This window comes from Paraburkholderia sp. BR10937, assembly GCF_040965695.1.
Classification (GTDB): domain Bacteria; phylum Pseudomonadota; class Gammaproteobacteria; order Burkholderiales; family Burkholderiaceae; genus Paraburkholderia.
The window spans coordinates 55,948-112,014 of sequence record NZ_JBFRCL010000021.1; the positions used below are offsets into that span (position 1 = coordinate 55,948).

General features: G+C 63.7%; 55 protein-coding genes and 2 tRNA genes (2 of these 57 cut by a window edge). 29 read left to right on the forward strand and 28 right to left on the reverse strand.

Annotated features, from left to right (window positions below):
* From AB4Y44_RS18725 to AB4Y44_RS18740, 4 genes are all read right to left on the reverse strand, one after another.
* Positions 1-1,039 carry the 5' portion of a sn-glycerol-3-phosphate ABC transporter ATP-binding protein UgpC gene (locus tag AB4Y44_RS18725; RefSeq protein WP_342924085.1) on the reverse strand. It extends 80 nt beyond the left edge of the window, so 1,039 of the gene's 1,119 nt are visible here — the first part of the coding sequence; its start codon is at positions 1,037-1,039; its stop codon lies beyond the left edge, outside the window.
* A gap of 32 nt (positions 1,040-1,071) precedes the next feature.
* Entirely contained in the window at positions 1,072-1,929 is an 858-nt protein-coding gene (locus AB4Y44_RS18730) for a carbohydrate ABC transporter permease (RefSeq protein WP_176732845.1), read from the reverse strand.
* Positions 1,919-2,860: a sugar ABC transporter permease gene (locus tag AB4Y44_RS18735; RefSeq protein WP_342924083.1), complete on the reverse strand. Its 942-nt coding sequence runs from the start codon at positions 2,858-2,860 to the stop codon at positions 1,919-1,921. The genes AB4Y44_RS18730 and AB4Y44_RS18735 overlap by 11 nt, the downstream gene beginning before the upstream one ends.
* A 124-nt stretch (positions 2,861-2,984) precedes the next feature.
* Positions 2,985-4,232, reverse strand: coding sequence for an ABC transporter substrate-binding protein (locus AB4Y44_RS18740; RefSeq protein ID WP_342924082.1), 1,248 nt, complete (start codon positions 4,230-4,232; stop codon positions 2,985-2,987).
* Positions 4,233-4,809: 577 nt separating this feature from the next.
* Between AB4Y44_RS18740 and zwf the strand changes: the two genes are divergently transcribed.
* From zwf to AB4Y44_RS18755, 3 genes are all read left to right on the forward strand, one after another.
* Positions 4,810-6,279: a glucose-6-phosphate dehydrogenase gene (gene zwf, locus AB4Y44_RS18745; protein ID WP_368700497.1), complete on the forward strand. Its 1,470-nt coding sequence runs from the start codon at positions 4,810-4,812 to the stop codon at positions 6,277-6,279.
* A 93-nt stretch (positions 6,280-6,372) separates the two neighbouring features.
* The gene (pgl, locus tag AB4Y44_RS18750) at positions 6,373-7,074 is read left to right on the forward strand and encodes a 6-phosphogluconolactonase (RefSeq protein ID WP_342924080.1); all 702 of its coding nucleotides are present in this window, start codon (positions 6,373-6,375) and stop codon (positions 7,072-7,074) included.
* Positions 7,055-8,971: a bifunctional transcriptional regulator/glucokinase gene (locus AB4Y44_RS18755; RefSeq protein ID WP_368700498.1), complete on the forward strand. Its 1,917-nt coding sequence runs from the start codon at positions 7,055-7,057 to the stop codon at positions 8,969-8,971. The genes pgl and AB4Y44_RS18755 overlap by 20 nt, the downstream gene beginning before the upstream one ends.
* Before the next feature lie 100 nt (positions 8,972-9,071).
* On the opposite strand, the gene AB4Y44_RS18760 is transcribed toward AB4Y44_RS18755, so the two are convergent.
* The gene (locus tag AB4Y44_RS18760; protein WP_368700499.1) at positions 9,072-10,304 is read right to left on the reverse strand and encodes a Bcr/CflA family multidrug efflux MFS transporter; all 1,233 of its coding nucleotides are present in this window, start codon (positions 10,302-10,304) and stop codon (positions 9,072-9,074) included.
* Between the two features lie 228 nt (positions 10,305-10,532).
* Here AB4Y44_RS18760 and AB4Y44_RS18765 point away from each other — a divergent pair, with 228 nt between their 5' ends.
* The 5 genes from AB4Y44_RS18765 (at position 10,533) to AB4Y44_RS18785 (ending at position 16,715) form a co-directional block, all read left to right on the forward strand.
* Positions 10,533-11,072 (forward strand): hypothetical protein, encoded by a 540-nt coding sequence (locus tag AB4Y44_RS18765; RefSeq protein WP_368700500.1) that lies wholly within the window; start codon positions 10,533-10,535, stop codon positions 11,070-11,072.
* A gap of 205 nt (positions 11,073-11,277) precedes the next feature.
* The gene (gene hemL / locus AB4Y44_RS18770; RefSeq protein ID WP_368700501.1) at positions 11,278-12,603 is read left to right on the forward strand and encodes a glutamate-1-semialdehyde 2,1-aminomutase; all 1,326 of its coding nucleotides are present in this window, start codon (positions 11,278-11,280) and stop codon (positions 12,601-12,603) included.
* Between the two features lie 79 nt (positions 12,604-12,682).
* Positions 12,683-13,801 (forward strand): bifunctional diaminohydroxyphosphoribosylaminopyrimidine deaminase/5-amino-6-(5-phosphoribosylamino)uracil reductase RibD, encoded by a 1,119-nt coding sequence (gene ribD, locus AB4Y44_RS18775; protein ID WP_368700502.1) that lies wholly within the window; start codon positions 12,683-12,685, stop codon positions 13,799-13,801.
* Positions 13,802-13,836: 35 nt separating this feature from the next.
* The gene (locus AB4Y44_RS18780) at positions 13,837-14,475 is read left to right on the forward strand and encodes a riboflavin synthase (protein ID WP_342924074.1); all 639 of its coding nucleotides are present in this window, start codon (positions 13,837-13,839) and stop codon (positions 14,473-14,475) included.
* Positions 14,476-14,879: 404 nt separating this feature from the next.
* A complete protein-coding gene (locus tag AB4Y44_RS18785; protein ID WP_368700503.1) occupies positions 14,880-16,715 on the forward strand; it encodes an ABC transporter ATP-binding protein in 1,836 nt (611 codons plus the stop codon).
* Between the two features lie 43 nt (positions 16,716-16,758).
* Here the strand turns inward: AB4Y44_RS18785 and AB4Y44_RS18790 are convergent, their stop codons facing one another.
* The gene (locus AB4Y44_RS18790) at positions 16,759-16,896 is read right to left on the reverse strand and encodes a hypothetical protein (protein ID WP_342924072.1); all 138 of its coding nucleotides are present in this window, start codon (positions 16,894-16,896) and stop codon (positions 16,759-16,761) included.
* Positions 16,897-17,020: 124 nt separating this feature from the next.
* Here AB4Y44_RS18790 and ribBA point away from each other — a divergent pair, with 124 nt between their 5' ends.
* The 4 genes from ribBA (at position 17,021) to AB4Y44_RS18810 (ending at position 20,469) form a co-directional block, all read left to right on the forward strand.
* A complete protein-coding gene (gene ribBA / locus AB4Y44_RS18795) occupies positions 17,021-18,187 on the forward strand; it encodes a bifunctional 3,4-dihydroxy-2-butanone-4-phosphate synthase/GTP cyclohydrolase II (protein WP_342924071.1) in 1,167 nt (388 codons plus the stop codon).
* Between the two features lie 57 nt (positions 18,188-18,244).
* Complete coding sequence (gene ribH, locus AB4Y44_RS18800) at positions 18,245-18,760, forward strand: 6,7-dimethyl-8-ribityllumazine synthase (protein ID WP_028211567.1); 516 nt, start codon at positions 18,245-18,247, stop codon at positions 18,758-18,760.
* The gene (nusB, locus tag AB4Y44_RS18805; protein WP_042260852.1) at positions 18,757-19,191 is read left to right on the forward strand and encodes a transcription antitermination factor NusB; all 435 of its coding nucleotides are present in this window, start codon (positions 18,757-18,759) and stop codon (positions 19,189-19,191) included. Before ribH ends, nusB begins: the two co-directional genes overlap by 4 nt.
* Positions 19,192-19,275: 84 nt before the next feature.
* A complete protein-coding gene (locus AB4Y44_RS18810; RefSeq protein WP_368700504.1) occupies positions 19,276-20,469 on the forward strand; it encodes a pyridoxal phosphate-dependent aminotransferase in 1,194 nt (397 codons plus the stop codon).
* 76 nt (positions 20,470-20,545) lie between these two features.
* Here the strand turns inward: AB4Y44_RS18810 and AB4Y44_RS18815 are convergent, their stop codons facing one another.
* Positions 20,546-21,775 carry a lytic transglycosylase domain-containing protein gene (locus AB4Y44_RS18815; protein WP_342924069.1) on the reverse strand — a complete coding sequence of 410 codons (1,230 nt, stop codon included), beginning with the start codon at positions 21,773-21,775 and terminating at the stop codon, positions 20,546-20,548.
* Between the two features lie 643 nt (positions 21,776-22,418).
* Between AB4Y44_RS18815 and AB4Y44_RS18820 the strand changes: the two genes are divergently transcribed.
* The 3 genes from AB4Y44_RS18820 to AB4Y44_RS18830 all read left to right on the forward strand — a co-directional run bounded on the left by AB4Y44_RS18820 (position 22,419) and on the right by AB4Y44_RS18830 (position 26,370).
* Positions 22,419-23,996 carry a UbiD family decarboxylase gene (locus tag AB4Y44_RS18820; RefSeq protein ID WP_368700505.1) on the forward strand — a complete coding sequence of 526 codons (1,578 nt, stop codon included), beginning with the start codon at positions 22,419-22,421 and terminating at the stop codon, positions 23,994-23,996.
* 136 nt (positions 23,997-24,132) lie between these two features.
* Positions 24,133-25,602 carry an NAD-dependent succinate-semialdehyde dehydrogenase gene (locus tag AB4Y44_RS18825; protein WP_368700506.1) on the forward strand — a complete coding sequence of 490 codons (1,470 nt, stop codon included), beginning with the start codon at positions 24,133-24,135 and terminating at the stop codon, positions 25,600-25,602.
* Positions 25,603-25,695: 93 nt separating this feature from the next.
* Positions 25,696-26,370 carry a LysE family transporter gene (locus tag AB4Y44_RS18830; protein ID WP_342924066.1) on the forward strand — a complete coding sequence of 225 codons (675 nt, stop codon included), beginning with the start codon at positions 25,696-25,698 and terminating at the stop codon, positions 26,368-26,370.
* A gap of 176 nt (positions 26,371-26,546) precedes the next feature.
* Here AB4Y44_RS18830 and AB4Y44_RS18835 read toward each other — a convergent pair whose 3' ends face one another.
* Both AB4Y44_RS18835 and AB4Y44_RS18840 read right to left on the reverse strand, forming a co-directional pair.
* Complete coding sequence (locus AB4Y44_RS18835) at positions 26,547-26,855, reverse strand: hypothetical protein (protein ID WP_069262732.1); 309 nt, start codon at positions 26,853-26,855, stop codon at positions 26,547-26,549.
* Between the two features lie 418 nt (positions 26,856-27,273).
* Entirely contained in the window at positions 27,274-27,435 is a 162-nt protein-coding gene (locus AB4Y44_RS18840) for a hypothetical protein (RefSeq protein WP_254316025.1), read from the reverse strand.
* 600 nt (positions 27,436-28,035) lie between these two features.
* Here AB4Y44_RS18840 and AB4Y44_RS18845 point away from each other — a divergent pair.
* The 5 genes from AB4Y44_RS18845 (at position 28,036) to trmB (ending at position 30,798) form a co-directional block, all read left to right on the forward strand.
* Positions 28,036-28,356, forward strand: coding sequence for an EthD family reductase (locus AB4Y44_RS18845; RefSeq protein ID WP_342924065.1), 321 nt, complete (start codon positions 28,036-28,038; stop codon positions 28,354-28,356).
* Positions 28,357-28,461: 105 nt separating this feature from the next.
* Positions 28,462-29,025, forward strand: a complete 564-nt coding sequence (locus tag AB4Y44_RS18850) for a YggT family protein (RefSeq protein WP_321930056.1) — start codon at positions 28,462-28,464, stop codon at positions 29,023-29,025.
* Positions 29,026-29,134: 109 nt separating this feature from the next.
* Positions 29,135-29,209 (forward strand) — tRNA-Gly (locus AB4Y44_RS18855).
* A 259-nt stretch (positions 29,210-29,468) separates the two neighbouring features.
* Entirely contained in the window at positions 29,469-29,678 is a 210-nt protein-coding gene (locus AB4Y44_RS18860) for a hypothetical protein (protein WP_342924063.1), read from the forward strand.
* Between the two features lie 337 nt (positions 29,679-30,015).
* Positions 30,016-30,798, forward strand: coding sequence for a tRNA (guanosine(46)-N7)-methyltransferase TrmB (trmB, locus tag AB4Y44_RS18865; RefSeq protein WP_368700507.1), 783 nt, complete (start codon positions 30,016-30,018; stop codon positions 30,796-30,798).
* Between the two features lie 69 nt (positions 30,799-30,867).
* On the opposite strand, the gene AB4Y44_RS18870 is transcribed toward trmB, so the two are convergent.
* From AB4Y44_RS18870 to AB4Y44_RS18880, 3 genes are all read right to left on the reverse strand, one after another.
* The gene (locus AB4Y44_RS18870; protein ID WP_342924061.1) at positions 30,868-31,722 is read right to left on the reverse strand and encodes an undecaprenyl-diphosphate phosphatase; all 855 of its coding nucleotides are present in this window, start codon (positions 31,720-31,722) and stop codon (positions 30,868-30,870) included.
* Between the two features lie 88 nt (positions 31,723-31,810).
* On the reverse strand, positions 31,811-32,398 hold the full coding sequence (locus tag AB4Y44_RS18875; RefSeq protein WP_342924060.1) for a DUF1439 domain-containing protein: 588 nt from the start codon (positions 32,396-32,398) through the stop codon (positions 31,811-31,813).
* A gap of 80 nt (positions 32,399-32,478) precedes the next feature.
* Entirely contained in the window at positions 32,479-32,796 is a 318-nt protein-coding gene (locus AB4Y44_RS18880) for a YkgJ family cysteine cluster protein (RefSeq protein ID WP_342924059.1), read from the reverse strand.
* 222 nt (positions 32,797-33,018) lie between these two features.
* Between AB4Y44_RS18880 and hemN the strand changes: the two genes are divergently transcribed.
* The 4 genes from hemN to AB4Y44_RS18900 all read left to right on the forward strand — a co-directional run bounded on the left by hemN (position 33,019) and on the right by AB4Y44_RS18900 (position 36,477).
* Positions 33,019-34,404, forward strand: a complete 1,386-nt coding sequence (gene hemN, locus AB4Y44_RS18885) for an oxygen-independent coproporphyrinogen III oxidase (RefSeq protein ID WP_368700508.1) — start codon at positions 33,019-33,021, stop codon at positions 34,402-34,404.
* A gap of 110 nt (positions 34,405-34,514) precedes the next feature.
* Positions 34,515-34,599 (forward strand) — tRNA-Leu (locus tag AB4Y44_RS18890).
* A 185-nt stretch (positions 34,600-34,784) separates the two neighbouring features.
* Entirely contained in the window at positions 34,785-36,011 is a 1,227-nt protein-coding gene (locus AB4Y44_RS18895; protein WP_368700509.1) for a tyrosine-type recombinase/integrase, read from the forward strand.
* A 34-nt stretch (positions 36,012-36,045) separates the two neighbouring features.
* Complete coding sequence (locus tag AB4Y44_RS18900; protein WP_368700510.1) at positions 36,046-36,477, forward strand: hypothetical protein; 432 nt, start codon at positions 36,046-36,048, stop codon at positions 36,475-36,477.
* Between the two features lie 63 nt (positions 36,478-36,540).
* On the opposite strand, the gene AB4Y44_RS18905 is transcribed toward AB4Y44_RS18900, so the two are convergent.
* The gene (locus AB4Y44_RS18905; protein ID WP_368700511.1) at positions 36,541-36,786 is read right to left on the reverse strand and encodes a DUF3761 domain-containing protein; all 246 of its coding nucleotides are present in this window, start codon (positions 36,784-36,786) and stop codon (positions 36,541-36,543) included.
* Positions 36,787-37,045: 259 nt separating this feature from the next.
* On the opposite strand from AB4Y44_RS18905, the gene AB4Y44_RS18910 reads away from it, so the two are divergent.
* Positions 37,046-37,414 carry a hypothetical protein gene (locus AB4Y44_RS18910; protein ID WP_368700512.1) on the forward strand — a complete coding sequence of 123 codons (369 nt, stop codon included), beginning with the start codon at positions 37,046-37,048 and terminating at the stop codon, positions 37,412-37,414.
* A 174-nt stretch (positions 37,415-37,588) separates the two neighbouring features.
* Here the strand turns inward: AB4Y44_RS18910 and AB4Y44_RS18915 are convergent, their stop codons facing one another.
* Positions 37,589-37,930 (reverse strand): YggL family protein, encoded by a 342-nt coding sequence (locus tag AB4Y44_RS18915; RefSeq protein WP_368700513.1) that lies wholly within the window; start codon positions 37,928-37,930, stop codon positions 37,589-37,591.
* Positions 37,931-38,418: 488 nt separating this feature from the next.
* A complete protein-coding gene (locus tag AB4Y44_RS18920) occupies positions 38,419-38,685 on the reverse strand; it encodes a hypothetical protein (RefSeq protein ID WP_368700514.1) in 267 nt (88 codons plus the stop codon).
* 107 nt (positions 38,686-38,792) lie between these two features.
* On the opposite strand from AB4Y44_RS18920, the gene AB4Y44_RS18925 reads away from it, so the two are divergent.
* The 3 genes from AB4Y44_RS18925 to AB4Y44_RS18935 all read left to right on the forward strand — a co-directional run bounded on the left by AB4Y44_RS18925 (position 38,793) and on the right by AB4Y44_RS18935 (position 41,115).
* A complete protein-coding gene (locus AB4Y44_RS18925) occupies positions 38,793-39,182 on the forward strand; it encodes a transposase (protein ID WP_368700515.1) in 390 nt (129 codons plus the stop codon).
* Positions 39,179-39,514, forward strand: coding sequence for an IS66 family insertion sequence element accessory protein TnpB (gene tnpB, locus AB4Y44_RS18930; RefSeq protein ID WP_254344552.1), 336 nt, complete (start codon positions 39,179-39,181; stop codon positions 39,512-39,514). Before AB4Y44_RS18925 ends, tnpB begins: the two co-directional genes overlap by 4 nt.
* A gap of 62 nt (positions 39,515-39,576) precedes the next feature.
* Complete coding sequence (locus AB4Y44_RS18935; RefSeq protein WP_368700516.1) at positions 39,577-41,115, forward strand: IS66 family transposase; 1,539 nt, start codon at positions 39,577-39,579, stop codon at positions 41,113-41,115.
* Here AB4Y44_RS18935 and AB4Y44_RS18940 read toward each other — a convergent pair.
* The 6 genes from AB4Y44_RS18940 to AB4Y44_RS18965 form a co-directional block, all read right to left on the reverse strand.
* Positions 41,102-41,482, reverse strand: coding sequence for a hypothetical protein (locus tag AB4Y44_RS18940; RefSeq protein WP_368700517.1), 381 nt, complete (start codon positions 41,480-41,482; stop codon positions 41,102-41,104). The two genes, AB4Y44_RS18935 and AB4Y44_RS18940, sit on opposite strands and share 14 nt — an antisense overlap.
* Before the next feature lie 196 nt (positions 41,483-41,678).
* Entirely contained in the window at positions 41,679-42,581 is a 903-nt protein-coding gene (locus AB4Y44_RS18945) for a hypothetical protein (protein WP_368700518.1), read from the reverse strand.
* Positions 42,582-42,603: 22 nt separating this feature from the next.
* Positions 42,604-43,380 carry a DUF6345 domain-containing protein gene (locus AB4Y44_RS18950; protein WP_368700519.1) on the reverse strand — a complete coding sequence of 259 codons (777 nt, stop codon included), beginning with the start codon at positions 43,378-43,380 and terminating at the stop codon, positions 42,604-42,606.
* A gap of 17 nt (positions 43,381-43,397) precedes the next feature.
* On the reverse strand, positions 43,398-44,240 hold the full coding sequence (locus AB4Y44_RS18955) for a hypothetical protein (protein WP_368700520.1): 843 nt from the start codon (positions 44,238-44,240) through the stop codon (positions 43,398-43,400).
* Positions 44,241-44,255: 15 nt separating this feature from the next.
* On the reverse strand, positions 44,256-45,104 hold the full coding sequence (locus AB4Y44_RS18960; RefSeq protein WP_368700521.1) for a HEAT repeat domain-containing protein: 849 nt from the start codon (positions 45,102-45,104) through the stop codon (positions 44,256-44,258).
* Positions 45,105-45,114: 10 nt separating this feature from the next.
* Positions 45,115-47,424 (reverse strand): hypothetical protein, encoded by a 2,310-nt coding sequence (locus tag AB4Y44_RS18965; RefSeq protein ID WP_368700522.1) that lies wholly within the window; start codon positions 47,422-47,424, stop codon positions 45,115-45,117.
* 888 nt (positions 47,425-48,312) lie between these two features.
* Here AB4Y44_RS18965 and AB4Y44_RS18970 point away from each other — a divergent pair.
* Complete coding sequence (locus AB4Y44_RS18970; protein ID WP_368700523.1) at positions 48,313-49,134, forward strand: hypothetical protein; 822 nt, start codon at positions 48,313-48,315, stop codon at positions 49,132-49,134.
* Positions 49,135-49,186: 52 nt separating this feature from the next.
* Here the strand turns inward: AB4Y44_RS18970 and AB4Y44_RS18975 are convergent, their stop codons facing one another.
* The 7 genes from AB4Y44_RS18975 to AB4Y44_RS19005 all read right to left on the reverse strand — a co-directional run.
* Positions 49,187-51,019, reverse strand: a complete 1,833-nt coding sequence (locus tag AB4Y44_RS18975; protein WP_368700524.1) for a hypothetical protein — start codon at positions 51,017-51,019, stop codon at positions 49,187-49,189.
* A 165-nt stretch (positions 51,020-51,184) separates the two neighbouring features.
* Complete coding sequence (locus tag AB4Y44_RS18980) at positions 51,185-52,108, reverse strand: helix-turn-helix domain-containing protein (protein ID WP_368700525.1); 924 nt, start codon at positions 52,106-52,108, stop codon at positions 51,185-51,187.
* On the reverse strand, positions 52,098-52,361 hold the full coding sequence (locus AB4Y44_RS18985; RefSeq protein WP_368700526.1) for a hypothetical protein: 264 nt from the start codon (positions 52,359-52,361) through the stop codon (positions 52,098-52,100). The genes AB4Y44_RS18980 and AB4Y44_RS18985 overlap by 11 nt, the downstream gene beginning before the upstream one ends.
* A complete protein-coding gene (locus tag AB4Y44_RS18990; protein WP_368700527.1) occupies positions 52,354-53,178 on the reverse strand; it encodes a hypothetical protein in 825 nt (274 codons plus the stop codon). Before AB4Y44_RS18990 ends, AB4Y44_RS18985 begins: the two co-directional genes overlap by 8 nt.
* Positions 53,178-53,777 carry a hypothetical protein gene (locus AB4Y44_RS18995; protein WP_368700528.1) on the reverse strand — a complete coding sequence of 200 codons (600 nt, stop codon included), beginning with the start codon at positions 53,775-53,777 and terminating at the stop codon, positions 53,178-53,180. The genes AB4Y44_RS18990 and AB4Y44_RS18995 overlap by 1 nt, the downstream gene beginning before the upstream one ends.
* Positions 53,778-54,801: 1,024 nt before the next feature.
* Complete coding sequence (locus tag AB4Y44_RS19000; RefSeq protein ID WP_368700529.1) at positions 54,802-55,215, reverse strand: phage antirepressor KilAC domain-containing protein; 414 nt, start codon at positions 55,213-55,215, stop codon at positions 54,802-54,804.
* Positions 55,216-55,867: 652 nt separating this feature from the next.
* On the reverse strand, positions 55,868-56,067 hold the 3' portion of the coding sequence (locus AB4Y44_RS19005; protein ID WP_368700530.1) for a hypothetical protein. Its footprint extends 157 nt past the window's final position; the window shows 200 of its 357 coding nt (coding positions 158-357); the start codon falls outside the window, past its right edge — the gene reads right to left on this strand; its stop codon occupies positions 55,868-55,870.

Consider the following 56,067-nt stretch of genomic DNA (forward strand, 5'->3'; position numbering starts at 1 on the left):
GCTGCGGGTTCGCACCCGGGTGCACGCGGCTCACGATGCGCTTGCCGTTGACCTGCGCGAACACGAGCGTGTCCGGACCGGTCGGCTCGATCACGTCGACCTTCACCGAGTGGCGCTGCAGTTCGTGGCCGTGACCGTCGTGCGAGCTGCGCGCGTCGGTGATGCGCTCCGGGCGCAGGCCCAGCACCACTTCCTGGCCGATCTGGCCGCGCAGCTTGTTCGCTTCGAACGGCAGGTTCAGCACGCTGCGCGCCACACCGGTGTCGAGCTCGATGCCGATACCCGAGCCCTGCTCCACCAGCTTGCCGTTGATGAAGTTCATCGGCGGCGCGCCGATGAAGCCCGCCACGAACAGGTTCGACGGCGAATCGTAGATCTCCTGCGGTGCGCCGAATTGCTGCACGATGCCGTCCTTCATGACCGCGATGCGGTCGCCGAGCGTCATCGCTTCGATCTGGTCGTGCGTCACGTAGACGATGGTCGTGCCTACGCGCTGATGCAGCAGCTTGATTTCCGAGCGCATCTCGATACGCAGCTTCGCGTCGAGGTTCGAGAGCGGCTCGTCGAACAGGAACATGACCGGATCGCGCGCGAGCGCACGGCCCATGGCCACGCGCTGGCGCTGGCCGCCCGACAGCTGGCCCGGCTTGCGGTCGAGCAGGTGCTCGATCTGCAGCAGCTTCGACACGCGGCCGACGATCTCCGTCTGCTGGTTCTTCGGCACCTTGCGGATGTTCAGGCCGAACGAGATGTTCTCGCGCACCGTCATCGACGGATAGAGCGCGTACGACTGGAACACCATTGCGATGTCGCGATCCTTCGGGGAGAGGTTGTTCACCGTCTTGCCGTCGATCTGGATCTCGCCCTTGGTCACGGTTTCTAGACCCGCGATCATGTTGAGCAGCGTCGACTTACCGCAACCCGAACCGCCGACCAGAATCAGGAACTGGCCGTCTTCGATGTCGATGTTCACGCCCTTGAGGACGGGAACCCCGTTCGGGTAGGTCTTGTAGACGTCGCGAATGGAAAGGCTTGCCATGATGCTATGAATCCTTTTAATCGAATGCGGGTTTAACCCTTCACCGCGCCCGCCGTGAGACCGCGCACGAAGTAGCGGCCGGCGATCACGTAGACGAGCAGCGTGGGCAGCGCGGCGATGATCGCGCCGGCCATGTCGACGTTGTATTCCTTCACGCCCGTGGACGTGTTCACGAGATTGTTCAGCGCCACCGTGATCGGCATCGAATCGACGCCCGAGAACACGATACCGAACAGGAAGTCATTCCAGATCTGCGTGAATTGCCAGATCAGGCACACCATGAAGATGGGCAGCGAGATCGGCAGCATGATGCGCGTGAAGATCATGAAGAAACCGGCGCCGTCGATGCGCGCGGCCTTCACGAGTTCAGCGGGCACGCTCACGTAGAAGTTGCGGAAGAACATCGTGGTGAACGCAATGCCGTACACGACGTGCACCAGCACCAGACCGCCGATCGTGTTCGACAGGCCGAGGAAGCCTTCGAGACGCGCCATCGGCAGCAGGATGGCCTGGAACGGGATGAAGCAGCCCACCAGCAGCATCGTGAAGAGCGCGTCCGCGCCGCGAAAGCGCCAGTGCGTGAGCACGTAACCGTTGAACGCGCCGATGATCGACGAGATCAGCACGGCCGGAATCACCATCTTCACCGAGTTCATGAAGAACGGCTGCATGCCGTCACAGCGCACGCCGGTACAGGCTTCGCTCCACGCCTTGATCCACGGCGCGAAGGTCGGGCTCGTGGGCAGCGAGAGCATGGTGCCCGTGTGAATCTGGTCGAGCGACTTGAACGACGTCGACAGCATCACGTAGAGCGGGAACAGGAAGTACAACGCGAACAGGATCAGCGCCGCATAGATGACCACGCGGCTCACGTTCATCTTAGGCTGCATTGCGCGTGCTCCTCGATTCCAGATACATGAGCGGCACGAGCACGGCCACGACGGTGGCGAGCATCATCATCGACGAAGCTGCGCCGACGCCGAGCTGCCCGCGGTTGAACGAAAACGTGTACATGAAGATGGCCGGCAGCGACGACGACGTGCCCGGACCACCGGCCGTCAAGGCGACGACGAGGTCGAACGTCTTGATCGTGATGTGGCACAGGATCAGCAGCACGGAGAAGAACACCGGACGCATGCTCGGAATCACGATCTTGCGATAGATCGTGGGCAGCGTCGCGCCGTCCACCTGGGCCGCCTTGAAGATCTCGCTGTCGACACCGCGCAGGCCGGCGAGGAACAGCGCCATGCAAAAGCCCGTGGACTGCCACACCGCGGCGACCACGATACAGAAAATGGCCTTGTCCGGGTCGTTGAGCCAGTCGATGTGGAAGCTCGTCCAGCCGATGCTGTGCATCACCTGCTGAATGCCGAGGTCCGGATTGAAGATCCACTGCCATGCCGTGCCCGTCACGATGTACGAGAGCGCCATCGGATAAAGGAACACCGCGCGCAGCGCGCCTTCCTGACGAATCTGCTGGTCGAGCAGGATCGCGAGGAACAGCCCGAGCGCGACGCAGATCGCGATGAACGGAATGCCGAACCATCCGAGGTTCTGCGCCGACGTCCACCAGACGTCGTTGGAGAACAGCTCGCGATAGCGGTCGAGACCCGCGAATTCATAGCGCGGCATCAGACGCGAGGTCGAGAGCGACAGATAGCCGGTAATGAGAATGAAGCCGTAGACGAATACGAGGCTGATCACAATGCTGGGCGAAAGCACCAGCTTCGGGATCCAGCGGTCTGCGAGCGCCGCCATGGGCGACGCGCGGCGGGTGGCAGGCGTGGCCGCCTTGCCGTTGCCGCTAAGAGAAGCAGTCACTGCGCAACTCCTGGTACGGTGCGAAAACCGCTTTCGCACGATGATGGGGTTCAGAGGGTGAACCGTCATGCCCGGGGCGCGCCACGGATGGCGCCCCCCGTCTTACAGCACTAACCTGCTACGCTCACTTCGTCTTCGCAGCCTTCGCGAGCGCTTCCACCGCGCTCTTCGAATCCTGGGTCGAGTTCATGAACTTCGTCACGACGTCGGTGATCGCACCGGCCGTTGCGTCCGGCTGAGCCATGCCGTGAGCGAGCGACGGCACATAGCCGCCGGCTTTGATCGCGATCTGCTCATCCGCGTACGACTTCTTCGCGCATGCGTCGAACTTGCTCATGTCCACGCCGAGACGGACCGGAATCGAACCCTTGTACAGGCTGAACTGCTCCTGGAAGCCCGGGCTCATGATCGTCTTCGCGAGCGCAAGCTGGCCAGGCGTTGCTTCCTTCTGGCCCTTCTGCTGGAAGAACACGAACGAGTCAACGTTAAAAGTGTAGGCCTTTGCCGTGCCCGGCACCGCTGCGCAAACGTAGTCCGTATCCGGCTGCTTGTTCGCGTTCGCGAACTCGCCCTTGGCCCAGTCGCCCATGAACTGCATGCCGGCCTTGCCGTTGATGACCATGGCCGTTGCAAGGTTCCAGTCGCGGCCCGTGCGGCCGTTATCCATGTACGACTCGATCTTGCGGACCGTGTCGAACACGCCGACCATCTGCTGCGACGTGAGGGTCTTCTGGTCGAGGTCGACGAGTGCCTTCTTGTAGAAGTCCGCGCCCTGCGAGAGGACCACGTCTTCCCACAGCGTCAGGTCCTGCCACGGCTGGCCGCCAGCGGCGACCGGCTGGATGCCTGCAGCCTTCATCTTGTCGGCCAGCGCGAAGAATTCCGGCCACGTGGTCGGCGCCTTGCCGCCCACCTTGTCGAGCGCTGCCTTGTTGATCCACACCCAGTTCACGCGGTGCACCGAGAACGGCGCTGCCACGTAGTGGCCCTCGGCGTGCATGATCTTGTCGATCTGCGGCGGCAGATTGGCCTTCCAGTCGCCGGCGACGGAGTCGACGTTCACCAGCACGCCCTGGTCAGCCCATTCCTGGATCAGCGGACCCTTGATCTGGGCGGCCGTCGGTGCGTTGCCCGAGATCACCTGGGTCTTCAGTGCGGTCATGGCCGCCGCGCCCGCGCCACCGGCGACCGCGAAGTCCTTCCACACATAGCCCTGCTTCGTCATGTCGTCCTTGAGCACGCCGACGGCCTTCGACTCGCCGCCCGAAGTCCACCAGTGCAGCACTTCGAGGGACTCGGCCGCTTGCGCCGTGGCGACGCCACCCAACAGACCTGCTGCGCACAGGGCGCCCATGATCGCGCGGAATTTCATTGCTTATCTCCTCCAGACACCTGAACAAAAAACGATTGGCCCCTGATCGCCAGGGTGCGGTGGTTGGTCAAACAGGCAAAACAGGCAAAACACTGGACGGACGGGCGCCGGAGTGCCGCGCGCGCGTGCTTTTCATTAGATGCGCGCGGGCCGCGTGCCGGTTACCGGCCGCAGGACGCTCAAGAGATGAGTGGTTCGGAATGCAACTTGACTGTCTCCTCTTTTGATTTTCGCCGGCCACCCGGCCGGCCGAGGCGCCGCTTGCGTCACGCGGCCTTGAAGCCTCCGCACGGCGGGGAACCGGGCGCACGGCTCACTGGCAAGCCGGGCTGAGTCCCGCGTGGTTCTCCGTTAACATGAGGGGGCATTCCGTCCGCTCGCGAAACCGCGCAAAGCGCCTTGCTGGCTGCGTTCCACGCTTTTTTCATCGAATGAACGTTACCTCTTGATTTGGATTGTAGTTAAACTACAATTCAGTGTCAAAAAAAATTTTATCGGACTACGGCCGCCCGATCGCCCACACAGACGGGCACCCGTTGTACCCTGCAGCGGCCCCCCAGGACTCTGACTGAGACTCATGCAAACCCAGATCGATTCAGGTTTCACGTTCGTGCTCTTCGGCGCCACCGGCGACCTGTCGATGCGCAAGATCCTCCCCGCCCTGTATGAAGCGCACCGTTCAGGCATGCTCGCGGAGTCTGGCAAGATCGTGGGCGTCGCGCGCCACGAAGAGGATCGCGCAGCGTACATCGAATGGGTCGACGAGCACGTCAAGCCGCATGTGAAGAAGAACGGCGGCTACGACGACAACGCGTGGGCCAGCTTCCTCGAGCGCATCGTCTATGTGAAGCTCGACCTCTCGCGCGCCGAAGACTTTACTCACTTGCGCGACGCCATCGCGTCGCTGCCCGGTATTCGTGTGTTCTATCTGGCGACGGGCCCGTCGCTGTTCGTGCCGATCTGCCGCGCGCTTGCCGCCGTGGGTCTGAACGAACACTCGCGCATCGTGCTGGAAAAGCCGCTCGGCTATGACCTCAAGTCGTCCAACGCGATCAACGACGCCGTGGGCGAGATCTTCGCCGAAGGCCAGATCTACCGGATCGACCACTATCTCGGCAAGGAGCCGGTGCAGAACCTGCTCGCGCTGCGATTCGGCAACGCGCTGTTCGAGCCGCTGTGGCGCCGCGAATGGGTCGAGAGCATCCAGATCACGATTGCCGAAGAACTGGGCGTCGAAGCGCGCGGCGACTTTTATGACAACACTGGCGCGCTGCGCGACATGGTGCAAAATCACCTGTTGCAGCTGCTTTCGATCGTTGCCATGGAGCCGCCGCATTCGATGGATTCGGATTCGGTGCGTGACGAAAAGCTTCGTGTGCTGCGCGCGCTCAAGCCGATCAATCCGCTCGACATCAGCAAGGTCGCCGTGCGCGGTCAGTACCATGCGGGCGTGATCCGCGGCCAGGCGGTGCCGGGCTACGCGACCGAGCATGGCGTGAAGCCAGAGAGCCACACGGAAACTTTCGTCGCGCTCAAGGTGGAGATCGAGAACTGGCGCTGGGCGGGCGTGCCCTTCTTCCTGCGCACCGGCAAGCGTCTTGCCGACCGCGTGGCCGAGATCGTCGTGAACTTCCGTCCGGTGCCGCATTCGGCGCTCGGCGCGCCGGCGCTGCGCCCCGGCGCGAACCGCCTCGTGATCCGCCTGCAGCCGAACGAGAACATCCGCCTCTACTGCCTCGCGAAGCAGCCCGGCGAAGGCATGAATCTCGCGAGCGTGCATCTGGATCTCGCGTTCGACCAGTTCTTCCGCGAAGGCCAGATGGAGGCCTACCAGCGCCTGCTGCTCGACGTGATCAACGGGCGCCTCGCGCTGTTCGTGCGGCGCGACGAGCAGGAAGCGGCGTGGACGTGGGTCGAGCCGATCCTCAACGAGTGGGCGGCGACGCCCCGCGCGCCCAAGCCGTATGCGGCCGGCACATGGGGACCGGCGGCCGCCAGCGCGATGCTCGCGCAGCACGGTACCTGCTGGCTCGAAGAAGAGAATTGATGGGATTGCATGGCGTCGCGCACCCCGAGCGCGACGCCGGACCGGACAGATGAACTACCCCGTAGACCTACAAAAAAGCAGCATGGAGGAGAAGTGATCGAGCTTCACGTATTCGACGACCCGCGCGTCCAATCCGACGCGCTGGCGCGAGCCGTGGGCGACGCGCTACATGCGTCGCTCGCCGCTCAGCAGGCGGCGCCCGGTACTGCCGCGCGGCGTGCAACGCTCGCCGTCTCCGGCGGCACGAGCCCGCGCCCCTTCCTCGAGGCCCTCTCGACGCACCGTTTCGACTGGGCGCACATCGACGTCACGCTCGTCGACGACCGCTGGGTGCCGGACACCGACTCCGCGAGCAACGCGCGCCTCGCGCGCGAGACGCTGCTCACGCACGAAGCGGCGCACGCGCACTTCCTGCCGCTCGTCGACGTGGCGCAGGATCTCGACGCGCACGTCGCCGCGCTCAACGCCGACCCGGCCCGCAAGCTGCCGAACGTCGCCGTGCTCGGCATGGGCGAGGACGGCCACACGGCCTCGATTTTCGCCGACGCCCCCGAATGGCACGAAGCGATCACCACGGCGCGCCCGTTCGTGGCCGTGCATCCGCAGGCAGCGCCCCACGCGCGCGTCTCGTGGTCGATGCAGGCGCTGCGCCAGGTCGACCGGCTGTTCCTGCTGATCGCGGGGCAGCGCAAGCTCGAAGTGCTGCAACAGGCCGCCGCGGCCGAACAAAACAACGCCATCTCGAAGCTGGCGAACGACAAGGGAGTGAGACTCGATGTCTACTGGTGCGCCTAATAAAAATGCCCCTGGCGCAGGCCAGCACGCCGACGGTCCGAGGCTGCTCGCCGACATCGGCGGAACCAACGCGCGCTTCGCGCTGGAAACGGGTCCGGGCGAAATCGGCCAGGTGCGCGTGTATCCGTGCGCGCAGTATCCCGGCGTCGCGCAAGTGATCCAGCAATACCTGAAGGACAACAAGATCGGCCGCGTGAATCATGCGGCCATCGCGATTGCGAATCCGGTCGACGGCGACCAGGTGCGCATGACCAATCACGACTGGACCTTCTCGATCGAAGCGACGCGTCGCTCGCTCGGCTTCGACACGCTGCTGGTCGTCAACGACTTCACCGCGCTCGCCATGGCGCTGCCCGGCCTGACCGACTCGCAGCGCGTCCAGGTCGGCGGCGGCCAGCGCCGCCAGAACAGCGTGATCGGCCTGCTCGGGCCGGGCACGGGTCTCGGCGTCTCGGGCCTGATTCCCGCCGACGACCGCTGGATCGCACTCGGCAGCGAAGGCGGCCACGCAAGCTTCTCGCCGCAGGACGAGCGCGAAGACATCGTGCTGCAGTTCGCGCGCAAGAAGTGGCCGCATGTCTCGTTCGAGCGCGTGTGCGCGGGGCCCGGCCTCGAGCTGATCTATCGCGCACTCGCCGCGCGTGACAAGAAGAAGTTGCCCACCGAGCTCGGCACGGCCGAAGTCGTGCAGCGCGCGCATGACGGCGAGGCGCTCGCGATGGAAACCGTCGAATGCTTCTGCGGCATTCTCGGCAGCTTCGCGGGCAACATCGCGATGACGCTCGGCTCGCTCGGCGGCATCTATATCGGCGGCGGCGTGGTGCCGCGGCTCGGCGACCTCTTCACGCGCTCGTCGTTCCGCCAGCGCTTCGAGGCGAAGGGCCGTTTCGACACCTATCTCTCGAACGTGCCCACCTACGTGATCACGGCCGAGTATCCGGCGTTCCTCGGCGTGTCGGCGATTCTCGCGGAGCAGCTGTCGAATCGCGCGGGCGGCGGCTCGTCGGCCGTGTTCGAACGCATTCGCCAGATGCGCGACGCGCTCACGCCCGCCGAACGCCGCGTGGCCGACCTCGCGCTCAACCATCCGCGCTCGATCATCAACGATCCGATCGTCGATATCGCGCGCAAGGCCGACGTGAGCCAGCCCACGGTCATCCGCTTCTGCCGCTCGCTCGGCTGCCAGGGGCTCTCGGACTTCAAGCTCAAGCTCGCCACGGGCCTCACGGGCACGATTCCGGTGAGCCACAGCCAGGTGCATCTGGGCGACACCGCTACCGACTTCGGCGCGAAGGTGCTCGACAACACCGTCTCGGCGATCCTGCAGTTGCGCGAGCACCTGAACTTCGAGCAGGTCGAGAATGCGATCACGCTGCTCAACGGCGCGCGCCGCATCGAGTTCTATGGGCTCGGCAACTCGCACATCGTCGCGCAGGACGCGCACTACAAGTTCTTCCGCTTCGGCATCCCGACCATCGCCTATGGCGACCTGTACATGCAGGCCGCTTCCGCCGCGCTGCTCGGCAAGGGCGACGTGATCGTGGCCGTGTCGAAGTCGGGCCGCGCGCCGGAACTGCTGCGCGTGCTCGACGTCGCCATGCAGGCGGGCGCGAAGGTGATCGCGATCACGTCGAGCAACACGCCGCTCGCCAGGCGCGCGACCGTGGCGCTCGAAACCGATCACATCGAGATGCGCGAATCGCAGCTTTCGATGATCTCGCGCATCCTGCATCTGCTGATGATCGACATCCTCGCGGTGGGCGTGGCGATTCGCCGTGCTTCGCCCGATGCGGACCTCGGCAACGCCGTCGAAAAGGCGCGCGAGCATGCCGACGACGATGCATCGGCCGTGCTCGACTGGCTGAGCCACGGCGCGTCGCCCACGGCGCGCGACTGAAGTCCGCTGATTCGCCGACTCATTCGAGCGACGAAAAAAATGGGACGCCTCGGCGTCCCATTTTTATTTCGTGCGAAGGATCGACTTATCGATGTATCGCTCACGGCGTTGCCGTTCGCACCGCGTCCGGCGCCGGCGTGCCGTGCCACTTCACGACGAGCGCGCGCCCCACCCACGTCAGCAGGCCGCACACGCCGATCGTCACGCCCATGCCGAACGGCGAGATGCCCGGGAACCAGCCGACCACGGCGCTCGCGAGCGCGCCGAGCGCGAGCTGCGTCGCGCCGAATACGGCCGCCGCCGCACCCGCGTTCTTCGGATAGCGGTACATGAGATCGGTCGCGCAGTTCGCGCCGAGCAGACCCACCACGCTCACCACGAAGAACAGGCCGAATACGATCGACCACAGGCCGCCCCAGCCCGTCACACACATGAGCGCGACGAAGAGCGACGCGACGATGCTCACACCCGAAGCGATCGACACCATGCGCAGCGTGCCGAGCCGCCCGATGAAGCGCGTGTTGAGGAAGTTGCCGAGCATGATGCCGAACACGTTCGCGCCGAAGAAGAACCCGTAGTGCTGCGGCGAGACGTGGAAGTACTCGATATAGACGAACGGCGTGGCCGAGATATAGGTGAACATCGCGGCGAACGCCATGCCGCCGCACAGCATGTGCCCCCAGACGAGCGGATCGCGCAGCAGGCGCCCGTAAGCCGCGAACGAGCGCAGCACGGCCGCGCTTTCGCGCTTTTCCGGCGGCCAGGTTTCCGGTACGCGCAGGTAGGCCGCCACGGCGCACGCGAGGCCGAACAGCGTGAGCGCGACGAACACCACGCGCCAGCCGCCGATCAGCAGCAGTTGCCCGCCGATCAGCGGGGCGAGCAGCGGCCCGATCGCCGTGACGATCGCGACCATCGAGAGGACTTTGGCGGCGTCCGATGGCTCGTGGGCGTCGCGCGCGATGGCCCGCGAGAGCACCGAGGCCGCGCCCGCGCCGAGCGCCTGCAGAAAGCGCACGACCACGAGTTCGCCCACCGAGAACGAGAGCCAGCAGGCAATGCTGGCAATCGTGAAGAGCGCGATGCCGCCGAGCAGCACGGGGCGGCGGCCATAGGCGTCGGAAACCGGGCCGTAGAGCAGCATGCCGATCGAAAAGCCGGCCATGAAGCTCGTGAGCGTCGAGGCCGCGGCAGCGGCGCTCACGCCGAACGACTGCGCGATGGCGGGCAGGCTCGGCAGATACATGTCGGTGGCGAGCGGGCCACAAGCGGCAAGTGCGCCCAGCAACAGGATCAGCCGGCCATCGGGCCGGCGGCGCGGGGAATGGGACATGGGTGTGTGTAGCGGCGAAACACGCGCGGCTCGCGCGGTCTCGATGTCATGGGCCGATTCATCCGTCGCTGCAGGAGCGGACAAAAGCGGACAAAAAACAGCAACGCGGTGCCGCCGAATTGTACCTGACGCCCCTTGCCCGCCATGCGCGGCCTCACATGCGGCGGCGGCGCGGCTTTGCGCTAAGCTGCCCGCTTTCGCTCAACTTCAATTTGCCGCGTTGCCGACATGACCGCCTTCCTGCTCATCTGGAGCCCCAAGAAGTGGCCCTGGCCTGAACTGCCCGACTTCGCGCGCCGTGTGCGCGCCGGGGAAGCCGTCGCCGACACGTGGGGATGCGGCTTCGCGCGCGGCATCCTGCCGGGCGACCGGGTGTTCCTGCACCGCGTGGCCGCCGAGCCGCGCGGGCTGTTCGGTTCCGGCTACGTCACGCGCGCGCCTTACGAGGTGCCCGACGCCGCGTATAAGCGCGGCTACCGGCTATGTGTCGACTTCGTCTACGACTGGCTCGTCGACGCGGGCGAGGAAGTGGTCGTCGCGCGCGACGCGTTGCGCGTGCACCCGTTTTCGATCCAGACCTGGGACGCACAGAGTTCGGGCACCGTCATCAAGCCGGCGGCCGAAGGCGCGCTGGAAAAGCGCTGGGCGGAGCTGACCGGGCGACGGCCCATGCCGGCCCCGGCCGTCGCAGCCATGCAGGTATGGCACGACAATCTGCGCGACACGGCGCCGCGCCTCGCGCCGCCAGCCCGCAAACGCGGGCAGTAGCGGGCAGGAAGGGGCCGCAAGCGCGCCGAATCCGGGCGCGCCGGCCCCCCCGGGCCGCCCCGGGGCGCCGGCCCGATCCGCGCGACTCCGGTACAATTTCGGGAGAACAGCCCCATCGCCCGCGCCCTTGCGGCGCCGCATGGGTCCGTACGTCGGCCGGTCCGTCAGCGCCGCGCGCCACACCACTTTCGCAGGTCCAGCACTCATGTCCAACACCCAGTCCAGCACACAGAACCGCAACGAAGCCCTCTTCGAACGCGCCCAGCGCACCATCCCGGGCGGCGTGAATTCGCCCGTGCGCGCGTTCCGCTCGGTCGGCGGCACGCCGCGCTTCATCGAGCGCGCGCAAGGGCCGTACTTCTGGGACGCCGAAGGCAAGCGCTATATCGACTACATCGGCTCGTGGGGCCCGATGATCGTCGGCCACGTGCATCCGGAAGTGCTCGAAGCCGTGCAGCGCGTGCTCGCGAATGGCTTCTCGTTTGGCGCGCCGACCGAGGCCGAGATCGAGATCGCCGAGGAAATCTGCAAGATCGTCCCGTCGATGGAGCAGGTGCGCATGGTGTCGAGCGGCACCGAGGCGACCATGAGCGCGCTGCGTCTCGCGCGCGGCTTCACGAAGCGCGACCGCATCGTGAAGTTCGAAGGCTGCTACCACGGCCACGCCGACAGCCTGCTCGTGAAGGCCGGCTCGGGCCTGCTCACGTTCGGCAACCCGACGTCGGCAGGCGTGCCGGTGGACATCGCGAAGCACACCACGGTGCTCGAATACAACAACGTCGCGGCGCTCGAAGAGGCGTTCAAGGCGTTCGGCGACGAGATCGCCGCCGTGATCGTCGAACCGGTCGCGGGCAACATGAACCTCGTGAAGGCCACGCCCGAGTTCATCGGCGCATTGCGCAGCCTCACGGCGAAGCACGGCAGCGTGCTGATCTTCGACGAAGTGATGTGCGGTTTCCGCGTCGGCCTGCGCGGCGCGCAGGCGCTCTACGGCGTCGAGGCGGATATGGTGTGCCTCGGCAAGGTGATCGGCGGCGGCATGCCGGCGGCGGCGTTCGGCGGCCGTCGCGAGATCATGGATCACCTCGCGCCCAACGGCTCGGTGTACCAGGCAGGCACGCTCTCGGGCAACCCGATCGCGGTCGCGGCGGGCCTGAAGACGCTGCAGCTCATCCAGGCGCCCGGCTTCTACGAGCAGCTCACCGCGAAGACCGAACGTCTCGCGAAGGGGCTGTCGGCCGCGGCACGCGAAACGAACGTGCCGTTCGTGGCGGATTCGGTGGGCGGCATGTTCGGCCTCTATTTCGCGGACAAGGTGCCGGGCAGCTTCGCCGAGGTCACGAAGAGCGATATCGCACGCTTCAACCGCTTCTTCCACCGCATGCTGGACGCGGGCGTCTACTTCGCGCCTTCGGCCTACGAGGCCGGTTTCGTCTCGAGCGCCCACGACGACGCGATCCTCGACGAGACGATCGTTGCGGCGCGCAGCGCGTTCGCAGCGGAAGCCGCGGCTGAAAACGTCACGCAATAAGGCATCACACCAACGACCGCCGGCGCGGCGCGCGCCTCGCCGGCCTCCACCTGACCGCCGCCCGGGAGAAAGCCCGACGATGTTTTCGCAATCCGATTTCGTCCACATGGAGCGTGCGCTCGCGCTCGCTCAGCGCGGCCTGTACACGACCGACCCGAACCCGCGCGTCGGCTGCGTGCTGGTGAAGGACGGCGTGGTGATCGGCGAGGGGTTCACGCAGCCGGCCGGCCAGGATCACGCCGAAATCCAGGCGATGAAGGACGCCCGCGCGCGCGGGCACGACCTGCGCGGCGCGACCGCCTATGTGACGCTCGAGCCGTGCAGCCACTTCGGCCGCACGCCGCCCTGCGCGAACGCACTGATCGAAGCGAAGGTCGCGCGCGTGATTGCGGCGATGGAAGACCCGAACCCGCTCGTGTCGGGGCGCGGGCTTTCTATCCTGCGCGACGCGGGTATCGACGTGCGTTGCGGGCTGCTCGCCAGCGAGGCGCGCGAACTGAACATCGGCTTCGTCTCGCGCATGACGCGCAAGCGTCCGTGGGTGCGCATGAAGGTTGCCGCATCGCTCGACGGCCGCACGGGCCTGCCTTCGGGCGAAAGTCAATGGATCACGGGCGAAGCCGCGCGTGCCGACGGCCACGCCTGGCGCGCGCGCGCCTCGGCCATCCTCACGGGTATCGGCACGGTGAAGGAAGACGACCCGCGCATGACCGTGCGCGCCGTCGACACCCCGCGCCAGCCCAAACGCGTGCTGATCGACAGCCGCCTCGACGCCTCGCCGCTCGCGCAGATTTTCGTGGGTCCGCCCACGCTCGTGTTCTGCGCGGCGCTCGACGCGAGCAACGAAGAACGCGCCGAAGCGCTGCGCGTGCGCGGCGCCGAAATCGTCGCGCTCGGCAACGGGCAGGGCAAGGTCGATCTGCCGGCCATGCTCACCGAGCTCGCCGCGCGCGGCGTAAATGAACTGCACGTGGAAGCGGGCTACAAGCTCAACGGTTCGCTCCTGCGCGAAGGCTGCGTGGACGAACTGCTCGTGTACGTGGCGCCGTCGCTGCTCGGCACGAATGCGCTCGGCATGATCGACATCGCTGCGCCCGCAACGCTCGACGAGCGCACGCGCCTCGCCTTTCATTCCGTCGATCGTCTCGGCAGCGACCTGCGCATTCTTGCGCGCGTCGTCACGACACAAGACGCCTGACCCTCACTGAAGCACTGAACACAAGGAACAGCACGATGTTTACCGGAATCGTCGCGGCAGTGGGCCGCATCGAATCGATCAAGCCGCTCGGCACGGGCGCCGACGCAGGCGTGCGCCTCGCCGTCAACGCCGGCGGCCTGGGCCTCGACGACGTGCAGCTCGGCGACAGCATCGCGATCCAGGGCGCGTGCATGACAGTCATCGAGAAGTCGGCAACGGGCTTCGACGTCGACGTGTCGCGCGAAAGCCTGAACCGCACCGTGGGCCTCGCGGCGACGGGCGAAGTGAACCTCGAAAAGGCGCTGCGCGCGAACGACCGCCTGGGCGGCCACATCGTCTCGGGTCACGTGGACGGCCTCGGCACCGTCACGCGCTTCGCGCCCGTGGGCGAGTCGCACGAGCTGCGCATTCTCGCGCCGGCGGATATCGGCCGCTATCTCGCCTACAAGGGCTCGATCACCGTGAACGGCGTGAGCCTCACGGTCAACTCGGTCGACGACCGCGCGGACGGCTGCGAATTCTCGATCAACCTGATCCCCCACACCGTGGAAGTCACCACGCTCAAGCATCTTCAGGCCGGCACGAAGGTGAATCTCGAGATCGATCTGATCGCGCGCTATGTGGAGCGGATGCTTTCGGCCGAGAAGGCCGCCAATTCGGGCGCGCAGGACTAAGAGCCGCCTGGCCGGCGCCACGCCTGCCCCGGACGCGCGCAAGCACGCGCGCCGGGGCGCTGATAGAATCTAGCCTTTCCCTACGCGCTCGCCGCACGGCGTGCCGCGTTCCCATCACCCGAATCGAACCAGGAGGCACAGTTGGCAACGATTGACACGAGCGCCGCCAAGCCGATGGTCCGGGTGATGTTGCACGTTGCGTCGCGTCACGCAACCGTCCCGCTTCCAGCGCAGCCATAGCGCGTGCCGCGCGGCATGTTTTCAGACGCCGCGCCGTATTCAGCGAATTCGAGGTCAGGCCGTCCGGCAACCGATGCCCGGGCGTGCGAAGCCCGTTTTCCGTCTTAACGCTTCACGCTTCCTTCAGGAGAGTCTTCGGGCATCACGTCCGGAGCATGCTGTCCATGACAGAGCTAAACAACAAACCCGAATCGGGCGGACAAACCTTCCGCAAGGTCCTCGGCTTCACCTTCCGGCACTGGGCGCGCCAACCGGTGCGCGTCACGGCCGTCGCGCTCGCCTCGCTGCTCGGCGCGCTCGCCGACGTGCTTACGCCGCACTACGCGGGCCAGCTCGTCGACGCCCTCACGCACGGCGGCACAGCCAGCAGCGCCGCCGCCTGGCATGCGGCGGTCGTCGCGTTCTGGGCGCTCACGGCGCTCGGGCTCGGCGGCACGATCATGCGCCAGGCCGCGTACCGCAACATCATCACGCTGACGCTGCGCATGATGAGCGAGATCGCCACGCAAGCCTTTCACCGCGTGCAGCGCTTCTCGACGGACTGGCACGCGAACAGCTTCGCCGGCTCCACGGTGCGCAAGGTCACGCGCGGCATGTGGGCGCTCGACCTGCTCAACGACACGCTGCTCGTCGCCCTGTTTCCCTCGCTCGTCATGCTAGTCGGCTCGACCATCCTGCTCGCGGTGCAGTGGCACGTGATGGGCCTCGTGGTCGGCCTCGGCTCGGCCGTGTATCTGGCGATCACGATCTCGCTCTCGCTCTTTTACGTCGCACCCTCGGCCCGGCTCGCGAACCAGTGGGATACGAAGATGGGCGGCGCGCTCGCCGACGCCATTTCGTGCAACGCCGTCGTCAAGGCGTTCGGCGCGGAAACACGCGAAGAAGCGCGGCTCGCGCGCGTCGTCACGAAGTGGAGCAGCCGCACGCGGCGCACGTGGCAGCGCGGCACGCTCAACGGCGGCGTGCAGGGTGCTCTGCTCGTGGGCATGCAGGCAGCCATCCTCGGCGCGGCGCTGCTGCTTTGGGCGCGCGGTCTCGCAAGCGTCGGCGACATCACGTTCGCGCTCACGCTGTTCTTCCTGCTCAAGGGTTACCTGCGCGATGTCGGCATGCACGTGCGCAACCTGCAGCGCTCGGTCAACGACATGGAAGAGCTCGTCGCGCTCGACGCGGCGCCGCTCGGCATCGAGGACCAGCGCGATGCGCCGCCCATCGTGATCGATCAGGGCGACATCCGCTTCGAGAACATGACGTTCCGCTACGGCAATCTTGCGGATGGCAGGGCGCTCTACGAGAACCTCACGCTGCGTATCGCGCCGGGCGAGCGCGTGGGCCTCGTCGGCCATTCGGGCTCGGGCAAGACCACGCTGATCAAGCTGATCCAGCGCCTTTACGACGTGTCCGGCGGACGCATCACGATCGACGGCCAGGACATTGCGCGCGTGCAGCAGGCGTCGCTGCGCTCGCAGATCGCCATCGTGCAGCAGGAGCCGGTGCTGTTCCACCGCTCGCTTGCCGAAAACATCGCTTACGCCCGGCCCGGCGCCACGCACGCCGAAATCGAGCGCGCGGCGAAACTCGCGAGCGCCCACGACTTCATCACGGCGCTGCCGCACGGCTACGACACGCTGGTGGGCGAGCGCGGCGTGAAGCTCTCGGGTGGCGAGCGCCAGCGCGTGGCGATCGCGCGCGCGTTCCTCGCGAATGCGCCGATCCTGATCTTCGACGAAGCGACCTCGAGCCTCGACAGCGAAAGCGAAGTGCTGATCCAGCAGGCCATGGAGCGGCTCATGGAGGGCCGCACGACCGTGGTCGTCGCGCACCGGCTCTCGACCGTGCGCGCGCTCGACCGGCTACTGGTGCTCGAACGCGGACGCGTGGCGGAGGAAGGCACGCACGACGCGCTCGTGCGCCGCGAAAACGGCCTGTACCGGCGCCTGTTCGAGCGCCAGGCGCTGGAACTGACGAAGGGACTCGCCGACGACGTGATCCTGCGCTGACGCCTCGCCCGTTCGCGCCCGCGCCCTCCCGCCGCAAGCCGGCTCAGGCGGGAGCCGCGCGCGCGTGCGGCGTGATGCGCGCGAGCACGTCGGCCAGCGCGTACTGGCTGATGGCCATGGGCTTGAGCCACTCGTCGTGCAGGATCTCGCCCGGTGTGGCAAGCGATGCTTCACGCGCCATGGCTTTTCTCTTTAGTGCTGAATCGGAACGAATAGTAACGTCTCACGTTATTAACGCAAAGCGTTCTGGGCGACGCGCCCGCCCGCGTGGCGTAAAATGTGGCCTTTCCAGCCAGAATCCCAACATGACGCTCGCCTCCACCCCTGAGATCATCGCCGAGCTCAAAGCCGGCAAGATGGTCATCCTCGTCGACGAAGAAGACCGGGAAAACGAGGGCGACCTCGTCATCGCTGCGGAGTTCGTCACGCCTGAAGCCATCAACTTCATGGCGAAATACGGCCGCGGGCTGATCTGCCTCACGCTCACCCAGGAGCGCTGCAAGCTGCTCAACCTGCCGCTCATGACCTACCGCAACGGCACGCAGTACGGCACGGCGTTCACGGTCAGCATCGAGGCCGCCGAAGGCGTCACGACCGGCATTTCCGCGGCCGACCGCGCCCGCACGATCCAGGCGGCCGTCGCGCACGACGCGCGCGCCGAGCACATCGTGCAGCCCGGCCACGTGTTCCCGATCATGGCGCAGCCAGGCGGCGTGCTCGTGCGCGCGGGCCACACCGAAGCGGGCTGCGACTTCACGGCGCTTGCCGGCCTCACGCCGGCCTCGGTGATCTGCGAGGTCATCAAGGACGACGGCACGATGGCGCGCCTGCCCGACCTCATGGAGTTCGCGCAGGAGCACGGCCTGAAGGTCGGCACCATCGCGGACCTGATCCACTACCGCAGCCGCACCGAATCGATTGTCGAGCGCGTGGCCGAGCGCACCATGCAAACCGCACACGGCCCGTTCCGCGCGGTCATGTATGTCGACCAGCCCACGCGCACGCCGCACATCGCCCTCGTGCGCGGCACGCCGAAGCCCGGCGTCGATACGCCCGTGCGCGTGCACGAGCCGCTCTCGGTGCTCGATCTGCTCGAGACGGGCTCGTCCACGCACTCGTGGACGCTCGACGCCGCCATGCGCGAGATCGCCTCGCGCGACGTCGGCGTGATCGTCATGCTCAACTGCGGCGAACCCAAGGAACACCTGATCGACGTCTTCAAGGCGTTCGACCAGAAAGAGCGCGCGGAGGCGCTCGCACGCCGGCCCGTGGACTTCAAGACCTACGGCATCGGCGCGCAGATCCTGCGCGAACTCGGCGTGGGCCGCATGCAGGTGCTCTCGAAGCCGCGCCGCCTCGGCAGCATGTCGGGCTACGGTCTCGAGGTCACCGGCTTCGTGCCGATGCCCGGCGGCGACGCGCAAGCGCCCTGCCCGCCTGAAGCCGCTGACCCTGCCTCGTCGCGCGCCTGAAGTCGCATCGCGCTCTTTTCACGCGTCACCACGCTCAACCGAACTTACGGACACCACATGGAAATCGGACAATACCAACCGAACCTCGACGGCGACGGACTGCGCATCGGCATCGTCCAGTCGCGCTTTAACGAACCCGTCTGCAACGGCCTCGCCGACGCCTGCATCGAAGAACTCGAACGCCTCGGCGTGACGGGCGAAGACGTGCTGCTCGTCACCGTGCCGGGCGCACTCGAAATCCCGCTGGCGCTGCAAAAGCTCGCCGAAAGCGGCCAGTTCGACGCCCTGATCGCGCTCGGCGCGGTCGTGCGCGGCGAAACGTACCACTTCGAGCTCGTCTCGAACGAGAGCGGCGCGGGCATCTCGCGCGTCTCGCTCGACTTCAACGTGCCGATCGCGAACGCCGTGCTCACCACCGAGAACGACGAGCAGGCCGTGGCCCGCATGACCGAGAAGGGTCGTGACGCCGCGCGTGTCGCCGTGGAAATGGCGAACCTGACGGTCGCGCTGGAGCAGCTCGACGGCGGCGACGACGACGAAGAAGACGAGGAAGACGAAGAGGAACAGCAATGAAGAGCGCGCGCCGCCGCTCCCGCGAACTGGCCACGCAGGGGTTGTATCAGTGGCTGCTGTCGGGTGTGCCCGCCGGCGAGATCGACGCGCAGCTGCGCGGTTCGCAGGGCTACGACAAGGCCGATCACGAGCATCTGGACGCGATCCTGCACGGCGTCATCCGCGAGTCGGACGAACTGTCCGCCGCCATCACGCCGTGTCTCGACCGCCCGATCGAGCAGCTTTCGCCCGTCGAACGCGCGGTGCTGCTCGTCGCGACCTACGAGTTCAAGCATCACGTCGACATTCCTTACCGCGTCGTGATCAACGAGGCGGTCGAGCTCACCAAGACCTTCGGCGGCTCGGACGGCTACAAGTACGTGAACGGCGTGCTCGACAAGCTCGCGGCGCAACTGCGCGCCACCGAAGCGCAAAACGCCCGCAAGTCGTAAGAACGCGAGCCGCCGGGGCAAGCGGGTGCGCCTGAGCGCCCGGCCCCGCGCGCCGCGTGATCTGTCAGTACTGGAAAGACCCGCATGAACACCGTTGCCGAACCGCTGCTGCGGCTAGCCGCGCGCGTCGACGAGATCCAGCCTTTCTACGTCATGGAACTGGCGAAGGAAGCCGCGAAGCTCGAACGCGCTGGGCGCGACATCATCCACATGGGTATCGGCGAGCCGGATTTCACGGCGCCCGAGCCTGTCGTCGAGGCGGCCGCCGCCGCGCTGCGCCGCGGCGTCACCCAATACACGAGCGCGCTCGGCATCCACGCGCTGCGCGAGGCGATCGCTGCGCACTACCAGCACGCGTACGGCCTCACGGTCGACCCCGCGCGCATCGTCGTGACGGCCGGCGCCTCGGCGGCGCTCCTGCTCGCCTGCACCGCGCTCGTCGACCGCGACGACGAAGTGCTGATGCCCGACCCCTGCTATCCGTGCAACCGCCACTTCGTGGCCGCCGCGGAAGGCAAGCCGGTGCTCGTGCCGAGCGGCCCGGAAGCGCGCTTCCAGCTGACCGCCGCCGATGTCGAGCGCCTGTGGTCGCCGCGCACGCGCGGCGTGCTGCTCGCCTCGCCGTCGAACCCCACCGGCACCTCGATCGAGCCCGACGAACTCAAGCGCATCGTGCAAAGCGTGCGTGCGCGCGGCGGCTTCACGATCGTCGACGAAATCTATCAAGGCCTGTCGTACGACACGCCGCCCGTCTCCGCGCTGTCGTTCGGCGACGACGTGGTGACCGTCAACAGCTTCTCGAAGTACTTCAACATGACCGGCTGGCGTCTGGGCTGGCTCGTGGTGCCGCCCTCGCTGGTCGGCGCATTCGAAAAGCTCGCGCAGAACCTGTTCATCTGCGCGTCGGCGCTCGCGCAGCATGCCGCGCTCGCCTGCTTCGAGCCGGACACGCTCAAGCTCTACGAAGGCCGCCGGCTCGAATTCAAGCGCCGTCGCGACTTCATCGCGCCGGCGCTCGAGTCGCTCGGCTTCACGGTACCCGTGGTGCCCGACGGCGCGTTCTACGTCTACGCCGACTGCTCGAACGTCGCGCACCCCGCCGCCGGCGACAGCGACGCGCTCACCCGCGCGATGCTGCACGACGCGGGCACAGTGATGGTGCCCGGCATGGATTTCGGCGTCGCCGCGCCGCATCAGTACGTGCGGCTCTCGTATGCCACGGCGTACGAGCGCCTGGAGGAGGCGGTCGAGCGGCTGCATGCGTTCTTCGGACGCTAATGCGCTCGTGGTCGAGAAATGGAAAAAGGCACCCGAGGGTGCCTTTTTCGTTTGGTCCGGTCTTTCAGCCAGATGCTCAGGCACCCAGTTCGGACGAAGCGTGCTTCTGGGCCGTCGTGCTCGTGCTGGCGTCGTCCTGAGCGGAACCACTGCTCGCGGACGACGACTTCTCGACGATCGCGTGGGCGTTGTCGAGCGTCACGTGCACGCGCTTCTCGCCGTTGATGCTCGCCACCTTCTGCGCAGACGTGCTGGCCGTGGTGGTGACGGGCGCCTGCGGCGCGTTGATCGGCACGTTGCGGCCGCGTGCGACGTCGCGCAGACGCCCGCGCTCGGCCATCACCTTGGCGCCGTAGCCGCCGTCGTCCGGTGTGCTCGAACCGACGTAGAGACGCAGTCCGCCCGGCAGCGAACCGCCGCGCGCGATGCAATCCTTGAGCACCAGGGCGCCGACCTTGATGTTCGCGAGCGGATCGAGCGCCGCGCGCTGGCCGCCGAAATACTGGAACTTGTCCGAGTGCACCTTCGACATGACCTGCATGAGGCCCTGCGCGCCCACGCCGCTTTCGGCGTAGGGGTTGAAGCCCGACTCGATCGCCATCACGGCGAGCAGCAGCAGCGGATCGAGCCCCACTTCGCGGCCGGTGTCGAACGCCGCTTTCACGAGTTCGCCGACCGGCTCCTGCGCCACCCGGTAGCGGCGCGCCAGATAGGTGGCGACGAGCGCCTGCTCGCGCGCCGAAACGAGCACGCGGTCGTCGCGTGCGTCGGGCGTGATGCGCCGGGGCGGAATCATGCGCGCCAGCGAGCCGACGCTGGTCGGCAGCGCACGCGGATCGAGGCCGTTGAGCGTCACGGCGTCGAGCGTGGCGATGCCGCCGTTCGACACCGAGGTCGCGACCTTTGCAACCGTGCCGTTGGAGCCTGCGGGCGAAATGCCCGTGGCGCCGGCGGCGGCAGTGACGCCGGCAGCACCGGCATCGGGCGCGAGCGCGGTGGGCAGCATCGCGCCGTCGGCGTTGTCGTCGTTGTTCGTCACGCCGGGGGGCGCGAACGAGGGCAGTGGGTTGCCTTGCAGCAGACGTGCCGGGCCGGCCTGGACCGCCGCCGAGACGAACGGCATCACGCGAGCGGCGAGCGTGCCACGCAGCGTGGGCATGAGCCAGACGGCAACAGCGAACAGAACGGCACAGCCGCCAACAATGCTGAACAGGTGATGGCTAAGACGCGTGCCACGACGCAGCAGCGCACGCAGGCCAAGCGCTACACGCTCGTCGGCGCGCCACCACGATAACCAGGTATTCATCTACAGATCTCCCATGTTGCATGATCCAGCGGGAGGGTCGGCGCGAAGCAGACGGCCAATCGCAGGATCAAGACACCGCGCGCCCTGGCTGGTGCGGCAGCGGCGTCGGGAAAACGGCAAGTCGCCGTGGGTGGAACTCCTTTTGTACGACCAGGCACGCAGTGTGCGCGCACGGAGTTCTCACGCGAAAAGCCAGCGCGAAGAGGCGCTGACGAGAACAGCCAATCTAAACCGTGGACAGCCGTGCAGGGATGCGGCTAAACGGCGACGCGTTGCGTCTGAAGGACCGGGAAGGTGGCTAAAATTTTCAAAACCTGCAACCAATGTGGACGGATTCTAGCAGCGTTTTATAGATCGTCAATACTATAGAATCCAAAAAACATAACCAATAGTAATGATAAACACTGTTCAATCCGGCGAAATCCGCGTCGCACGCGCGTCTGCGGGCGCTTATGCAGAATGGCACCCAGCGTGCGCTAGCCAACGCAGGTAAAATCGACAATCGTTACGCCGCGTCTCCCCGGCCAGATGTCTGATACGTCTTGATACGTCTGATACATCTGATACGGCGGCCGCGGAATCCGTGCCGCCGCCCCATGCGGCCCCCAAGCCGGCCACCCGTGTTGGCCACGATTGGTTCCCAATGAAATACAAAGACCTGCGCGACTTCGTTGGTCGCCTGGAGACGCTCGGCGAATTGCGCCGCGTCCCGCAAGCTGTCTCTCCGGTGCTGGAAATGACCGAGCTGTGCGACCGCGTCCTGCGCGCCGGCGGCCCGGCCCTGCTCTTTGAGAACCGTTCGACGCACGCGTTCCCGGTGCTCGGCAATCTGTTCGGCACGCCCCGGCGCGTCGCGCTCGGCATGGGCATCGACGCGCCGGAAAGCGGCGGTGACGGCGCGGCGCTCGAGTCGCTGCGCGACGTGGGGCGTTTGCTCTCGGCGCTCAAGGAGCCCGAGCCGCCGCGCGGCCTGAAGGACGCGGGCAAGCTCCTCACGCTCGCCAAGGCCGTCTGGGACATGGCGCCGAAGACCGTGAGCGCGCCGCCCTGCCAGGAGATCGTCTGGGAAGGCAACGACGTCGATCTCGCGAAGTTGCCGATCCAGACCTGCTGGCCCGGCGACGCCGGCCCGCTCGTCACCTGGGGCCTCACCGTCACGCGCGGTCCCAACAAGACGCGCCAGAATCTCGGCATCTACCGCCAGCAGCTGATTGGCCGCAACAAGCTCATCATGCGCTGGCTCGCGCATCGCGGCGGCGCGCTCGACTTCCGCGAGTTCGCGCTGAAGAACCCCGGCAAGCCTTACCCGGTGGCGGTCGTGCTCGGCGCCGACCCGGCGACGATCCTCGGCGCCGTCACGCCGGTGCCCGACACGCTCTCCGAATACCAGTTCGCGGGCCTGTTGCGCGGCGCCCGCACCGAGCTCGCGAAGTGCCTGACGCCCGGCGTCGACACGCTGCAGGTGCCCGCGCGCGCCGAGATCGTGCTCGAGGGCTTCATCTACCCGCAGGCGGGCGGGCCCGGCCCGGCCCCCGCTGGCGCGCCGCCCCGCCCCGCCAAGGGCGCGAGCGCCGCGTACGAACACGCGCTCGAAGGCCCCTACGGCGACCACACGGGCTACTACAACGAACAGGAGTGGTTCCCCGTCTTCACGGTCGAGCGCATCACCATGCGCCGCGATGCGATCTACCATTCGACATACACGGGCAAACCGCCCGACGAGCCCGCGGTGCTAGGCGTGGCGCTCAACGAAGTGTTCGTGCCGCTCTTGCAGAAGCAGTTTGCCGAGATCACCGACTTCTATCTGCCGCCAGAGGGGTGCAGCTATCGCATGGCGATCGTGCAGATGAAGAAGAGCTACCCCGGGCACGCGAAACGCGTGATGTTCGGGGTGTGGAGCTTCCTGCGCCAGTTCATGTATACAAAGTTCATTGTCGTGGTCGACGATGACGTGGACATCCGCGACTGGAAGGAGGTGATCTGGGCGATCACCACGCGTATCGATCCGGCGCGCGACACCGTGCTCGTCGAGAACACGCCGATCGACTATCTCGACTTCGCTTCGCCGGTGGCCGGCCTCGGCTCGAAAATGGGGCTCGACGCCACCAACAAGTGGCCCGGCGAGACGGACCGCGAATGGGGCCGCGCAATCGAGATGGACGCGGCCGTGAAGACGCGCGTCGACCGTCTCTACGACGAGCTCGGCTTTAGCCGCAGCTAACGCGATCCGGCGCAGTGCCCTCGGGCGCCACGCCGGCCGATTCATACGCGACGCCTGTTCGCGACGCCGCGCTTACCGCGTCACGCCTCGTGCATGGCATGAGCCGCGGCGCCAGTGAACCTGAGGAGACTCGAGGATGATGCCCGCATCGGAGCGCCTGACGCAACTGAACGACCCCGCCCTCTTCAAGACCCGCGCGTACATCGACGGCGAATGGAGCGGCGGTGCGGCCACGTTCGCCGTGCTCGACCCCGCCGACAACGCCGAGATCGCGAGCGTGCCCGACTTTGGCGCCGACGAGGCGCATCGCGCGATCGGCGCCGCGAACGCCGCCCTGCCCGCGTGGCGCGCGAAGACGGGCAAGGAGCGCGCCGCCATCCTGCGGCGCTGGTTCGACCTCGTGATCGAGCACGCCGACGACCTCGCCGCGATCATGACCGCCGAGCAAGGCAAGCCGCTCGCCGAGGCGCGCGGCGAAGTGATCTACGGCGCGTCTTTCCTGGAATGGTTTGCCGAAGAAGCCAAGCGTGTGAACGGCGACGTGCTCGCGAGCCCCGCCAGCGACCGCAAGCTCGTCGTGCTCAAGCAGCCGATCGGCGTGTGCGCCTCGATCACCCCCTGGAATTTCCCGATCGCGATGATTACGCGCAAGGTCGCGCCGGCCATCGCCGCGGGCTGCACGATCGTCGTGAAGCCCGCCGAGCAGACGCCGCTTTGCGCGCTCGCGCTCGCCGAACTGGCGCAGCGCGCGGGCGTGCCCAAGGGCGTGTTCAACGTGCTCACCGCCGACTCCGCGAACTCCATCGCCATCGGCAAGGCGTTGTGCGAAAGCGATATCGTGCGCCATCTCTCGTTCACGGGATCGACGCCGGTGGGGCGTATCCTCATGCAGCAGTGCGCACCGACGGTCAAGAAACTCGCCCTCGAACTGGGCGGCCACGCCCCCTTCATCGTGTTCGACGACGCCGACCTCGACGCCGCCGTGGAAGGCGCGATGATCTCGAAGTATCGCAACGCGGGCCAGACCTGCGTCTGCACGAACCGCTTCTATGTGCACGACAAGGTGTACGACGCTTTCGTCGAGAAGCTCGCCGCCGCCACACGCAAGATCAAGGTGGGCAACGGCTTCGATGATGGCGTGAACCAGGGGCCGTTGATCGACGACGCGGCCGTCGCCAAGGTCGAGCAGCACATCAGCGATGCGACCGCCCAGGGCGCGAAGCTCGTGGCGGGCGGCAAGGTCAGCTCGGGGCGCTACGTCGAGCCCACCGTGCTCGCCGACGTCACGCGCGACATGCTGATCGCGCGCGAGGAAACCTTCGGGCCGGTCGCGGCGGTGTTCCGCTTCAGCGACGAAGCCGAAGTCGTCGGCCTCGCCAACGACACCGAATTCGGCCTCGCCTCGTACTTCTACAGCCGCGATATCGGCCGCGTCTGGCGCGTCGCGGAAGCGCTCGAGTACGGCATGGTCGGGATCAACACCGGACTCATCTCGAACGAGGTCGCGCCGTTCGGCGGCGTGAAGCAGTCGGGCCTCGGGCGCGAAGGGTCGAAGTACGGCATCGACGAATATGTCGAACTGAAGTATCTGTGCATCGGCGTTTGAAACCCGCCTGAACCCGATTTGAGCCGCTCGCGCCCGCTTCTTCAAAGGCGGGCGTATGCGGTATGCAGTCCATACCAACAAGAAATCGTTTTCATGCCTCACCTTTCCCTGCTTTCCGACGGCTTTTTTCTGTCGCTTTCGCTTTGCCTCGACATCGGTCTCGTCAACGTCGCCATCATCTCGCTCACGCTCACGCATGGCTTCCGCCCGGGCTTCTGGCTAGGGCTCGGCTCGTGTTTCGGCGACCTCATCTACGCCGCACTCGCGCTTGCGGGCATGGCCGCGCTGCTGCAGTTCTCGGCCGTGCGCTGGATCGTGTGGATCGGCGGCTCCGCCCTGCTGCTCATGCTCACGTGGAAGATGGCGCGCGAAGCGCTCAATCCGGCATCGGCGCCGCCCGTGGAAGGCGAAGCCGATAGCGCTGCGCCGCTGCCCAACCCGTGGCGCAGCTTCGGGCGCGGCGTGCTGCTCGCCCTTTCGTCGCCGAGTGCGATTCTCTGGTTTGCGGCGGTCGGCGGCGCGCTGATCGCCAAGTCGGGGGCGACGAGCGCCGGCGCGGCCTCGCTGTTTCTGCTGGGCTTTTTCGCGGGCGGGCTCGCCTGGACCCTGTTTATTTGCGGACTGGCCAGTCATGGCCGCAAACGCGCCGGCACCGGCCTGCTGCGCGCCTGCCACGTGCTTTCGGCCCTGCTGTTCGCGTACTTCTCGTACAGCGTGATCGTGCACGGCTATCGCGAAATGATCCTGCAGGGCGCGGGCGCGTCGTAATCCGTGTCAGGCGCAGGGTGCGCCTCACCCTGCGCCTATGCATCGGCGCCCATCGATCTGGCGCGCCGTGCACGCGGCGCAAGCGAACACCAAAAACAAACGGCGCAACGCGGCGTGAGCCGGCGTTGCGCCGTTCGTGAAACCTGCGGCCGGGCGGCGTGCGCCGCCCGTCACGCTCAATGACGGTAGTAGCCGCGGCCGTAGTAACCGTGGCCGTAGTAGCCGTGATGCCAGTACGGACGGCCGTAGTAGCCGTAGCCGCCATAGCCGCCTACGACGACGGCAGGCGGCGGCGCGTACACCACCGGCGGCGGCGCATAGACCACGGGCGGGGGCGGCGGTGCGTAGACCGGCGCAGCATAGACGGGATAAGCGGGGGCCACCGGAATGCCAATGCCGATACCCACCGAGACGTGCGCCTGGGCCGCGCTGACGAACCCCACACCCAGCGCGGCGGCAACGATGAACGATACGGTCTTTTTCACTTCTCTTCTCCTGGCGGCCACCAGCGGCGACGCGCAATAACGGGCACTGCCCACGCATTTAATGTATCGAAAACGGCGGCCGTCATTGGTAGCCATTTGTTTCGAATTGCAATCCTGTTTTGGGGGCGCTTAATAGCGCGTCAAGCCCGGTGGGCGCGGCTGCCGCGAAAAATCGCCGCGCCCGCGCCCGATCACGCCGCCATTCGTTACAGAAACCAGGGCGCTGTCATTGTTACCTGCTCGAGGGCATCGCGCGGCAAGTCTCCCGGTAATGTTTGATTACAAATTGGTTGACCCGGACTACGTTCGGACTGCGGCCGACGAGGCTGTAAACGACGATGCCCGGTCCTCGGACCGGGCATCTCATCCGACCAGCCGGCGGCGCACAAACCGCCGGCCACGCCAGGCAAGCTCTCCGCTATCCGACCTTCACGTAGGTGAACTCGCGCGTGACGCTCGGTGGCACGTAAGCGCCGCTGATGCGCACACGTGGCGTCAGGCGCTTCTTCTGATCCCACCAGCGGCGACGCTGAAAGGGCGTGAGAAACCGCAGATGCTTTCGGTAAGCGAAGATGCTCATGGTGAACTCCCCGAATCGGACTACCGACAGGAACAAACCCAATTGCACGGCTGCAACAACGAAACCGAAACGATGAAAAGTATTGTGCTCAGATTCCGGGACAAAAATGGCAGTGTTGCGCGATAGCCTCACGAGCAACGTATATGCATAGCGCACTGTTCGTTGCGGCTTCCGCGTGCTGGGTTTGAGTTACTGCGCATAAGTGCGCCGCGAGCCACCAGCAGAAATCGTGCCGCGTCAGGCTACTGGCGCGACGTCGCGCCCATCACTGTCATTTGTAGTCGCACCGGCGGCGCGTGATCAGTACGAAAGCGAACATTTCGGGCGCCCGCGCGGCTGCGGGGCAACACTCGCGCTGCGAGGCGCCTGACGAGCGCGGTCTGTCGGAAACACTGTAGCCGTTCGCGGAAAAGGCTGCCGTGAGTGCAGCCATTTTGCGCGGCGCGCACGCCGCAAGCCTGGCCGCGGCCGCGCGCCATGCCCCGAGGCGGAATCGATCGCGGATACTGACGAGGCGTAAGCCGTGTTAATGTGGCGACGGCGCGCGCATCGCAACGGCAGGCAACGCACGCCAATGGGACTCACCGACGAGCACGCACAATGATCAAGGTCAGCATCCTCTATCCCTATCGCGAGAACGGGCGTTTCGACACCGGGTACTACTGCACGCACCACATGCCTCTCGCAGCGAAGCTCTTTGGCGAAGCACTCAAGGGCTGGTCGGTTGACATCGGCATCAATGCCGGGCCGCCGGGCACGCCGCCGCCGTACGTCGCGGCCGGGCACTTCCTGTTCGAGACGGTCGATGCGTTCTACGCGGTGTTTCAGCCGCATGCCGACACACTCCTCGACGACATTCCCAACTACACCGACGGCGGAAATGGCACCATTCTGATCAGCGAGGTCATGGTGTCCGTCTGACGTGCTCCGCGTGGTTGAACGGGGCGAGCGGAACCCCGGCATGACCTTTTATCGGCCGCCACACGCCAAGCGCGCCGCCACCCACACAAGAAGGAAACAACACCGATGTTCGGCGATATCGCCCGCTTTTTGCTCAATACGGTCTTCACGCTGTTCGGCGCCGCCCTGCTGCTGCGTGCCTGGCTCCAGTACGTGCGTGTGCCGCCGTACAACCCCGTGACCCACGCGATCCAGCAGGTCACCAACTGGCTGGTGCTGCCGCTGCGGCACGTGATTCCCGGCGTGCGCGGCATCGACTGGGCGAGCGTGGTCGGCGCGCTGATCGCGGCCATTGCTTACGTGCTGCTGATGGTATGGATCGCGGGCGTGGACCCATTGGGTCTGTTGCCGACACTGCTGATCGTCGCGTTGCTCACGCTCGTGAAGTGGGCGCTCAACCTGCTGATCTGGCTGACGATCCTGATGGCGCTGCTCTCGTGGCTCAACCCGCGCTCGGCGGCAATGCCCGTGCTGTTCCAACTGACGGCGCCGTTCCTCAACCCGCTGCGCCGCATCCTGCCGAACCTGGGCGGCCTCGATCTTTCGCCGATTCTGCTGTTCGTGATCGTGCAGGTGCTACTGATGGTGGTCACGCGCGCGGCGGTTTCGCTCACGCTGTTCGGGATTTGAGGACGCCTCGGCATACGGTCTGGTGCATCTGGCGGCGCGCCTGGCGCGCCGCGTCGCTTGAGCGCGTCATTGCGCAAGAAGGCCAAAACCGCGTAAAATAGCGCGCTCTGCGGGCGTCGTATAATGGCCATTACCTCAGCTTCCCAAGCTGATGACGTGGGTTCGATTCCCATCGCCCGCTCCACGTCGGCTTGCCGACCTCTCTTCGAGGCCTGGGCTTTCAGACAGCGCACGTGCCAGGACACCCCTGCAGCGCCAAGCCTGCCCGACCGGCACACGCCGGGCACGACCTGAATTCCTCCGTTGCACCATGCACTCTGGCGCTCTTCGGGTCCTCCCGCACGCGCCGCGAGTTGGTCCGCCGACACGTATTTCGCACGACTGCCGCATAACGACTCGCTGCGCGCCCTCTGGCGCACCAGTCCCCGATGGATCAATTTTTCATGTCCCGGCGCAGCGCGATCGCCCTGATCGTGCGCTCGCGCAAAGCCCTTCTCGACGACGCCGACGAACGACCATCCGCCGAAGCCGAGCGCCTGCGTGCCGCGGCCGCCGACCTCACGCGCCTGCTGTTCGACGTACGTGCCGGGCGTGTGAGCGCGTTTGAATTGAATCAACCTGCGCGCATGCGGGTCGTCGTTTCAGCCGATTGAGATGTCGATGGATGCGTGGACCGGCGCGCAGCGAGGCGCTACGGGCACGCCTCGCCGCCTCAGCCATCAGAGCCGTACGAGCGCGCTGATATAATGCGCGACGGCTTCGGAGCCGCTGGGCTTCGAGCGCGCCGCGCCCGCCTGCCGGGCCGAAGGCCGGCATCGATTCCGGCGGAAGCGAAAGCGGCCCACAACGCGTCCGGCCACGCAGGCCCGCATCGCCCCCGGCACCGCGTCGCCGCGAATAGCTCGGCCTGCCTCGCACCGAGCCGAAGGCGCAGCCCGCCCCCATTATCGACAGCCGCGACATCCGCCGCTCTCACACCCACCCGCGAAGATGAATCACGATCCCAACGAAGACGCCCGTCCCGACGCCACGCAGTCCGACGCACAAGACGCCGCCTCCGAGACGAACGCGCAATCCGGGGCACCCGCCGGCGACGCGCTGCACCACCGCCGCATCCGCAGCTTCGTGACCCGTGCCGGCCGCGTCTCGACCGGCCAGCGCCGCGCGCTCGACGAACTGGGCCCGCGCTTCGTCGTGCCCTACGCGCCCGAACCCGCCGACTGGGACGCCGTATTTGAACGGCACGCACCGCGCATCCTGGAGATCGGTTTCGGGATGGGCGCGAGCACGGCGGAAATCGCCGCCTTGCGCCGCGAGGACGACTTCCTTGGCGTCGAGGTCCACGAGCCTGGCGTCGGCGCCCTGCTCAAGCTGATCGGCGAGCAGAATCTGGAGAACATCCGCATCATCCAGCACGACGCCGTGGAAGTGCTCGAGCACATGATCGCACCGGCGAGCCTCGACGGCGTGCACATCTTCTTCCCCGATCCGTGGCACAAGGCCCGCCATCACAAGCGCCGCCTGATTCAGCCGAAGTTCGTCGCGCATCTCGTCTCGCGCATGAAGCCGGGCGCGTACCTGCACTGCGCGACCGACTGGCAGAACTACGCCGAGCAGATGCTCGAAGTACTCAGCGCGGAGCCCGCGCTCGAGAATACCGCTGCCGACTACGCGCCGCGCCCCGACTACCGTCCTGTGACGAAGTTCGAGCGCCGCGGCCTGCGGCTCGGTCACGGCGTGTGGGATCTCGTGTTCCGCCGCCGCGCGGACTGAAACCGGGAAGCGCATGGAAAAACGGGCGCCGTAACGTGACGAGTTGGTCACGCGGCGCACGTTGAGTTGTTAGTCGTCCCAGCCTAGGCCGCCGCCATAGCCGAACAGCAGAACCACGAGACCGAACGCGATTCGGTACCAGGCGAAGGCGGTGAAATCGTGCGAAGCCACGAAGCGCAGCAGCCAGCGTACACACGCGAAGGCGCTGACAAATGCGGCGACGAAGCCGATGCCGAAGAGCCCGAGCCAGTCCACGGAAAGCTCGTGCCAGCTCTTGTACAGCTCATAAACGGTCGCGCCGAAGATCACGGGAATCGCAAGGAAGAACGAGAATTCAGTCGCGACGCGCCGCTCGAGGCCGAACAGCATCGCGCCGATGATGGTCGAGCCCGAACGCGACATGCCCGGAATCAGCGCGAAGCACTGCGCGCAGCCCACCTTGAAAGCGTCGAGCGGCGTGATCTCGTCGATCGAGTTCACGCGCGCGCCGCGCTGCTGGGCGACCGGCAGTCCCTTCGGGCCACGCAGGCGATTTTCGACCCACAGGATGACGAGGCCGCCGCCAACGAGCGCGAACGCCACCGGCACCGGCGCGAAGAGCACCGACTTGATCGACTTCTCGAACATCAGACCGAGCACGACAGCCGGAATGGTGGCGACGATCACGTTGAGCGTGAAGCGCCGCGCATCGCGCCGCGAGGGCAACCCTACGACCACCTCGCCGATCTTGCGGCGGAACTCCCAGCACACGGCGAGAATCGCGCCAAACTGGATCACCACGTAGAAGGTCTTGGCATACTCGCCGTCGAAATTGAGCAGGCTGCCGGCGACGATCAGATGCCCGGTACTCGAAACCGGCAGAAATTCCGTCAGCCCTTCGACGATGCCGAGAATCAAGGCCTTGCAGGTCAAAATCCAGTCCATCCCTTTTATCCCTCTTCTTTGAGCGTCGGAACGGCGCACGCCGCGCCGCACGACCGACGACGGCCGCGTGCGCCGGCGTTTCGTCGGCTTACTTCTCGACGATCTGCACGCGTATGCCGTTTGTAAGGATGGTGATTGTACCGGGTTCGTAGTTGACGCCGGCGAATTGGAGCTGCTCGGGCTTGAACGTATAGACGGGGTAATTGTTGAGCAGCTGGGTGGCGACGAGCGCGGCGACCGCGCTCACCTGCGGCGCGTAGGCGGCGGCGTTGCCCGCCATGTCGACGCCATCGACCGAAGGCGAACGCAACACCACGGCGCGGTTCCCGCTGTCGTAGGCGAGTTCGCTCGACACCGTGAACGCACCGCTCACGGGCTGCTGCATCAACGGGCTTTCGAGGTGCGCGTCGAGCCGCACGGCCACGCGGTTGCGATCGGGCTGCAGCGTCACGACCGGATTCGTGAGCGAGACGTCGATGATCTGCTGCATCGAGCGGTGATAGGGAAACTTGCGCTGCACCGCGTCCTGCACCTGCTGCTGCGAAAACGTGTAGTGATCGGGAATGAACGGGAAAATCCCCGTCGCACACGCGCCGAGCGACATCGCCGTACCCGCCGCAGCGCAGGCTGTGAACAGGAAGGCGCGCCGGGAAACGCGCGTTGCGGTGTGGGTCATGCGAAATCTCCTTGTTGGGCCGGGACTGGCGCGCCGTCATTCTGGCGCATGACGGCTGGCCGACGCAGTTTGCGCCGGGTTCAGCGCCCGGCTGGCGCTTGTGGCCAGGTTGGCGGCCGGGTTTGCGCCTCGAGACGCGTGAGCCAGACAATGGCCTCCTCGCGCGACTCGCCGCACATCTCGGCCTGCGGCTGCAGCCCCGAGCAGCACGCCGGCCGCAACGGCGAGCCGAAGATCATGCAGCGCAGGTCCTCGCCGAGTTGAACACAACGCACGCCGGCCGGCTTGCCCTGAGGCATGCCCGGAATCGGGCTCGTAATGGACGGCGCGATGCAGCACGCGCCGCAACCGGGACGGCAGGCGTGCCCTGAGGCATCGGCGGGAAAAACGGTACTCACTTCGGCTTCCTGGAACGCTGACAAATCGTGTCCGCACGGCGGCGGACCAGACGGCATTGTGCCATCGCTCGCGTGCGACCTTTTTACACAATCGCTTCTTCCTACGCGCTCGTACACTTTGTCCATCTGGCGCTGTAGGACAAGGGACAGGCCACCTGTGCGCGGCGTTCCGCGGCGCCGGACGCTGCCCACCCGTGCGCCGCCCTTCCCAGTGAGCTTTGCATGAGCGACGCCGACCTGCTCTTTCGCCCCGACCTGCTTGCCAAATACGGCGCCAACGGCCCGCGCTACACGTCCTACCCCACCGCCCTGCAGTTCCGCGACGACTTCGATCCCGCCGACTACCAGCGCGCCGCAGCCGATCCGGGCGCGAGCGAAACCGACCTCTCGCTGTACTTTCATATTCCGTTCTGCGACACCGTCTGTTTCTATTGCGGCTGCAACAAGGTCATCACGAAGAACCGCGGCCGCGCGAAGCCGTATCTCGCGCAGATGATCCGCGAAGTGGCGCTGCAGGCCGCGCTGTTCGACACGAAGCGCCCCGTTTCGCAGCTGCATTGGGGCGGCGGCACGCCCACCTTTCTCTCGCTGGACGAAATGAGCACGCTGATGGCCGCCACGCGCGAACACTTCGCGCTGCAGCCCGACGACGCCGGCGAATACTCGATCGAGATCGACCCGCGCGAAGCCACGGCGCAGACCATTGCGCACCTGCGTTCGCTCGGCTTCAACCGGCTGAGCCTGGGGGTTCAGGACTTCGATCCGGTCGTGCAGAAGGCGGTCAACCGCATGCAACCGCTCGAACTGACCGTCGACGTCATGAATGCCGCGCGCGCGAACGGCTTCGAGTCGATCAGCGTCGATCTGATCTACGGCTTGCCGTACCAGAACGTCAAAACCTTCGGCCGCACGCTCGAGACGATGTTGCTGCTCGCGCCCGATCGCATCTCGGTGTTCGGCTACGCGCACATGCCGCATCTGTTCAAGATGCAGCGCCAGATGGACGAAGCCACCTTGCCCACGCCCGCGGAGCGCATGGCGCTGCTGAGGCTCGTGATCGAGCAGCTCACCGAGGCGGGCTACGTCTACATCGGCATGGATCATTTCGCACTGCCCACCGACGAACTCGCGCGCGCCCAGGCGCAGCGCACGCTGCACCGCAATTTCCAGGGCTACAGCACGCGCGCCGACTGCGACCTGATCGGCTTCGGCGCCTCAGCGATCGGCAAGGTCGGCGACGTCTACGCGCAGAACGCGAAGGACCTGATCGGCTACGGCGCGGCCATCGGCGCGCGCAAGCTCGCGACCGCAAAGGGCGTGCGCCTCACCGCCGATGACCGTCTGCGTCGCGACATCATCACGGAACTCATGTGCAATCTCGAACTGCGCTGCGACGAGTTCGAGGCCGCCTACGGCATTCGTTTTCCGGCGACTTTTGCGGCCGAACTCGAACGCCTGCGCGAGTTCGAACGCGACGGGCTCGTTGCGCGCAGCGCCGACCGCCTCGAAGTGCTGCCCGCTGGACGCATGCTGGTGCGCAATATTGCGATGGTGTTTGACCGCTACCTTGGCGCACAGCAGCCCGAGCGGTTCTCGCGGACGATTTGAAGGCTTGCCGGCGCTCCACAGTTGCCTGGGCGCGCGATTTGCGTCATAATCACCGGCTACTTCGAGCGCTTGCGTGTTTGCTCGGGTGCGAGAAACTCGCAATAACACACGCCTCGGTGGTGAAATTGGTAGACGCGCCGGACTCAAAATCCGGTTCCGAAAGGAGTGCCGGTTCGATTCCGGCCCGAGGCACCAAAGAATGTTCCAGCTTTCACAATGTTTCACAAGGAAACCCCGCCAGACTTGGTCTCGCGGGGTTTTTTGTTGCCAACGTCTGCCAGGTTTCACCAGTGACAGCCGGTGGTATTAGGTGGTACTTTTGGTGGCATCTGGCCAGTTGCCACCACTTTTCGCCTCGCGATACCACCGTACATACCACCATGCCGCTCACCGACACCCAGGTCAGGAACGCCCGCTACAACGCCGACGGCACCGGCAACCGCCTGTCTGACGGCGGGCGCATGTACCTCCAGATTGTCCAGTCCGGCGCTAAGTACTGGCGGATGAATTACCGCTTCAACGGTAAGGACAAGACTTTGGCGCTTGGAGTCTACCCTGACGTGTCGCTGGCAGCGGCGCGCAAAAAGCGCGACGAGGCGCGGGAGAAGTTGGCGGCGGGCGTCGATCCAGGAGAATCGAAGAAGGCGGACAAGCGCGCGGCCCGCCTAGCGGCTATCAACACGTTTGAGGCTGTCGCCTTGGCCTGGTTGGAGGAGCGCCGTCCGTACGTTGAGCCCGCGCAAAATGACAAGACCTTGGCGCGCTTTAAGAATGATGCGTTCCCGTGGCTAGGCAACCGTACGGTTACCGAAATCGAAGCGCCGGACATTCTGGACGTACTCAAGCGCGTGGACAGCCGTGGGGCGCGCTTCACAGCGCACCGCCTGCGCGGCGAGATAAGTCGAGTGTTTCGCTACGGCATCAAGGAAGGCTTGTGCAAGACAGATCCGGCGCGCGACCTGCTCGGCGCAATACCGCCAGCCCAGACAAAACATTTCGCCTCGATCACTGAACCCTCCAAGGTGGGCGAAATGCTGCGCGCATTCGACTGCTTCACTGGCACGTTTCCCGTCCTCTGCGCGCTCCGGCTCGCGCCAATGCTATTCGTGCGCCCCGGCGAGCTACGCAAAGCCGAATGGGAGCAATTCGACCTTGATAAGGGCGAATGGCGTTATCTCGTCACCAAGACGACGACAGCCCACCTTGTGCCGCTCGCCGCACAGGCCGTCGCGATCCTACGCGAACTGCACGCCCTTACCGGGTCCGGTCACTACGTGTTCCCCGGCGCACGCGACCGTAAGCGACCCATGAGTGAGGCGACCGTCAATGCAGCCCTGCGCCGTCTCGGCTACGACACCCGCACCGAGATTACCGGCCACGGCTTTAGGGCCATGGCGCGCACAATCCTGCATGAGGAACTGGAGCAAAAACCGGAAGTAATTGAGCATCAGCTTGCGCACGCCGTGCCGGACAATCTGGGTGGCGCATACAATCGCACCCGGTTCATCAAGGAACGACGAGCGATGATGCAAAAGTGGGCGGACTACCTTGACCAGCTCAAGGCAGGGGCGGAGGTCATCCCGATAGCGGCGACTGTCGGCTCGTAGACGCATCGTTGACGCCCAGGAAGGCTCCGGCCGTATGAATCTTCGCCTGCTTGCCGCTATCTATGCGGGCCAGGTACGGGACAAGGCCATCGTCGCAGACGAATTTCTGTATTACGCGGATCTTTTAGCGTCCCTGCGGCACGACGAAATTGTCCTGCTGGGCACGCTGCTGCGAAATTCGACTGCTTACAATGGGGACACGATTTACGGCAATGAGCCAATGCATCGGACTCGATCTGAACTGGTGCCAGACGTGTTCGCCGTCCCCGAGGACTACAACGCTGCTCTAGGCGCGCTCCTAAGAACCGGACTCGTCTCTACCCAAGCAATCGGCGGCAGTATCGGTGGTGGGCCAAGCATGGTGTACCACGCGACGAGCTTACTACGCCGCCTCAACGCGCTCGCCGAAATAGAAGGGGTCATGAGTCGCGAGCAAGCCTCCACCGCACGCGCCGAATCGACGTAGTAGACATCGCTGCACGACGCTTCTCTAACGTCGGAGAGGTGGGCAGGACTGGTGGGCAAAAACCTATTCCCACTCGGCTACGCCGTGGTGATGTGAACATGTGCCAGCATGGTGCTGGCTGAAGCTGTAGGTTCCATCACCGCATTTCGCGGTGGCACCGACCGGCACGCTACCGGTTCGCGAGTGGGCTGGCGAATGCACATCGTTCCCATCGCGGTTCACATAGTGGCCGTGCTCCTGTAGTTGCGACTCGTCGGGAGGGGATGGCTGGTAGGCGTGGGCAGCGCTCGCGAGCGCCAGCAGCACCATGAGACTGCCGCACCGGACTGCGGAAAACACACACGCGGCAGCACCGCCGCGATTCAGGCTAGTACCCATCATCCCCTTCCCCGTTCTGGTTTTGTCTCATTGGCGCATCCGACGCTTACCATGACCGGACGCATGGGGCGTCATGGTACACCGGGCAGAACGACGGGGTGACGACAGCGGCCGACGTTCCATTTCCGCCATACTCGCCGCATCCGCCCCGGACAGCAAGCCGGGGGCGTCAGTCAATGGAGTGAATCACGTGTATAACCACTTTCGAACTATTGAGAGCGAACTGGACGCCGCGATGAGGGCCGTAGAGCTGGGCGAAGGTGACGCAGGCGCGCTGCTCGAACAGCTTGAAGCACTGCTCCAGAATGTGCGCGGCAAGCGCTTTGCAACTGGCTTTGCCTTGTTCGGCGAACAGTTCCAGCCGGGCGGCGAACCCGCCGAAGTACTTGGCGGCATCGAGCAGCAACACCACACATTTGCGCGCGGCGACGTAGTGCGTACGAAAGAAGGATATCTGGCCTACGTTGGCTACTACGACCACCGTAACCACGTTGTCGCGAACGTCGTCTACGAGGCGCGCGAATTCAACGAAGCGGACCTGACGCTAGTACCGCGATAGTTGGTGGCGCAAATCGACAAGGCACTACCGCATTAGGTGCACCCTTCTCAAGGGCGGCCCTGAGTGCAGCACCCGCCTCCGACGCGGCGAAAACTCAGGATGGGCTCCTGGCGCGGGGTTCCCCGGCACCTAACACAGAAAGCCGGACCAATCTTTATGCGTTTCGGTGTCACCTCACTGCCCTTGCACACGCCACGCATCTGTGAGCGGCCCAACCTCGACAACAGAGAATTCAGACCGAGAGCTAAGCCACCCACGAACCTTATCGCGCTGCTCTTCAGATGCTGAGCGGCCTCGCACCGCCGATGTCACATATCCACTCAGATCATCGTTTACGCCGCCGCCGAAGCTCAGCCGTAAAGGCTCGATGCAGTCTTCGATGAAGCCGTCTAGCAGCTTATCGCAGCCGCCGTCGGCGAACGGCGACGCGAACCGTGCGGAAACAGCAAAGCCCAGTTGAGTAAATTCGCCGAGGTGTAGCTTTTTGCGTTGCCGTCTATTGTGCCGCGTAGTCACGCAACTCTCCCGTCAAAGTATCGGCTCGTTCACAGCATATCGCCGTCACCTTGCCCTTTCCATATCCAGATGCTTCTGTGCGACGCGTGTAAGCATAAAGGAGGCGCAACTACCTAAGCCGTAGTTCCTGCCCATAGCCGTCGCCGGATATCGATACGTCTATCGCTTCACCATAACCATATCTATTTTTTAAAAAACAAAGAGTTACAGGATTTGAGATTACCTATTCTTCGGGTAAGCTGCGCATTTTTTTAGACGCTGAAATGGCAAAAAAATCGAAAAAGGACAAGGCGTCAGATGCTCCCCAACAGGCCGAGCCGCCTCCATGGGAGAACGCGCATCCGCGCGTGATGATTAACTTCTCAACAAAGTTTTCCGAAGAACTGCACATGCAGATGACCTGGCTAACGGAAAACGTCCCGAAACTGTCAATTCAAAGGATCGTGCAGGAGGCAACTGCAGAATACGTGGCCCAAAGGATTGAGAAGCTATACAAGCCCCGGAGTTTTACCCGGCTGCCCGCCCAGCGTCTGGAAGTCCTCGAAGACTGCGTGCGTACTGGGATCCCATTGCAACGCTGACGGCGCCGCCAGTCCACGGTCGCCCTTATCGCCTTTATCGCCCGTGTCACCTTTGTCGCCCTTGTCGCCCTTGTCGCCCTTATCGCCCTTATCGCCCTTATCGCCCTTGTCGCCCTTGCTCAGGACGTGGCCACCGCTAACCGTGACGGAATTGACTCGAAGCCTGCTGGTCATCGCACCACCTTGAGAATCAGATGTAAGCACCCGGTGAAGTCATCTTGATTGCGTAAGGCTCGAAGGCGAGGATCGTGTCCATCTAAATTTTTAATGGACAGATGTACATGATGGACGAGATCGAGGTGACGCAGGAGGTCGTGCAACCGACACGACGTCGGCGGCATAGCAAGGAGTTCAAGGCGCAAGTCATCCGGGCGGCGATGCAGCCCAACGTATCGATCGCGGCGGTAGCACTGCACTATCGCTTGAATGCCAACATGCTCCGAAGCTGGGTGGCGGCGCAGGAGGAGCTGGATGCGGCCGAGCTCGCCCGCAAGTCAATGAGCGTGCCATCGGCAGAATTTGTGCCGTTGCAGCTGAAAGCGTCCGGAGCTGCATCTGGCGCGACAGAGATCCTGATCGAGGTACGTCGGGGTGCGGCAACGGTGACGGTACGTTGGCCGTTATCTGCAGCCAGCGATTGTGCGGTGTGGTTGCAGGGGTGGCTGCGGTGATCCGCATCGACGCGATCTGGCTGGCGACCGAACCGCTGGATATGCGCGCCGGCACAGATACGATTCTGGCGCGCGTGGTGAAGGTGTTCGGCGCAGCGCGACCACATCACGCCTATCTGTTCGCCAACAGGCATTCGACGCGCATGAAGGTGCTCGTCTATGACGGGTTCGGAATCTGGCTGGCCGCGCGTCGCCTGAACAAGGGCCGGTTCGTCTGGACGAACGGTGAGCAGACGATCGCGACCGCGCTCAATCCCGAGCAGTTGCGTGCGTTGGTGACCGGACTGCCCTGGCAGACGTTGGTTCACGATCACGCGATCACGGTCGTGTAATACCCCCAGAGCCGTAAACTGGCTTGCTTCCGTCGCGGGTGAGGTTCTGGCAGACTGCCTGCATGGACCTGCCCGCCGACCTCGACACCCTGAGCCCCGACGAACTGCGCACGCTGGCCGCGCGGTTAATGTCGCAGGTTGGTGAGAACGAACGGGAGCTGCATTACCGGCAGACACGTATCGAGCAGCTCGCGCATGAGATTGCTGTACTGAAGCGCATGCAGTTCGGCCGGCGTAGCGAACAGACCAACAGCGAACAGATGAGCCTGCTCAATGAGGCGATTGACGCCGATCTGGCCGCGCTCGAGATTGAACTGGAGCAGTTGCGGCCGACACCTCGAACCGATGACGAGCGCCAGAAGCCGAAGCGGGCAAGCTTGCCGCCCGGTTTCCCGCGTACAGACATCCACCACGAGCCCGCAGACACCCGGTGCTCGTGCGGTTGTGAGCGCGAACGGATCGGCGAAGACATCAGCGAGAAACTGGACTACACGCCGGGCGTATTCATGGTCGAGCGGCACGTCCGTGGCAAGTGGGTCTGCAGGACGTGCGAAACGCTGGTCCAGGCGCCGGTGCCGCCCCACGTGATCGACAAGGGCATTCCCACCACGGGTCTGCTCGCGCAGGTGCTGGTGCTGGTCGCCAAATACGGTGACCATCTTCCTTTGTATCGCCAGGAGCGCATCTTTGGTCGGGCCGGCCTGGCGATTCCGCAATCGACGCTGGGTGAATGGGTTGGTGTTTGCGGGATGAGACTGCAGCCACTGGTCGACGCGCTGCGAGCGGAACTGCACAGGCAGGAAGTGCTGCACGCCGACGAGACGCCGGTGCAGATGCTCAGCCCGGGCAAGGGCAAGACCCATCGGGCCTATCTCTGGGCATACAGCACCACGCAGTTTGCCGAATTGAAGGCGGTCGTCTATGACTTCGCCGACAGCCGCGCTGGTGAGCATGCCCGTGCGTTCCTTGGCGGCTGGTGCGGCAAACTCGTGTGTGATGACTACGGTGGCTACAAGGAAGGTTTCCGTCAAGGCATTACGGAGATCGGGTGTGCTGCCCACGCCCGACGGAAGTTCTACGAGCTTCACGCCAATCACAAGAGTCAGATTGCCGGGCAGGCACTTGAATACTTCGCGGCACTCTACGACGTCGAGCGAGAGGCCGCAGGGCTCGATCCCGAACAAAGACGTGCCCTTCGTCAGGAGCGTGCCCGGCCGATTGCCGATGCGTTGCACGACTGGATGACTGGTCAGCGCAAGCTCGTCTCGGAGGGCTCGGCCATTGCGAAAGCGCTGGATTACAGCCTCAAACGCTGGGAGGCGCTGATGCGCTATCTCGCCGATGGGCGAGTGCCCATCGATAATAACTGGCTAGAAAACCAGATACGTCCATGGGCAACTGGAAGGGCGAACTGGTTGTTCGCCGGCTCTCTTCGTGCGGGCCAACGTTGTGCCGCCGTCATGAGCCTGATCCGATCGGCACAGCTCAACGGTCATGACCCGTATTGCTATCTGAAAGACGTCCTGACTCGCTTGCCGACCCAGCGCGCCGACAATCTCGCGCAGCTGCTTCCACATCTCTGGTCACCTACCACAGCCTGATCGACACGAATCCATGCCCCCGGTGTGTTTGCCGGGTGCTTACAATCAGATTCACATCTCCGCGTAGGAGCGAATACGGCTCGTCGTCCGGTGAATACAGCCGGAGCTCGTACACGCCAACACGCCGCAATGGCGCGCGCTTTTCGGAGTTAGGAAGGTTTTTGTGACGCGCGACAGCCGCCATGGCTTCGGTGTCTTGTCCCGTGAAAGGAATGACGATTGTGTCGTTGACGATCGAGATGTCGCCGGCCTCCGACGACTTCTCGAGAATGACGTCCAGCGCCGCCGCGTATTCGCGCACCTGGAGCCGCGCCGTGTAACCGTCGAGCTTGATGAAGTCGACACGGCAGTCCGCCCAGTCGGACACGACTACGTCACGCGCGATACCTTGCTCGAATGTGAGGCCATATATAGCTGCGCTCGTCATCTGCTGGTATGGGGGCACGGTATAGAAGGGGTATCCATCCCTCCGACTGTATGGGGCCGTGCATCCCAACCTTGGATTGTTTTTCCAACCAGAAGTCACCTGCTACGTTTTTGTCTCGCAGGAAGCGGACTGATCTTCAACTCGAAGCGCCATCACGATAGCGTTTCCGTGGGGTTTGCTGCGGTACTGTTGGGGGCCGTGGCAGAAGCCTTTCCGGCGACCTCAGGGCCGCCGCGCCCAGGTATCCCGACCGCACGGCAGCACGGCCCGATAAAGGGCCTTCCGTGGCGGTTGTCGTCATCGATAGTACATAGACAGGCTGAAGGTAGCGCTGCGGCACGTCCCATGCGTGCTCGAAATACCCGAAGCGAATGTCATCGATTCTGATGAGGCCGCTGCCCTCCTCGCCCAATTCGCGCAACGCCTCCTGCTGAACCACTTCCGTAGAGCGCAATGGAACATCATCCGCGTGGACTGCTGAAATATCTCGCCAGATGCGATCAACGCCGGTGAGATTGCCTTTGTGATCGATATACACCATCACCTTTCCGCCCGGACCCTCGACAGGGATGCCGTCGATAACACGCCCGAATACCACGCCAACATCGATGACACGATGCTCCGCGACCCCCGTGCGCGGCTCCGCGATGCCAACGTTGAGACGCGTCACGCGCAACACTCTGCACTCATCGAGCGGCATGACTGTGTGCGCTTCGATAATACCTTTTGCCAAGCGGATCGCCGTCTCGTCGTCAAACTCGACACGTGCGGTGCCATCGTCGACCTGCCAACGCGCCTTATCGTGAAAGCGTAGGCCGTGCGACGCGTGATGGACAACGAGCTCCAGCGATCCCTCGCTGTAGCGCGTCTGGCGCGAGTCCTGGCACAGTGAGCCGGTTTTTATGTCGCCTTTGAGCCCGAAGCGGCGTGCGATCTCGAACACGGTCTTCTGGCTCACTCGCGGCGGGGCTAGTCGAAAGATGCGCGCCCGGTCCTGCGGCACGGAAGGTGACTCTGTCGAAAGCTGGAACGTCGGCATCGTGCCTCTCCTTCTCCCACGGCTATCCGCGCCACTTCCACGCGAGCCAGTTGGTCGCGTGGACGTCGAACCAAAGCCAGTCAAGGGTTTCACTGTCGCGCCGTGCGAGAGCTTCGTCGCGCGTGAAACCTGCGGCGATCGCGATCGGGCGCACTGGTTGATCCGGACTCTCGAGAGAATATCCCGTGTCGAGCCAGGCATTAGCAATCGGAATCCCTCCGCAAATATCGAGGGCAAAGGAAATACGTCGGCTCTGCGTTGTTGGCCAGATCCGCCCCAGACCAATGAATCCAAGGAGGAGATGAGCGCCTTGCATCGGCCCGCCCCACATCTTGACAATGTGCTCGGCGACCGTGTCGGAGACGATATCGCAACTGTCGATCGCGAACCACTTGAGCCGGTTCGAACCGAGCCTCCATCGCGAGCTGATCGACCTGCACTTAAGGAAACCCGGATCGACGTGCCGCGACGAAAACCCGATATTGAACGCCGCGAATGGATCTGATGTGTAGGTCGAGCCACCGTGCCCGGCGACGTAGCAGAAGTGGACATTGTCGCTCCAGCGCAGCGAGTCTCCCCCGAAATCGGGATGATCGAAGTCCGCCGACCACGCGTTGTCGTTACCCCAGTCGAAAATGTCATCGTGCCCGCAGGAACGCATGGCAAGCAGAAAGCCCTCCGCGCAATCGCCCGCAAACCTGAGATTTGGCACAGCCGGGCATTCCGCATCGTTCTGTGGGTAGATGTTGATCCACTCCACTCCGACTCTCACCGCATTAACCATGTGGCCCCCATTCATTGTCAAGCGTTCCTTGCCTAGAACGGACGCGGGTTGCCGATGCGATAGGCAACCGCATTCACGAACTGCGAACCGAGGCGCCCATTCCCGGAATTACGCGCCGCCTGCGTGACCGCCAGAGGCACCCACAGCTGAGACATCTCGGCGAGATCGGCATCGAACTCGACGGCGATTTGGTATGGCGAATGGAACAGCAGATGGCTCGGGTTAGTGTCGAAGCGATCCAAAACGCCGAAGTCGAAATCACTTACCCGGTGCGGATAAAACCAGTCCGCGTCGTGAGGAGGGGACCCAATCTTGATGTGCGAGGTCTGGAAGTCGTGTTTGTACTGCCAGTGATGCCACGACTCATGCAGCATGACTGACGCGCGGTTGCTCGCCGAGTCGCTCGGTGATCCGAGACTGAAGAGCCTGCAATAAAGATTGGTGCGATCCCGTGCGAGGAAACGCCCTGTCTGCGCCTGTGCCTCAGTCGTTGTGTCAGGAGCTCCTGTCGTGGCGAGCCTGGTGTAGAACGGACCATGAAAGCGGTTATCTGCTGCGCGTGACGAGCTTTTGTAGTCCTCGGTCGAGTGCCATTGCAGCGCAAAATTGTCTGTCAGCGTGTAATTGATAAGAAACACAGCGTTGACGACCTTTGCAAACGGCAGGCTGTCATTGCACGCATCCTTCAGGCCGTCCTGATACCACGATAGATCGGTGAGGTCATACGCATCCCATACCCAGATGTATAGGTCGCGCCAACATCCATTGTAGAGACCGGCTACCGTCACTTCCTCCAAATTTGCACCGGCCACGCAGTGCACGGGAGAGGACGGAGGTGGGTCCGAAGGCAAGCCGGGCTCGCTGGGGTAACTCATAAGTCTCTCCTCAACTCACGATCGGGGTTCCGGCAATCGCCGGGTAGGATTGCGCGCGATTTGCGGCGCTGGCGGTCGTTCCTCGGGGTGTTGCTCGTAAAAGGCGGCCACTTTTTCAGCGAATTGCGCCGGCTCGCTGTCACGCGTAAACCGAGGGAGACCGACGAGCTTCGCCTCGTCGCGTCGCGCCGCTGCACGGGCGCGCTCGATTGCTTCGGGGCTGTCCTCGTGGTTGTAGATATATGCGTCGAGCGCCGCTAGGCGCACGACACGCGACTCGTGATATCGAGCGAAACCGAGCACGGCCTCGAACGCCTCAGGGGTACGAATCCACGCGAGCATTTCGACCGCCCTCGCCCTCAGCATCGCTTCGGCATCGAGGTGCGAAATGCAAGTCCCACATGCACGGTGATTCAACGTCTCCTTCACGATGCTGCTCACTGGAAGGCCGATGAATTTCACCAGCGGCTCTATAAAGTCCTGCTGACGCATCTCGCCGATGATAGAGAGGAGGAGCAGATGTTGACCGACGTCGCCGGCTGGCAAATTGAAGAGGCTCGCGATTAACGCGTTAGCCACTTCCTCGTCAGAGCGGGCCGCGGCGACGGCGTCGCGCACAGCTTGAACTTCCGAGATAGGCGTGCCAGCCACCCAGCGCACAAATGCGTCGATGGAGCGCGCGTCGAGCTTCACGAACGGTTCGCGCTTGATCATCGAAGGATCGAATGCCGGCGGCTCCGACTCACGCGGCATTTTCGAGGTCAGGTTGGCACGCTGTCGACGGGACCCCAAGGCATATCCACCCAATCCCGTTGCGACGAACGCGAGCGCGACGAGCGCTCTTAAGGGCTTGCGTTCCAGCATGGGTTCCTCGCTATGTGTTGCCTTCGCTGCTGCAGCTCGGACAGGGCGTCGCGAGCGCGAATGCCGCATTGTCGCTCGCATTGTATCCGGTGAGCGCGCTGTATCCATTGGTCGCTGTCGCCAGGACATCCAGGCGCTCTGAAAACGCTGCGTTAGAACAGGACCCGAGTAGCATCGAGATGACGACGTCCTTCGAGTCCGTGAAGGAGCCGATCTTAATGAAACCGTTGCTCCCAGCGTCCCCCACGACTCCCGAAGTGGACGCGCCCGGAATGACAGGGCCCGCCCCGCGCGCGGTCACGAACGAATAATCGGCGAAGCCATTCGCGTGCCGCGCGATGAAGGACACGGTTGCGGTGTCCGATGGCGAAGCATAGTTGTGGAACCCACAAACGGGGTCAGGTGTGACGGTCCCACCAACCGCGAGAATTTCTGCGCCACATCGGTTATTGTCCACGCGTAACACCATACGGAAACCCATCGTGTTACCACCGACGGAAATTCGGTTGTACGTAGGCGCGGGCGACGTCGTGATTGTGCCTGTTCCGAACGGCGCATCTCGGTCGGTGATGCGTAGGTCGATCCCATTGGCGGTCCAGTCGACGAGGGCACCCGCCGCATCGAAAAGCTCGAGCTTTATCTCGTACCGCCCGGCTGCAAGATCGTCCGGCCACGGCGGACCGCTCACTGGCGTGCCCGCGAGCGACGCAGTGTCAAAGTACGCGGTTGCGAGATCAATGTTCTCGTTGAGCACCACCCACTCGTTGCCGGCCGGTGGAAGCAGCGGCCGGATGCGGAAGAGGTTCGGCGCCGGGGCGGCGTTGGGTCCGGACGTCGGCATCGGGCCCATGAAGTCAGACGGGTAGCTCGTTCCGACCTTGTAGTGTCGGTATACGTCACGTGTCATCACGGACCACACGTTAATCGGCACCGAGCTTTGGTCCACGGTCGTGGCGATGCCGTCGGCACCGCTAAGGCGACGATACGACCAGCGGTAGTATGGGATTTTTTTCACATCAATGAGTTCAGTGCGGCTGAAATCGACGCGTGGCTCGAGCGTTGCACCAAACGGCTGATTCGCATTGGTAAGTCCTTCTACCCCGATCGTCTGCACCTGACGGACGGCGATGTTGCGGCCGATCGACAACACCACGACTTGACAGCCCGGTAAGTCGGGCTCGTCGTCACAACCCGGTACACGGGGGTCCGTGATGTGGATCGTCACCTCGGAGCCGCACATGTACTCCCAATACGTGTTGCACGCGATCCATGGGCGGTAGACGGTTTCGAAGCCACCGCCGAAATCGTACTCAACCCAGAAGTAGAGATTTGGATGGTCGCCGCCGCACGGGTAGAAAATCGTTGTCTCAAAGCGGCCGAGCGTGTCCGTCGTCAGCATCGCCAATTCGTCGCAACGGAATAGCCACCACCAATGCGGCCAATGGCATAACCACGGGATCAGAAATTTCCAGTTGTTGACCAACGTCCTGCGCACAATCAACGGTGACGTACTGTACAGCGCGAGCTGAATTTCAGGCGATAGAAGGTCGCTGTAGCGCGGAGGAAGCGGTTGAGGATTGAGACTGGCGACAACTCCAGGCGGGAGCGGCTGCGGATTGAGACTGGCGACAACTCCAGGCGGGAGCGGCTGCGGATTGAGACTCGAGGCTTCTCCAGGCGGAAGCGGCTGCGGATTGATACTTACCAGAGAACCGATGTCTCTAGCGAACCGTAGCACCGAGTCTTTGGAGCGAGCGGTGCCTTGCACGATAGGCCACGGATCCGGTCCAGGGTCTGGAATTGGCGGCTTGAGAATGACACGCAGCAGATCGTCGCGAAGACGAAGCACATCCGCGTCGGGAAGCCTTTCGATCCACCATGGGATGCGATCCACCTCGCAAATGTGAACGCGCGCATTGCAGACTGCGCGATTGTCGCTTTTGCGTACAGTCCTGCCATGCACCCAGCAGAAGCAAAACGGCCAGTTATCAATGATGAAGCCCGGAATGTCTATCTGGTCCGTTAGCTCGTCGCCGGCTTGCAGTACCGGCTGGTACGCACCAAGGCGTTCCAGAAGCACCGCGGTGAGGCGCTTTGCGTCGATCTTCTCGCTCACCGGTGCGACGAATACTCGCTCGCGGCCTAGTCCGGCCTTCGGTATGCTCAACTGGACTTTACCGTCACGAACAGCCACCTGTTCAAGGAGCTCGCCGCGTGCATCGAATACGTAGACGGCAAGCGGATGCTTGAAGTCGGGTCGTTGCGCGGTTGAAACCTGAAAAGTGACTTGTCTTGTCGGGTCTTGCGGTTGCCTAGCCATGAACTACTCCTCTGAAAAGCAAGCGCGCCGCGCATGATCAGGCCGTTGGCTGACTAAGTGTTGCACCACCGTTTTTGCGAGTCGATTGAATCAAACGTTCCGCAGCGCATCCGCTGTTAGCGGTGCTTTTCTTGTTGAGAGTCCACATGTAAAGGAACACGCGGAGTGTCGTGTGCGGTGTGCCCTAACGATGGGGTATTTAAATGAGCTACCCTTTTTTCGGTTCGTTAGCGTGTTTTTAAAGAAGCTTAGGCTGCGATCTTCCACAAGACAAGTCGAATACCCATAATTCAAATTGCCCAAATCGAAACACTATCAAACAGTGTCTCTTAGCCGCGTTCGTCCGACGACCGAGCGCGACGGTCGTCATTTCAAACGCATGTTTGATGCAATTTGCATAATCCGATCTCGAACCGTCAGTCGCCTCGGCAACGCTTCGACGGCCGCTAGCTAGCTACGACTGCCACTTCGCGCAAGCAAGTCTGTGGGCGAAAGCTCGGACGCACTCGCCACTCGGTGTTCTTTGCTCGCCAGACCGCTCGACTATATGTTGTTGTTCAAAGTCACGCGCGTAGATTTTCTACGATCTGTTCAGTAACTTACCGTCGAGGCGTAAGCCTCACGCAAGACAGAATCACTTGATTGAAGGAGATTGTGCGATAGCACACAGTTCAGCCTTGAAACCGTTGTGTGCCACAACTATCAAAGCAAAAGTCACTGTCGGATTCATCTTTCGGGCGTCTTCACAAGCGCGGCCAGCAAAAGGCCGTGTGCGAGTCCTGGACGACTTTTTGAACAAACTAGTGACGCCCCACGAGACCACGGTTTCGCCCAGCGGTTGGACAGAAACCGTCATGCATGGCGACATCATGCTTGCCTTCTGGACATTTGCTTTTTCTGCGCCGGTCAAGTTTGAAACGAAGCTCCGCCGACGATTGCCGTGCGCCGAGCAGCTTCCAGTGTGATTACCCGAAGGAGTTGGTCGGCGCGGACGCCCCCTCGCGTGCGCGCATGGCGATCAATTCGGGTGACGTGCTCGTCTCGACCGTTCGTCCGAACCTGAACGCGATCGCAATGGTGCCGGACAGTCTGCACAAGCAGGTCGCAAGCACGGGCTTTTGCGTCCTGCGCGCGAACGAAGACGTCTCGCCAAAATACCTCTTCTACTTCACCCGCTCGCAGCGCTTCATCAAAGGTTTGCTGGCGTTCGTGGCGGGCGCACTCTACCCGGCCGTGACGGACAAGCAGGTCCTCGACCAGGAACTGCCGGCGCATTCGCCCGAGGAGCGGATCCAATACGTGGAGCTTCTGTCGCGCGCGGAGCACATCGTCCGCTTGCGGGCTGACGCGCAACGCAGGGTCGCGGAACTGATGCCGGCGACCTTCGCAAAGATCTTCGGCGATCCGGCGACCAATCCGGAGAGCTGGCCGATGACGACGATCGGCGAATTGCTCACCGATGCGGATTACGGCAGCAGCGCGAAGGCGCACACGGATCCCGTGGGCTTGCCGATGATCCGCATGGGCAATGTGACGTACGACGGCGATCTGGATCTGGAAGACCTGAAATATGTCGAGATGGGCGCAGAGGACGTCGAGCGCTTCGGTCTGCTCGAAGGCGAAATCCTGTTCAACCGCACCAACAGTAACGAGCTTGTTGGCAGGACAGGCATGTGGGACGGCCATGACGGGACTGGTCCCCTCCGGTAACCTGACCAAGTTCCTGAAGCCAACTGGGTTGAACTCGACGCGGCAACGAAGACTATCGGACTCGTTTGATACGGCCGAACCTCGCAACTGTCTCTTCGAGTGGTGCCGCCGGACGTTCGAGCGTCAATACGCTAGTGCTGCCATACCGGCTCTGCTGCACTAGCTCGCCGGTGTCAGCGTTGAACTTGATATGGTCGGCGAGTAGTTCGAGCGCCTTCTCCGAGTCGGTTAGATATGCGCTCCAGAAGTAGGAGCGCAAAGCATCGTGAAATGGTCGAGTCATGAACCCCATCCGAGGGTCACTGTCGGGAACATCCTTCGAGTTCCATATTCCGACTAGGTAGCACAGCGGCCGTGATACAAACGGATAGAGGCCATCGACCATGTTCTCGCGCATTTTGTCTACCAGAAGCTTTCGCACCCGGTCCTGAATATCAGCGATGGCCACCCTTCCGAAACGTCCCCACACGCGTTCGAACACTTCAAACAGCATTAACCGTACAGCGTCGTCATGCCCACGCTCAGCAGCCGCCCCTTCTACTAGCTCGAAGACTGCCTTTGAGAACACTTCATAAACAGAAGGGTCACCAAACACAGGATGGTAGGCGTCCTCGTAGTCGGTAGGCAGCGCATCCCGATTTTTTACTATCAGGTCGTAAACCTGTGCATACGTGTGTGCAACGACGGAAGCCACCTTATACGCGGGTGTTCGATATGCACTGTCCTCTGGAACGCCGCTGAGCTCCCACATTTGGGAGCGGAACACCTCCCACAAGTTCTCGAAAGCGTGGTGAAGAGAATGCGGATAGCTGTGAAAGTCCTTCTGCTGGAAGTAGCTTTCAAGCATGGCCTTGAAGGCCCGACAGTAACGCTCCGTCGATCCCTGCGTTACCGCCTCTGCCTTATAGCTCTTCCATCCGTCGAATAGCTCGATGCGCTGCACTGCGAAACCATAGTCGCCGTATATTGAACGCGTATACATCCCGTAGTGTCCGAGCCCGGCATACTCCTCCTCCTTTGCGAGAAATGAACCATCGCTAAGAAATGCGTTGGCCGAAAGCTCACGCAGAAAGGACTTTGCTACGTTGCCGCTCCCGTTACGAGTCTTCAATTCTTCGACAAGCGCGACGAACGTCCCTGGCGATGATTCGACCACGACTTTGCAAAATCGCCGGTCGGACAACATTTGCAGCAGTTGGAACGCGACCTTCTGATACTCAAGAGGTTGTGTTTTTAGCTGCGTCGCGGCCACCCCTGCCGACGCCGCCTCCACCAGCCGGCCGATGTTCCTCCCTATTTCAACAGAAAGCGCCCGAAGGGCATCTGTATCACCGGCGGCCAAGGTGTAGTGACACGCCTGTGCAAATTCCCTAGCGTTCCGACGGCTGAACGTCGTTGGCTGGAAGTAGCTATAAGCGACAGTAACGAAGGCAACGAGGCCGCTCAAAGCTCCGGCAAGCTCCCACAACACTGGGTATCCCAAAGGCGAATTTGGTGGCGTTGTGTACAGCGACGGGATAAGCGCTGCGTAGCCTGTGAAAGCGAAAACTAAGACAAACAGTGCGAACGCCCACCGGATGACTCTGGCCCGTATGCGGTTGCGGAGGCGCACAGCCGGTGTACCAAGCTGAAGGAATGCGATAACGAGACCGAGAGCGGCCAGCGCGTCGCCGAGCGTCAGGTAGGAGTTGTTCGGCTTTAGAGGGTTGTATTGGCACTGCCCTAATGCTCGGATTCCGAGACAAGGAAACGTGTCGACCGACTCTGCGGCGGCTGCAGACGCTAGATGTGCGGCACCGGCGATTGGAATCGATGCAGCATGCATGGCGTTGCCCACGACCGCTGAAGCTGCATTTACTGCGCTGGCGACCACATGTGCGTCCAAGGCCACTCCCGTTTGAATTTTTCGAGATTTTACTTTGCCTGTCGCTATGCGTCTTTCTGTCTCAGTCGCGATAACCCCGTTCGCTACACGGGGCACGAGCATGTCGCCTCGCTCGTGAGCAATCATCCGACGGCACTTGCTCGTCGGGGCCGACCCGCGAACGCGTCAAGCGGAGGCATATTCGCCAGTCCAACCATCCGGGGCGTGGTGCTCGACCAAGTAATCAAGGCGGGGCATTCGTCCGGCGCGCAATTCATCCAAATAGCTTTCGATGGCGCGGTGGCGCTTGACCTTTTGGCGCAGCGGCTCGACGGCCTTCGCGAGTTGTTCTGCGGCGGCGACGAGCGCGGAACTGCCGCGAATCTCATCGAGCCCGTGCTTACGAGCCATGTCGAGTGCTTGCTCGACCGTGCGCGCGGCATCCGTCACGCGGCCGAAGTCCTCTTGCACCGGCTTCGTCTGTTCGGTGAACTGGATCATCACCGTGGCGAACTGCGCCGCTATGCCGCCCAGTATCGATTCCGTACCGCGCATGAGGGCATGCTGATGCGCCACGCGCGCGTCATACTCCATGTGCGGCGAGAGCCCAAGCAGGAAATCGCACGAGACGGCGTAGACCTGCGAGGCCTGCCGCAGGAACTGATGGTCGCGCGGTGTCGGCCGCTTGCCGCTCTCGATCAGGCTGAGTTGCGTCGAGTTCTTGTAGCCGAACCTCTCGGCAGCGTCCACGGCAGTCATGCCCGACATGACGCGCGCGACGATCAGGTTGTAGCGCAGCGTTTCCAGTTCTTCAGGCTTGTTCCTGTCGCGCACGAAGCGATTTAGGGTCTGCCGTGAAAGTGCGTCGCGCTGCGCATCGGTCGGGGGCTGGCTACCCGACGGCGCAGCATCGCCGCCGGGTTCCGGCTCGTGTCGGCCGTCCAGCCCGACCGCGTTCGTCCAGCCCTCGCGCCGCGCAATGTTCCCGATTGTGGCGCTCGGAATCGCAAATCGCTTCGCGATTTCAGCAGAGGACGCCCCGCCTTCGAACATGTTGCGAGCGTGGCCCCAGTCGTGCCGCGTCAGGTGACGCGCTAAATCAAGACTCATGCGAACTCCCTACTGAAAGACCGGCCTCAAGCCGGTGTACGATGCGTTCCAGACGCTCGACCGTGGCAGTGAGCGCGATCCCTTGAAGCTGCGAGCCGTCTTCAGAAGCAGGCCAGCCTGCCCGCAGGGAGCGCTTGTAGATGGCCGATGCGCTGACACCAAACTCACGCGCGAGCCCCTTTGCCGACTCCTTGCCATCCACGTAACGACGCTGTATCGAGGCCCACTGTTCAGGTGCAAGTCTCTTACCCATAGAACCTCGCAACGTCGCGCCGGTCGATTGCCGTCAGCGTGGCGACGGTGAGTTGAGTGCGCACATCGATCGCTTCACCCCGGCTCGAACGCGGCATTGTGAAGGGTTTCGAAATGCTCTCGATGACGATAGGAAGAATCGTCTGATCGCCGTACTTCATTGCGAGCAGTTGCGGCGCGACGGATGGATAGATCGTTTCAAGTGGGCTCTGCTTCAGCCCGTTTTGCAGCGCGCCTGCGATCACGCCCTGATCGGCCAGATACTGTGGCACCGCCCACTGTTCGAGTTGAGTGACCGGCTGGCGGACTTCTGTGTCCGGGTCCATCAGCGCGCGAAAGTGCGCCGTGAAGCTGAACTTGACGGGCGGCATACCCGAAAACACCTGCGTCGAGTTCAGTTTCGTGATGCCGGTGCGGCCGGTCGCATCGCGCAGTATCTTGCCCACGTCTGACTGACCGACCCTATCGCCAAACAGCGCCTGAAGGTCCGGCGCGAGCTGCCCCGATTGCAGCATGGCAGAAATGGTCGGCACCCTCGATTCCGCGCCCATTCCCTCAAACGGGCTATTCCAGTTCAGCGCCATTTCCTGCGAGCCGTCGGAGATCGGTGTCCACACTTCATAGCCGTCATCGACAACAAAGTTGTCTGCCGATGAAACGGTACGCGTACCAAAGCTTTGCACCCAGTTCGTAGCGTTATCGGCGCGTTTGACAGGGTAGAACTTCGCGAGCAGGTGCGGATTGATCCCGTCCCACTTCGAGGACAGGATCTTTGCTGATGCCGTTTGAGGAGGCGATGGCGTGACAGCCCCAGCCATTAGACGATCCCTCGCAGTAGCGTCGTATCGAACAGCGGAGCGCTCGCGACGAACACTTGGGCGCGCCGAACGCGTTCCTCCTCATCTGCGATTTGACTTGTCCATTCGGCGAGGTCGCTAGGGTCCGGTTTGACGCCCGCACGCTGAATTGCGTCGTCATCCAGACCGGCTTCGCGCAGCCGCGCAGACATCTCCGCACGAGCATCGCCGTACCCGTGAACCTTAGCGCGCAGAGCTTCGATCTTCAGGGGACTATCGATCAGCACCGCCGCGCAGCGGCCGATCTCGGCACGGAATCGCTCGCGTTGCGCTTTCATGTAGCAGTCAAGGTCGGCGCTGTGCTGCCTCATGCCGGTGTCTTGCGCCCGCAGATCAGCAATGCGATCCCGAAGACAATCGGCCGGGCTCGCGCCGGTCGATTCGGCCAGCAGGACCGCTTGGCGAATCTCAGCAAGGCGGCCAAATTTTGCACTTAGCTGCGCCGCGCTTTGCGCCGCTTCGTCGGCGAGTCGGCGCACGCTGGAGTCTTTGAGGGCGTCGAAAAACGCTTTGCGGAGGCTTTCAGGGCAATCGTTATCGATAGGAAACAAGAATTGCATGGTGCGTGTGCTCCGAGTGATTGAGCACCTAGTTTCCCCGGCATTTTTGCCTCATCGCCGCGCTATTTTCCTAAAATTCCAACCGGACGTCTCAAACGTCACACCCCACTCAACGGACGAACGTTGTACACGCGCTCGCGCGTGCGCGCGCCCGCATTGGCGTCGGAAAATTCACTGACGCCTGTCTTACCCGTTGCGGAAGCGGCACACGCATCGCAAATGAGCGGTCCTTCGGCAGATTCGACCTCGACAATCGACGCTATATCCATACCAGCTCGTTCAGATTTCCGCACCGCAATGATTTCATACCGCTAGGCGTTCGCCGAAGAGGCGGTCATTCTCGACCATCGACATCATTTGCCTGAAACGGCAAATGGAAGTGCCCAAGGGGGCCAATCTCATTCGCCCAAAGAGGCAAATGGAAATGCCCAAAAGGGCAAATCCCTAATAAGGACAGATGTAAACGCAGATGGAAAACCAGATAGAGCCGCCGCTCGTGCGGCGACAAGAGACGCCGGTCTGCGAGGAGACTGGGAACTGACGCAGAACTCGGTCCGCAGTCCGCTGAGTAACCTGAAGCCCGTCCGGTCAACCATCCACGGAGTTAGCCATTCCAAGGCTCTAGGCATGGCACGCCATTAACCAAGGATCACGAAGCCCGCCACGGCCCGATTTTCGGCCCTGCCGTCGATTTTCGTCCGACCCCTATGGTTTCAAAACGCTAGGGCAGGCACAAACCCACGCGTGCGTGCGCCCGTGCGCACGCGCGCGCATAGGCATGGGAAAACCTTGGACACCATCAGGCGACACCGATACACGCGTGTGCGTGTGCGCGCATATGCGTAACAAAAGTGCCTCTCAATCCACGAGCCTGCGGGCCGCCCTGAGGACCCGCTGGTTGGCTTTCAACCGGTCCACCACATCGGACGTGCTATTTCCCGGCGTTACCTTGCGCTGAGCGGCGCGCGCAACCAACGCGAGGCGAAGTTCCGCCGCCGCACGAAGGCGCGAAATTGTCCTGGCTTCACTCATTGGGCGACTCTCTAACTGCCACGCCAAGGCGGCGGGCGATTTCCCGCTCGCCTTCCATTGTGAGTTGCACCCATTGGACAGCGCCGCGCCCCCGCAGCACGGTCCAGCCAGCGTTCAGTGACGTCTCCGTGGGTCGCCAGCCGTCCGGCGCGCGGCATAGCCAGCCCTCGCGCCTCAGGTGCGCGAACAGGTCGATGCGCCTCATGCGAAGCTCGCGTGCAACGTCAGTCACGGGACGGCAACCAACATACCGGTTGACCGACTCGCGCCCCGCCTCCCGCTTAGCCTCGCGACTGCGTGCGCCGTCTAGCGCGCGTTGAACACGGCGCTGCACGGTCGCCTCATCAAAACCCAGCTTCCGAAGCAATTCGGTTAGCTGGTTGGCCTGCCTTTCGAGGCTCCGCATCTTCTGAACCCTCCTTCTCTATGATGTTTGTCGAGACTCACGTCCAGCCAACTATCCAGCTCGCTACGCAACCTCGCCGCCACGAAAGAACTACTCGGGAGATGGTTCCTCTAGAGGGTCACCGTCTCACGGTACAGCCGAACTGCTAAAACGAGGCTACATTGCACCGCCAGCCGGTTTAGTGGGCGGCAGTCCTATACCGGCAGCCGGTGCAATGATTGCCGTCCCTGCACCGGCGCACGGTATAAGCGATATGTTTTTGGGCTTCCTGTCGAGATATGCGCCGCGCCGAAACGCTAAGGCGACTCCTGCGTCGTATCCGTCGAGTTTGTCGAGCGCCCACCATGTACACGCGTACCAACTTGCTTTGTTTGGCCGCTGCCCCTTGCAGGTTTCAAAAATCAGTTGGGCTTCAAGCAACTCATTCTTCGCGCGCAAAATGGTGTCGTTGCTCGTCCACCCTCGCGGCCGAAGACGGGCTAACGTCAGGATCATGCGCCCGTTGTCGTCCCCATGGAATTGGCGCGCGACTTCCAGCAGCAACGATTTAGCAGGATGCGAGAGCCCTTGATATGCGGCACTATCGAGGACTGACCACGGAAAGGCGACAAAGCCACCCGGATCACGCACGGCCCCCTTGTACCGCTTTGGTCTAGCCATCGCAGCATTTGCTCTCGGCCAACGCTTGCGCACTGGTTGTGGTGATGCGACTGGGTGCGACAACTGAAGTCCTGCCCGCTAGATCTTCGCCACGCTCTGCGAGCATTCCAGCGGCTTGACCCGCGAGCGCGAGCAATGCGTCCACATCATCCGATTCGATGGTCGGTGAATGCCCAATTTCGCACCGCACGG

Coding starts and splice junctions, on each gene's coding strand:
- ribD (WP_368700502.1), top strand. CDS start 12,683: ATGTTTTCGCAATCCGATTTCGTCCACATGGAGCGTGCGCTCGCGCTC.
- AB4Y44_RS18900 (WP_368700510.1), top strand. CDS start 36,046: ATGAATCTTCGCCTGCTTGCCGCTATCTATGCGGGCCAGGTACGGGAC.
- AB4Y44_RS18985 (WP_368700526.1), bottom strand. CDS start 52,361: ATGGGTAAGAGACTTGCACCTGAACAGTGGGCCTCGATACAGCGTCGT.
- ribH (WP_028211567.1), top strand. CDS start 18,245: ATGGAAATCGGACAATACCAACCGAACCTCGACGGCGACGGACTGCGC.
- AB4Y44_RS18960 (WP_368700521.1), bottom strand. CDS start 45,104: ATGCTGGAACGCAAGCCCTTAAGAGCGCTCGTCGCGCTCGCGTTCGTC.
- AB4Y44_RS18765 (WP_368700500.1), top strand. CDS start 10,533: ATGACCGCCTTCCTGCTCATCTGGAGCCCCAAGAAGTGGCCCTGGCCT.
- hemN (WP_368700508.1), top strand. CDS start 33,019: ATGAGCGACGCCGACCTGCTCTTTCGCCCCGACCTGCTTGCCAAATAC.
- AB4Y44_RS18925 (WP_368700515.1), top strand. CDS start 38,793: ATGATGGACGAGATCGAGGTGACGCAGGAGGTCGTGCAACCGACACGA.
- AB4Y44_RS18950 (WP_368700519.1), bottom strand. CDS start 43,380: ATGAATGGGGGCCACATGGTTAATGCGGTGAGAGTCGGAGTGGAGTGG.
- AB4Y44_RS18980 (WP_368700525.1), bottom strand. CDS start 52,108: ATGAGTCTTGATTTAGCGCGTCACCTGACGCGGCACGACTGGGGCCAC.
- AB4Y44_RS18905 (WP_368700511.1), bottom strand. CDS start 36,786: ATGGTGCTGCTGGCGCTCGCGAGCGCTGCCCACGCCTACCAGCCATCC.
- AB4Y44_RS18875 (WP_342924060.1), bottom strand. CDS start 32,398: ATGACCCACACCGCAACGCGCGTTTCCCGGCGCGCCTTCCTGTTCACA.
- AB4Y44_RS18785 (WP_368700503.1), top strand. CDS start 14,880: ATGACAGAGCTAAACAACAAACCCGAATCGGGCGGACAAACCTTCCGC.
- AB4Y44_RS18920 (WP_368700514.1), bottom strand. CDS start 38,685: ATGACCAGCAGGCTTCGAGTCAATTCCGTCACGGTTAGCGGTGGCCAC.
- AB4Y44_RS18845 (WP_342924065.1), top strand. CDS start 28,036: ATGATCAAGGTCAGCATCCTCTATCCCTATCGCGAGAACGGGCGTTTC.
- AB4Y44_RS18780 (WP_342924074.1), top strand. CDS start 13,837: ATGTTTACCGGAATCGTCGCGGCAGTGGGCCGCATCGAATCGATCAAG.
- AB4Y44_RS18830 (WP_342924066.1), top strand. CDS start 25,696: ATGCCTCACCTTTCCCTGCTTTCCGACGGCTTTTTTCTGTCGCTTTCG.
- nusB (WP_042260852.1), top strand. CDS start 18,757: ATGAAGAGCGCGCGCCGCCGCTCCCGCGAACTGGCCACGCAGGGGTTG.
- AB4Y44_RS18760 (WP_368700499.1), bottom strand. CDS start 10,304: ATGTCCCATTCCCCGCGCCGCCGGCCCGATGGCCGGCTGATCCTGTTG.
- AB4Y44_RS18850 (WP_321930056.1), top strand. CDS start 28,462: ATGTTCGGCGATATCGCCCGCTTTTTGCTCAATACGGTCTTCACGCTG.
- AB4Y44_RS18810 (WP_368700504.1), top strand. CDS start 19,276: ATGAACACCGTTGCCGAACCGCTGCTGCGGCTAGCCGCGCGCGTCGAC.
- AB4Y44_RS18895 (WP_368700509.1), top strand. CDS start 34,785: ATGCCGCTCACCGACACCCAGGTCAGGAACGCCCGCTACAACGCCGAC.
- AB4Y44_RS18840 (WP_254316025.1), bottom strand. CDS start 27,435: ATGAGCATCTTCGCTTACCGAAAGCATCTGCGGTTTCTCACGCCCTTT.
- AB4Y44_RS18755 (WP_368700498.1), top strand. CDS start 7,055: ATGTCTACTGGTGCGCCTAATAAAAATGCCCCTGGCGCAGGCCAGCAC.
- AB4Y44_RS18825 (WP_368700506.1), top strand. CDS start 24,133: ATGATGCCCGCATCGGAGCGCCTGACGCAACTGAACGACCCCGCCCTC.
- AB4Y44_RS18790 (WP_342924072.1), bottom strand. CDS start 16,896: ATGGCGCGTGAAGCATCGCTTGCCACACCGGGCGAGATCCTGCACGAC.
- ribBA (WP_342924071.1), top strand. CDS start 17,021: ATGACGCTCGCCTCCACCCCTGAGATCATCGCCGAGCTCAAAGCCGGC.
- AB4Y44_RS18815 (WP_342924069.1), bottom strand. CDS start 21,775: ATGAATACCTGGTTATCGTGGTGGCGCGCCGACGAGCGTGTAGCGCTT.
- AB4Y44_RS18730 (WP_176732845.1), bottom strand. CDS start 1,929: ATGCAGCCTAAGATGAACGTGAGCCGCGTGGTCATCTATGCGGCGCTG.
- AB4Y44_RS18965 (WP_368700522.1), bottom strand. CDS start 47,424: ATGGCTAGGCAACCGCAAGACCCGACAAGACAAGTCACTTTTCAGGTT.
- AB4Y44_RS18955 (WP_368700520.1), bottom strand. CDS start 44,240: ATGAGTTACCCCAGCGAGCCCGGCTTGCCTTCGGACCCACCTCCGTCC.
- AB4Y44_RS18935 (WP_368700516.1), top strand. CDS start 39,577: ATGGACCTGCCCGCCGACCTCGACACCCTGAGCCCCGACGAACTGCGC.
- AB4Y44_RS18740 (WP_342924082.1), bottom strand. CDS start 4,232: ATGAAATTCCGCGCGATCATGGGCGCCCTGTGCGCAGCAGGTCTGTTG.
- zwf (WP_368700497.1), top strand. CDS start 4,810: ATGCAAACCCAGATCGATTCAGGTTTCACGTTCGTGCTCTTCGGCGCC.
- AB4Y44_RS19000 (WP_368700529.1), bottom strand. CDS start 55,215: ATGCGGAGCCTCGAAAGGCAGGCCAACCAGCTAACCGAATTGCTTCGG.
- AB4Y44_RS18990 (WP_368700527.1), bottom strand. CDS start 53,178: ATGGCTGGGGCTGTCACGCCATCGCCTCCTCAAACGGCATCAGCAAAG.
- AB4Y44_RS18995 (WP_368700528.1), bottom strand. CDS start 53,777: ATGCAATTCTTGTTTCCTATCGATAACGATTGCCCTGAAAGCCTCCGC.
- AB4Y44_RS18820 (WP_368700505.1), top strand. CDS start 22,419: ATGAAATACAAAGACCTGCGCGACTTCGTTGGTCGCCTGGAGACGCTC.
- AB4Y44_RS18870 (WP_342924061.1), bottom strand. CDS start 31,722: ATGGACTGGATTTTGACCTGCAAGGCCTTGATTCTCGGCATCGTCGAA.
- hemL (WP_368700501.1), top strand. CDS start 11,278: ATGTCCAACACCCAGTCCAGCACACAGAACCGCAACGAAGCCCTCTTC.
- AB4Y44_RS18945 (WP_368700518.1), bottom strand. CDS start 42,581: ATGCCGACGTTCCAGCTTTCGACAGAGTCACCTTCCGTGCCGCAGGAC.
- AB4Y44_RS18860 (WP_342924063.1), top strand. CDS start 29,469: ATGTCCCGGCGCAGCGCGATCGCCCTGATCGTGCGCTCGCGCAAAGCC.
- trmB (WP_368700507.1), top strand. CDS start 30,016: ATGAATCACGATCCCAACGAAGACGCCCGTCCCGACGCCACGCAGTCC.